The organism is Rugamonas sp. FW305-51 (genome assembly GCF_058786935.1).
On sequence record NZ_JBYSZG010000049.1, the window covers coordinates 1 to 42,677 of the forward strand.

The window sequence follows — 42,677 nt, forward strand, 5'->3', positions numbered from 1 at the left end:
CACCCAGCCCGCCCTGCGCATCGAGGCGCCGGCGCCCGTGTCGACCAACCTGGAAGCCCGCCCCAGCCTGATCCTGCCCCACGACACGGACCTGACGGCCCACGGCGCCGGCGAACCGCTGGGCGAAAAGATCGTCGTTACCGGCCGCGTGCTCGACGAAGACGGCCAGCCCGTACGCAACTCGCTGCTGGAAGTCTGGCAGTGCAACGCCGCCGGCCGCTACTGGCACAAGCGCGACCAGCACAACGCCCCGCTCGACCCCAACTTCTACGGCTTCGGCAAGATGCTGACGGACGACGAGGGCCGCTACCGCTTCGTCACCATCAAGCCCGGCCCCTACCCCTGGGGCAACCACGAGAAGGCATGGCGCCCGGCCCACATTCACTTTTCACTGTTCGGCAACGTCTACGCCCAGCGCCTGGTGACGCAGATGTACTTCCCCAGCGATCCCCTGTTCGACTACGACCCCATCTTCCAGAGCATCGCCGATCCGGCCGCGCGCCAGCGCCTGATCTCGCGTTTCAGCCTGGCCGAAACCGTCGGCGACCAGATGCTGGGCTATGAATTCGATATCGTCCTGCGCGGCCGCGACGCCACGCCCATGGGCATCTGAGGAGAGCAACATGACACTGCCTATCACCACCACCCAGACCGTCGGTCCGTTCTTCCATGAGGCATGGCGCTGGGCCAGCGACGCCACGGCAGCGCAGCCGCACGCCGCCGATTGCATCACCGTCAGCGGCATCATCCGCGACGGTGCCGGCGTTGCAATCAACGACGCCGTGATCGAAGCCTGGCTGCCCGACGTGGCGGCGGCCGAGCAGGAACAGCTGCTGCCGGGCTTTCGCCGCGTACCCAGCAACGACGACGGCGTGTTCCAGATTGCCTTGCCCCGCCCCGCCCTTGCCGCCGCCGGCACACCGGCCCTGTACGTGACCGTGTTCGCACGGGGCCTGGTCAAGCACCAGTTCAGCGCCGTGTTCCTGGAAGACGACGCCGGCCTGGCAAGCTCGCCCTTCCTGAACCAGGTGCCCGCCGCGCGCCGCGCCACGCTGGTGGCCCGCCGCACAGGCCAGGATGCCTACACCTGGGACATCCACATGCAAGGCGAGCACGAAACCGTGTTCTTCGACTATGCTTGACGCACTTGACTTGATGCCGGAGCCCGCATGAGCGTATCGTTGTTCGACAGTTTCCTCACCACGCCAGCCATGATCGCCGTGTTCGACGACGGCGCCGTGGTGCAGGCCATGTTCCGCTTCGAGGCGGCGCTGGCCCAGGCCCAGGCCGCGCACGGCCTGATCCCGGACAGCGCCGCACGCGCCATCGCCAGTGTCTGCAACGCGCCGCTGTACGACATCCCGGCCCTGCTGCACGCCGGCCGCCGCGCCGGCAGCCTGGCCATCCCGCTGGTCAAGGAGCTGACCAACACAGTGGCCCTGTACGACGAGCCGGCATCGACCTTCGTCCACTGGGGCAGCACCAGCCAGGATGTGATCGACACGGCCATGGTGCTCGTCACGCGCGACGCGCTGGCCCTGCTCGACACGGGCCTGGAACAGCTGATTGGCGCCCTGCTGGCCCTGGCCGAGCGCCATGTCTACACCCCGGTCCTGGCGCGCACGCTGATGCAACCGGCCCAGGTGACCAGCTTCGGCTTCAAGCTGGCCGGATGGGCCGCCCCGCTGCTGCGCGCGCGCGCCCAGTTGCGGGCCGCCGCCGGCCGCGCGCTGCAACTGCAGCTGGGCGGCGCCGTCGGCACGCTGTCGGTGCTGGGCGAACATGGGCAGGCGGTGGCGGCCCACATGGCCGGCCAGCTGGGCCTGGCCACGCCGGCCATGAACTGGCATACACAGCGCGACGAATGGGTCAGGCTGGGGCTGGAAGTGGCCGTCCTGAGCGGCAGCCTGGGCAAGATCGCCACCGACCTCAGTCTGATGGCGCAAGGCGAGATCGGCGAACTGGCCGAACCGTCCGGCGCCGGCCGGGGCGGCTCCTCGGCCATGCCGCACAAACGCAATCCGGTGGCCGCCATGATCGCGCTGGCCGGCGCCGGCCGCACGCCGCATGCGGCGGCGGCGCTGCTGGGCGCCATGGGCCAGCAGCATGAACGTGGCCTGGGCAATTGGCAGGCCGAGCTGGCCGAGTGGCCCGGCCTGTTCCTCAGCACGCACGGCGCGCTCAACGCCCTCAACGACGCCATCGGCGGCCTGGACGTGGACCCGGCGCGCATGCGCAGCAACATCGACGCGCTCGGTGGACTGGTCTACGGCGAATCGGTGGCCGCCTGCCTGGCCGGCACCATCGGCCGCCCGGCCGCCTACGCGCTGGTCGAACAACTGTGCCGCACCGCCGTCGCCAACGGCCGCCCGTTGCGGGACGTGGCGCAGCTAGCCATCGAGAACGACAGCCGCCTGCATGGCAAGATAGACCTCGCACGCTGGCAGGCCCTGTTCGATCCCGTCGCCGCAGCAGCACCTGCCGCCGCACTGGCACGCACCCAGCTGGCGCACCTGTACACCCTGCATCAGGCGTACGCACAGACCGCTACGCTCACCGATACAAAACCCAACACCATGCCGCTATGAGCCACGACACTACCGACCACGATTACGAACGCGGCATGCGCAACCGGCGCCGCATCCTGGGCGACGCCTGGGTGGACCGTTCGCAAGCCGGCGCCACCGCCTTCAACGCCGAATTCCAGAACCTCATCACCCGCTTTGCCTGGCACGAAATCTGGGGACGGCCCGGGCTCGACGCGCGCACCCGCCGCGTGATCGTGCTGGCCACCACCATGGCGCTGGCGCGCTGGGAGGAATTCGAACTGCACGTACGCGCCGCCCTGCAGGACGAGAGCGAGAACGGACTGACGCCGGAACAGCTCAAGGAAGTGCTGATGCAGGCAGCCATCTACGCCGGCGTACCGGCCGCCAACACGGGCTTCGCGCTGGCGCAGCACATCCTGCGCGAACTGCGGCCCGGACCGGACGGCGCGCTGGCGCCGGCCGCGCCGGCCGCCACCGTCCATCCCGGCGTGGGCCAGGAAGGTTATACGGCCAGCGCCCCCGCCCTGCACTACACGGTGCGCGCCCCGCGCAGCGGCAAGGCGCCGCGCCACACCGTGGTGCTGAGCCATGCGCTGGGCTGCGACCTGACCATGTGGGACGACCTGGCCAACGCGCTGGCCGCGGACTGCCGCGTGATCTGCTACGACCACCGTGGCCACGGCGGCTCCGACGCGCCGCCCGCGCCGTACGGCATGGCCGACCTGGCCGACGACGCAGCGCGGCTGCTGCGCGAGCTCGATTCCGGCCCGGTCGTCTGGATAGGCGTATCGATGGGCGGCATGGTGGGCCAGGAACTGGCGCTGCGCCACCCCTCGCTGGTGGCGGCGCTGGTGGTGGCCAATTCCACCTCCGGCTATCCCGACGCGGCACGCGCCATGTGGCAGGAGCGGATGGACACCGTGCGCGCTGCCGGTATCGAAGCGATCGCGGACGCCGTCATGGGCCGCTACTTCCACGAAGGCTACCGCGCGCGAGAAGCGGCGACCGTGGCCCGCTTCCGGCGCCGCCTTGTCAGCACTTCGGCCGAAGGTTATGTAGGCTGCTGCGCGGCGGTGGCCGGCATCGACACCACGGCGCGCCTGCCACAACTGGCGGTGCCGCTGCTGGTGATTGCCGGTGAGCTGGATATGGGCACGCCGCCGGCCATGTCGGAGCGCATGGCACAGCAGGTGCCGCAGGCAAGGCTGGAACTGATCGCCGCCGCATCGCACCTGAGTGTACTGGAACAGCCGCAGGAATTTGCCGCACTGATCCGGCAGTTTTTACTCAGCCTGTAATGGCACGTGCGGCGCCCTGTTCCGGCGCCGCCGCACCGCGCATCAGCACGCGCAGCAGCGGCACCGTCATGGCGGTCGTCACCAGTGCCATCAAGACCAGCATGGAGTAGACCACGGGCGGCAGCACGTGCAACTGCAGCCCTATCGTCAGCACGATCAATTCCATCAAGCCGCGTGTGTTCATCAGCACGCCGATCATGCCCGCCTCGCGCCGGGGCGCGCCCCCCCGCCCCGCGCCCAGGTAGCTGCCGCCCAGTTTCCCGACCACGGCACCGGCCAGGAACAGCCCGAACCAGGGCCAGAAACTGGCCGCCGGCAGTGCGCCAAGGTTGGCCTGGATGCCGGCATAGGCGAAGAACACGGGCATCAGGACCAGTTCCACGAAACCATCCACCCGTTGCGACCAGGCGCGCGTGAACGCAGCCTGGTCGCGCAAGACCAGCCCCGCCACCAGCGCGCCGAAAGCGCTATGAAATCCTATCCCGGCGGTTATCCAGGACGACAACAGCACATAGCAGAACACGGCCGGCAGCAGCCGTACGACGGCGTCCGGACCGGCGGCACGCCGGAACAGGGTGCGCCACAAGGGCCGGACCAGCAGCAGCGAGACGGCTGCAAAGACGCACAACAGGCCGACGTTGCGCGCGATATCGTGCCAGGCCTGCATGCCGGCGGTGAGCGCGGCGATCATGGCCACCATCAGCCATCCCAGCACATCGGTCAGGGTGGCGGCCGTCAGGGCGACGAGTGCCGTCGGGGTGCCGGTCAGGCCCAGGTCCACCACGATGCGGGCCATCACCGGCACGGCCGATATCGACAGGGTGACGCCACAAAACAGCACGTAAGCCAGCGCTGGCACGCCCATCCCCAGCGACGGCAACGACAGCTGCGCGATGCCGCAACCGATGGCGAACGGTAGCAAGATCCCCAACAGCGCCACCAGCACCGGCATCCGCATACGGCCCTGCGCGCACACTTGTTTCAGGTCCAGGTGCAGGCCGAGCTGGAACATCAGCAGCACCAGCCCCAGTTCGCCGAATCTGGACAGCACGGGCGTCACCTCGGGTGCAAACACGGCACCATAATACGGGCCGCCTATCGCGCCCAGGATCGATGGACCGAGCAGCAGTCCGGCCGCGATCTCACCCACCACCCGGCTTTGGCCGATGCGCCTGGCACCGGCGCCACACAGGCCTGCGGCCAGGATGATGAGACAGAGCTGAACAATCCACATGCTGATTTTTTTCCTTATGCGTAACGGGCGAGATTGTCGCGCCGGGCCGCATCGTACCATTCTTCCTCTCTGCCGTTAAACGGCCAATTCAGTCAACACGGGGCGCTTCACCGGCCCAGGCGCTCGACAAAGCTGCGTGCCCGTTCCGTGACGGCGCGGTAGTCGCCCTGCGCGGCCGGCGCGCTCAAGCTGCCCCCGATGCCCACGGCCAGCGCACCGTGGGCGAACCATTGCGGCAGGTTCTCGACCGTCACGCCGCCGGTGGGCATCAGCGGCGCCTGCGGCAGGGGCGCGCGCAGCGCTTGCAGGTAGGCCGGGCCCAGCGTCTCGGCCGGGAATATCTTCACCAGGTCGGCGCCCGCCTCCATCGCCGTCACGATTTCCGTCGGCGTCACGGCGCCGGGCATGGACAGCACCTGGTAGCGCTGGCACATGCGTATCGTGTCCACATTCACGGACGGCGAGATGATCATCTGCGCGCCGGCCAGGATCGCCATGCGCGCCGTTTCAGGGTCGAGCACCGTGCCGGCGCCCAGCAGCAGGCGCTCGCCGTGACGCTGGCGCAGTGTGCGCAGCACGTCCAGCGTGTCCGGCGTGGTGAAGGCCACTTCCAGCGCCGTCATGCCGCCGGCGATGCAGGCCTCGGCCGTTTCCAGCGCCGCATCGGCGGTCGCCGCGCGCACAATGGCCACCATGGGGCGGCGCAGCAGGGTTTGCATCAATTCGTGTTTGTACATGTCGATTCCTCGTTCATTCCGGTTCAGGGCGTGGCGCCGAAGCGCGATTCCGGCAGGCCACGCGCGCCTTCCGGCCGCGTGCCGAACAGCCCGCCGGCCAGCGGTTGCGCGACCCGTGTAACAGCGTCCATGTGTTCCCACGCGGTGGTGACGAACAACTGGTCCAATCCGGCGCCGCCCAGGCAGGGGCAGCTGGGCTGCGTGACGGGCAGCGCCCAAATCATCTCCAGCGTGCCGTCGGGCGCGTAGCGGGCCACGCGCGAGGCACCCCATTGCGCATTCCACAAATGGCCTTCGGCGTCGATGATGGAACCGTCGGGCCAGGCGTCCGTGCCGCGCAGGTCCACGAACACGGTGGTGCGCGCCGGGCCGCCGCTGCCATAGCCGTCCCACCGCTCGATGGTCTGGCGCTGCGTGTCGCTGAAGTACATCGTGTCGCCGTCCAGGCCGAAGCAGATGCTGTTGGCGATGGCGCACGACGGCAGCGGCAGCCGCTCCAGCGTCAAATCCGTATTGAGGCGATAGTAGCCACCGATGGCTTCCTTGCTGGCCCGCTGGTCCAGCGTGCCGAACACGAAGCGTCCCTGGCGGTCGCAGCGGCCGTCGTTGACGCGGGTGTCGGGCAAGTCCGGCTCCACCTCCACGATCGTGGTCACGGCGCCGCTGCGCAGGTCCAGCCAGGCCAGGCGCGAGGCCAGGCCGGCCAGCAGCACGTCCGGGTCGTCCGTCAGGGCGAAGCTGCACAGGCGCTCGGGCAGATCCCACACCCGTTGCGCGCCGCTGGCCGGGCTGTAGCTGTACAGGCGCGCATGGTGAATATCGGTCCAGTAGACGCAGGCGCGGCGTTCGCACCACAGCGCGCACTCGCCCAGCTCATTGCGCCCGTCCACCAGCAATGTCAACGGCGCGGCCATCAGTGCGACTCGCGCGGCACGGCCGAACCGCGGCAACCGACCAGGAAGTCCAGGTCCACGCCCTGGTCGGCCTGCAGCACGTGTTCGATGTACATGGACTGGTAGCCGCCGCGCATGGCCGGCTCCGGTGCGCGCCAGGCGGCCTGGCGCCGCGCCAGCTCGGCTTCGTCCACTTCCAGGTGCAGGCGGCGGTTGGCCACATCGAGTTCGATCATGTCGCCGTCGCGCACCAGGGCCAGCGGGCCGCCCATGGCCGCCTCCGGCGCCACGTGCAGCACCACAGTGCCGAAGGCGGTGCCGCTCATGCGTGCGTCCGAGATGCGCACCATGTCCGTCACGCCTTGGGCCAGCAGCTTTTTCGGCAAGCCCATGTTGCCCACTTCCGCCATGCCCGGATAACCTTTGGGGCCGCAGTTCTGCAGCACCATGACGCTGTCGGCATCGATCTCGAGTTCAGGGTCGTCCACGCGGCGCTTGTAGTGCTCGATGCTGTCGAACACCACCGCCCTGCCCCGGTGCCGCATCAGCGCCGGCGAGGCGGCCGACGGCTTGATGATGGCGCCGCGCGGCGCCAGGTTGCCCTTCAGGACGGCGATGCCGCCGTCGTCCTTGAACGGCGCGGCCAGCGGGTGGATCACGTCCGGATTGAAGTTCTCCGCGTCGGCCACGTTGTCGGCCACGCTGGCGCCGGTCACGGTGAACGCGGCGCTGTGCAGCTTGCCCAGCAGTTCGCGCATGATGACGGGCAGTCCGCCCGCATAATAAAAGTCTTCCATCAGGTACTGCCCGGACGGCATCAGGTTCAGCAGGCAAGGCATGTCGCGCCCCAGCCGGTCCCAGTCGGCCAGCGACAGGTCGATGCCGATGCGCCCGGCGATCGCCAGCAGGTGGACCACGGCGTTGGTGGAACCGCCGATGGCGCCGTTGACCATGATGGCGTTTTCGAACGCGGCCCGGGTCAGCACGTGCGACAGGCGCAAGTCTTCGTGCACCATGCCGACGATGCGGCGCCCCGTCATCTGGGCTTGCAGCTTGCGGCGCGCGTCCACGGCGGGAATGGCGGCGTTGCCCGGCAGGGCCACGCCCAGCGCCTCGACCATGGCCGCCATGGTGGAGGCGGTGCCCATCGTCATGCAATGCCCGCTCGAGCGCGACATGCACGACTCGGCTTCATTGAACTGGGCCTGCGTCATGCGGCCGCTGCGCACATCCTCGGAAAACTTCCAGACGTCGGTGCCGGAGCCGATAGGCTTGCCCCGGTAATTCCCGCTCAGCATAGGGCCGCCCGACAGCACGATGGTCGGCAGGTCGACGCTGGCCGCGCCCATCAGCAAGGCCGGGGTGGTCTTGTCGCAGCCCGTCAGCAGCACCACGCCGTCGATCGGGTTGGCGCGGATCGATTCTTCCACGTCCATGCTGGCCAGGTTACGGAACAACATGGCCGTTGGCCGCAGGTTCGATTCGCCCAGCGACATGGCGGGGAATTCGACCGGGAAGCCGCCCGCCTCCAGCACGCCGCGCTTGACCGCCTCGGCCAGGTCGCGGAAATGGCCGTTGCAGGGAGTGAGCTCGGACCAGGTGTTGCAGATGCCGATCACGGGCCGGCCGTCGAAGGAATCGGCCGGATAGCCCTGGTTCTTCATCCAGCTGCGGTGGATGAAGGCGTCCTTGTCGTCGCCGCCGAACCAGTGCTGGGAGCGCAACGTACGTTTTTTTGTATCGGTCATGGTGTCTGGGTGTGAGGTGAAAGGAGTGTAACAGTGGCCGTTCTTACGCGGACGCCGCGGCAGTGGCCGTGGCCGTGACGTCCGGCACCAGCCCGCGTGCGGCCGCCACCACCATCGCGCCGGCACCGGAGAGCCCGGCCTGCTGCGCATCGGTGGCGACGATGCGCCGGCCGTAAAAGAATCCGTTGTCTTCGATCAGCAGCGCCAGCGCATCGCGCAGCATCGGCTTGCCGCACACGACGATGGTGGTGTCGGGGCGCATCTGGATCGCGCTGCTGTTCTTCAGGGCCAGCACATCGTCCGACAGCACGGCGCCCAGCAGGAAGCTGGCGCGGTCGTCGTGCTGCAGGTCGGTGAACTGGGCCAGCGTGCGCACGCTGAAGCAGGCCCGCGCCAGGCCGGTGCGCTGGGCCGTGGCGGCGCCGGCCAGCAGCATCTCGGGCCGCAGCTCGCGCGCGAACTGGGCGCCCAGGGCCTGGCTGATCAGGGTGTGCTGGGTGATGGCCTGCAGCAGCTCGCCCGACAGCGTGGTGGCGCAGCCCGTGATGCGCTGCGCCTGGTCGACGCTGACCAGCTTCGTGTGCGAGCCTGGCAGCACCAGCATGGCGTGGCCGTTCAGCTCCAGGCGCTGCAGCAGGCCGATGGTTTCCGTCTCCTCGCCGCGCATCATGTCCATCGCCTCGTGATTGAGCAGGCTGACCTTGTGGTTCTGGTTACGCACGCCGGGGATAAACCAGATGGGCCGCGAGCATACTTCCGGCATCTCCATGCGCACCATGCCGCGTGCCAGTTCGGCCAGCCCCACCGGCGCCGTCAAATGCGGCACCTCCACCAGGCCCAGGTTGGAGGTGATCATGCCGCTGGCCAGCACCAGGCCGACGTCGGCCGCTTCCAGCCCGGCCTGGGCCAGCGTCAGCTTGATGATGTCGCGCACGGCGTGCTTGAGGGCGTCCTTGCTGCCGCTGATGGCGCTGTCGCGCACGCCCACCTCGACGCCGGCCTGGCCCAGCAGGACCCCGTCGCGCCACAGGTAGCAGCGGCTGTTGGTGGTTCCGGTATCGATGGTGATAATGTTCATGGCGCGCGTGTCGTTATCTGAGGTCAAGGAAGCCACATCTTAGGACCGGCGCCCATGGCTGACCAATGACAAATTTTCAGCTTCTGATATCGATTTCGATATCTGCTACCATTTCCCATCCGGGTCGCAGCGCCCTATTTATCGCAGAGGGCGGGACCGTTACACGCACGTATATCCATTTCGATATCGCTCACGCAGAAAAAGTCATTAGTAATGCGCTGTGGACTATTTATGATCCACACATCGCAGCTTGTGTCGGACCGCCGCAAGCGCGATAACCGTAAGCCGGCTACCCTGCACGGCCCACATGACCAAACCTATAAGAATCTGGAGACTTAGAATGAAGATGAAGACACTGCTTGCCGCCCTGCTGACCGTGGGCGCCCTGGGCGCCGTCTCCTACGCCAGCGCGCAAGAAAAAGGATTGATCGGCATCTCGATGCCGACCAAGTCGTCGGCCCGGTGGATCGCCGACGGCGACAACATGGTCAAGGTATTCAAGGAAAAGGGCTACAAGCCCGACCTGCAGTACGCCGAGGACGACATTCCCAACCAGCTGGCACAGATCGAAAACATGATCACCAAGGGCGCCAAGGTGCTGGTGATCGCCGCCATCGACGGCACCACCCTGGCCGACGCGCTGCAGAAGGCGGCCGACAAGGGCATCAAGGTCATCGCCTACGACCGCCTGATCCGCAATTCCAAGAACGTGGACTACTACGCCACCTTCGATAACTTCCAGGTCGGCGTGCTGCAGGCCCAGTACATCGAAAAGGCGCTCGACCTGAAGAACGCCAAGGGACCGTTCAATATCGAACTGTTCGGCGGTTCGGCCGACGACAACAACGCCTTCTTCTTCTACAACGGCGCCATGTCCGTGCTCAAGCCGTACATGGACCAGGGCAAGCTGGTGGTGCGCAGCAAACAGGTGGGCATGGAGAAGGTCGCCACCCTGCGCTGGGACGGCGCCGTGGCCCAGGCCCGCATGGACAATCTGCTGAGCGCCAACTACGGCAAGGCCCGCGTGGACGCCGTGCTGTCGCCGTATGATGGCTTGAGCATCGGCATCCTGTCCTCGCTCAAGGGCGTGGGCTACGGCACGCCCAAGCAGCCGATGCCGGTGGTGACGGGCCAGGATGCCGAAGTGGCGTCGGTCAAGTCCATCCTGCGCGGCGAGCAGCGCTCCACCATCTTCAAGGACACCCGCGAACTGGCCAAGGTCACCGCCAGCATGGTCGACGCGGTCCTGAGCGGCAAGACCCCGCCGATCAACGACACCAAGACCTACAACAACGGCGTCAAGGTGGTGCCATCCTACCTGCTCAAGCCGGTCAGCGTGGACATCAGCAACTGGAAGCAGGTGCTGGTGAGCGGCAGCGGCTACTACAGCGAGTCGCAGTTCAAATAAGGGATGCGCCCTGGCGGCGGGCAGCGCCGCCAGGGTCTCCATTCGAGACAGTCCGAAAGCGAATATGACGAATACCATCCTGGAAATGCGCGGGATAAGGAAGACCTTTCCGGGCGTGACGGCGCTCGACCATGTGAACCTGAAGGTGCGCGACGGCGAGATCCACGCCATCGTCGGCGAGAACGGCGCCGGCAAATCCACGCTGATGAAGGTGCTGAGCGGGGTCTACCCGCACGGCAGCTACAGCGGCGACATCGACTATCTGGGCCAGACCCGCGCCTTTCGCGGCATCGCCGACAGCGAACATGCGGGCATCATCATCATCCACCAGGAACTGGCGCTGGTGCCGCTGCTGTCGATCACCGAGAACATCTTCCTCGGCAACGAGCCTGGCCGCAACGGCATCATCGACTGGCACGCCGCCCACGACAAGACGCGCGAACTGCTGCGCAAGGTGGGCCTGAACGAAGCGCCCGACACCCCGGTCAACCGCCTGGGCGTGGGCAAGCAGCAGCTGATCGAGATCGCCAAGGCCCTGTCCAAGCAGGTCAAGCTGCTGATCCTCGACGAACCGACGGCCAGCCTGAACGAAAGCGACAGCGACGCCCTGCTCGCGCTGCTGCTGGAACTGAAGGCGCAAGGCATCGCCTCGATCCTCATTTCACACAAGCTCAATGAGATTTCCAAGGTGGCCGACGCCATCACGGTGCTCAGGGACGGCAACACAGTCGACAGCTTCGACTGCCGCGTCGAGAAGATCAGCGAAGACCGCATCATCCGCCACATGGTGGGCCGCGACATGGCCGAGCGCTACCCGCGCCGCACGCCCAGCATCGGCGACACCTGTTTCGAGGTGCGCGACTGGCGCGTGCATCATCCGGAGGACGCCGAACGCCAGGTCATCAAGGGCATCGACCTCAAGGTACGCAAGGGTGAAGTGCTGGGCATCGCCGGCCTGATGGGCGCCGGCCGCACCGAGCTGGCCATGAGCATCTTCGGCCGCTCCTACGGGCAGAAGATCAGCGGCCAGGTCATCAAGGACGGCGTGACTATCGACGTGAGCACGGTGCAGAAGGCCATCCGGCACGGCATCGCCTACGTCACGGAAGACCGCAAGGCGCTGGGCCTGGTGCTGCAGGACGACATCAAGCGCAACACCAGCCTGGCTAACCTGAACGGCGTGGCGCGCCACCTGGTGATCGACGAGGGACGCGAATTCCAGGTCGCCGACGGCTTCCGCGGCAAGCTGCGCATCCGCTGCGCCGACGTGTTCCAGCAGGTGGTCAACCTCTCGGGCGGCAACCAGCAGAAGGTGGTACTGGCCAAATGGCTGTTCTCCAATCCGGACGTGCTGATACTGGATGAACCGAGCCGCGGCATCGACGTGGGCGCCAAGTTCGAAATCTACACCATCATCAACCAGCTGGTGGCCGAGGGCAAGAGCATCATCATGATTTCGTCGGAAATGCCGGAACTGCTGGGCATGTGCGACCGCATCATGGTGATCAATGAAGGCAGCTGCGTGGGCGAATTCAGCGCAGCCGAAGCGACGCAGGAAAAAATCATGCGCGCCATCGTATTAAACGGAGACAAGCAACATGGGTAAGCAATTCGAAGCCGGCGTGGCCGGCGACCTGGCCAACCTTGCCACGGCGGCGCCGGCGGCCAACGCAGCCAACTCGGCCAACTCAGGCCCTGCGGCCACGGCCCAGCAGGCAGCGGGCAAGGGCACGACGGCGCTGGGCTTCATCAAGAACAACCTGCGCGAATACGGCATGCTGTTCTCGCTGGTGCTCATCATGGGCTTCTTCGAGTTCATGACCGACGGCACACTGATGCAGCCGCTGAACATCACCAACCTGCTGCTGCAGAACAGCTACGTGGTCATCATGGCGCTCGGCATGCTGATGGTGATCGTGGCCGGGCACATCGACCTGTCGGTCGGCTCGGTGGTCGGCTTCGTCGGCGCCCTGGCCGCCGTGCTGATCGTGAACTACGACTTGAACTACATCGCCGCCGGCGTATTGTGCCTGGCCGTCGGTGGCCTGATCGGCGCGGCGCAAGGCTATTTCGTCGCCTACGCCAAGATCCCCTCCTTCATCGTCACCCTGGCCGGCATGCTGGTGTTCAAGGGCCTGACGCTGGCGCTGCTGCAGGGCCAGTCGGTCGGTCCCTTCCCGGAAGGCTTCCAGCACCTGAGCTCGGGCTTCATTCCCGACCTGTTCAGCGTGAGCGATTTGCGCCTCACTTCCCTGCTGCTGGGGGTCGTGGCCGCCTGCGCCCTGTTCTACGTCAAGCTGCGCGCCCGCGCGCGTTCGGTCGGCAGCGGCATGTCGGACGAACCGCTGGTCTTCTTCCTGGCCAGGAACGCACTGCTGGCGGCCGCCATCGTCTACTTCAGCTACCTGCTGGCGTCCTACAAGGGCATGCCCAATGTGCTGATCGTGATGGCGATCCTGATCGCTGCCTACACCTTCGTCGCCAACCGTACCGTGATCGGCCGCCGCGTGTATGCCGTGGGCGGTAACGAGAAGGCCAGCCGCCTGTCGGGCATCAAGACGGAACGGGTCAGCTTCGCCACCTTCGTCAACATGGGCGTGCTGGCCGCGCTGGCCGGCCTGATCTTCGCGGCCCGTCTGAACACGGCCACGCCGAAGGCCGGTACCGGCTTCGAACTGGACGTGATCGCGGCCTGCTTCATCGGCGGCGCCTCGGCATCGGGCGGCGTGGGCAAGGTGATGGGCGCTGTGATCGGCGCCTTCGTCATGGGCGTGATGAACAACGGCATGTCCATCATGGGCATCGGCATCGATTACCAGCAGGTGATCAAGGGACTGGTGCTGCTGGCGGCGGTGTTTGTGGACGTCTACCACAAGAACAAGTAAATCCGGCGGGTGGCCCGGCAAGCACTGGCTTGCCGGACTTTAAAACAGCAAGCGCAGTCTGTTCCGAGTAGGGGGACGGAAAGGGGCGAAAAGGGGTACGTCCCCATTTGCGCCATTTACGCGCCCCCATTTACGTGGCAGCCAGGACGGCCCCGGCAATCGAACATATTCCACTGCGTGACTAAGTCTACGGCTTGCTATCAATCCGCCTTTCCGCGTTCAGGAAGAATCCCTTCCAGTAGAAGACGATATGCTGCCTGTCTCTAAGGTAGACGAAGCTGATCGGAGAAGGCGTTTGACAGCTTACCTCAATCTCGGTGACCTGATCAGGCAAACGCAAATGCTTAGGGACAATCTTGTACTCGCGCCGAAAAAAACTAGCCGTACTATGCCGGGCCTGTTTGAATTTAGGCTTATCGCAAATCTCGTTTGAAAATTGCACAAATTCAGGCGTGAAGACGAGCTCCGTACCGGTCAATTTATCGACGTCGTCGCTGGAAAGCGACGTGGTTTCTTGTGCGTCGGCGGCACCAGTCACTGTCCAATGCCCCATCAAGGGTGGGTGCGCGTCTCTGCCGGCCGCAAAGGCTGCGGCACTAAGGGCTAGCGCGCCAGCGAAGAGTAATGTGCGCACCATGGTTTATTGCGCCGCCCGGAACGGCGCACTTTCCTCGCGCCGACGCGTAACCAAGCCTGGCATGTACACGCGGCGTCCACCCTGCCTCGAATAAATGTTACTCATAATCGTATTCGCAGCCCCCCGCATATCGCCACGGTCAACGCGCTGAAAAGTCTCCCGCGCACCACGCGCACCTGTATTGAAAGCATAGCTGACCAAAGCATCGAATTGCGCTTGCGTCAGCGGCTGATGGGTAACGTTATTCCGAACCGCTCTTTCCGCTTCGCGAATAGCGCTCGCGAACGAGGCTTCAATCTGCGCCCCGCTCAATGGTCTGCGCAATTCCTCAGCAGTGCACGGTCCACGATGCGCCAAGATTCCGATGCCGTAGGTACAGTGGCCCCGGTTTCCGTGTCCATCATTGTAGTACCCCCGCACCGCCCCCTCTCGCTGGTTCCGCATACGGCGCCGGGCATCATTGCTGAGTGAAAGATTTGCATTGGGATTGGATGCTGAAGTGGCCACGGTTTCCTCCTGTTCGCAAATTAGGTATTCCGTTGATTGAAGCTCAACGCTACCAGCGACAGGCAATTGCGGTAATGAGCATGCACAAAAATCCAGCTCATCGCCCGCTACACTCATGACTCTAAATAGGCGCCTCAGAAAATCTCCGCCGCCACCGAGCGCAAGGCCCGCAACAGCAGTTCCGCACCAGGCGACGGCAAATGCCCATCGAGCGACACGATGCCGTAAGCGTCCATCCGGCACGGCAAATCGATGGGCAGCACGCTGAGCACATTCTGCGACTCGTAATACCTGGCCACGGCGATCGGCATCACGTGCAGCGAGTCGGTCTGCTGCAGCAGCGCCGTCACCACCAGCAGCGCCGTGGTATCGATGACGTTCAGGGGCGGCGTCAGGCCGGCGCGGCGGAACATCAGGTCGCAGCGCGAGCGCAGGATGCTGCCCTGGGGCGGCAAAACCCACGGCCGGTCCGCGATGTCGCTCAGTTGCAGGCCATCGACAGCCAGCAGCGGATGGCCCACCCGCACCACCACGCAGGCCGGTTCGTCCGTCAACTCCTCGTATTTGAGCCCGGCCGCGGACACCCGCTCCGGAATCCGGCCGATCATGAAGTCGAGCCGGCCCCGCTCCAGCTGCTCGAGCAGCACATTGCTCTGCTCCATCTGCACGCCGATGCGCAGCCGGGGCGCCTGCTCCTTCACCATGGTCAGCACGCGCGGCAGCAGCACCAGGCCAGGCGTCATGATGGTGCCGATTTCGACCTGGCCCTGCAGGCCGGACTTGACGGCAACGATGTCGTCATGCGCCAGCGACAGGCTGTTCAGGGCCATGCGCGCGTGCCGTATCATCGTCTCGCCGTAGATGGTGGGCTCCATGCCGCGCGGCAGGCGCTCGAACAGCTGCACGCCCAGCATCTCCTCGAGCTCCTTGAGCTGCTTGGAAGCGGCCGGCTGCGTCATGTGCAGCTCTTCCGAGGCGCGGTGAATATTGCGCTGCTCGTCGAGCGCGATCAGCAGCAGCAGCTGACGGGTTTTCAGGCGGGCTTGCAAGAACCAGTTCGGGTTGATATCCATGGGCGAATACTATCAGTGTCGTAGGCGGAAATGCAAAAAAGCCGGCTGCGGTTGGCGCAGTCGGCTGGCATGGAATATCGATGGCGGGACCGGGCTCAGAGGCGCCGCTCAGACCCACCCTGCATCGACAATGAATTCCTGCGCCGTGCACATGGCGCCATCGTCGGCGGCCAGGAACAGGGTCATGGCCGCGATATCGTCGGGCATCAGCTTGCCGGGCAGGCACTGGCTCTTCCTGATCTCCTCCTCGGCCGCCTGGTCCACCCACAGCGCCAGTTGGCGCTCCGTCATCACCCAGCCCGGCGTGACCGTGTTGACGCGGATGCCGTGGGCGCCGAACTCGCGCGCCAGCCCGCGCGTGAGGCCGACCACGGCCGCCTTCGCGGTGGCGTACACGGGATAGCCGGCGCCCTTGACGTGCCACGAAATCGAGCTGACGTTGATGATGGCGCCGCCGCCCTTGCGCTTCATCCCTTCCAGCACCGCCTGGCAGGTAAAGAACATGGGCCGCTGGTTGATGGCGATGCGCTCGTTCCAGTACTCGACCGTCACTTCCCCGGTCTGGTGGCGCTGGTCGTTGGCGGCATTGTTGACAAGGATGTCGAAGTCACCGTTCACGCCCGCCGGCCCGGCCAGGTCGGCCATGGCCTGCTGCAGGGCCGGAATGTCGGCGATGTCGCAATAACGGAACTGCGGCGCCGGATGGCCCGCTTGCGCCAGGCGCCGGCACAGGGCCTCGCTGGCGTCGCGCGCAATGTCGACGAAGGCAACCAGCGCGCCCTGCCCCGCGAACGCGGCAACCAGGGATTCGCCGATGCCGCTGCCGCCGCCGGTGATGAACACCCGCTTGCCGCGCAGGCTGCCGTAGGTGGCCAATTGTTTCATGTCTGTCTCCAAATTAGGGGGTGCTGCGGCGGCCGCTGCGTGGCGGCGCCATTTTTAATCGTCACGTCTTTAACCGGCACGCCGTCAGACTTCATTATCATCCCGCAGCACGGGCGGCAGCAATGCCTGCGCCAGGTTCTGGTATGCCACCGGCCGCAGGAAGCGCGCTATCGCCGCCGTGCCCACCGATGTGCTGCGCCCGTCGGAGGTGGCCGGGAACGGCCCGCCATGCACCATCGCGCCGGCCACTTCCACCCCGGTGGGGAAGCCATTAGCCAGGATACGGCCGGCCTTGCGCTCCAATACCGGCAGCAGGGCCTGCGCCGCGGCCATGTCGGCCGCATCCATTTGCAGGGTTGCGGTCAGCTGGCCTTCCAGGCTTTCGGCCACCTGGCGCATCTGCGCCATGTCGCGGCAGACTACCAGCAATGCGGCCGGGCCGAACACTTCCTCGGCCAGCGCATGCTGGGCCAGGAAGGCTGCGCCGCTGGTGCGGAACAGGGCCGGCGCGCCCTTGCCGTCGTGCTGCCCGGCCATCGCCAGCGTTGCCACCTGCGGATGATCGGCCAGCTGGCGCATGCCCTTGCGGTACGCCTGGGCGATGCCGGGCGTGAGCATGGGAGCGGCCTGTCCTTCGGCCACGGCCAGCGCCGCCGCCAGTTCGAAACGGTCCAGGTCCGGGCCATCCAGCGCCAGCAGCAGCCCGGGATTGGTGCAGAACTGGCCCACGCCCATCGTCAGCGAAGCGGCGAAATCGGTGGCGATCTGCCCGCAGCGGGCCGCCAGCGCGGCCGGCAGCAGGAACACGGGGTTAATACTGCTCATCTCCGCATAGACGGGGATGGGCTGCGGACGGGCCGCCGCCAGCGCCATCAGCGCCAGGCCGCCGCTGCGTGAGCCCGTGAAGCCGACCGCCTTGACGGCCGGATGACGCACCAGTTCCTGCCCTATTTCGTTGCCCGCCCCTGTCAGCAGCGCGAACGCGCCGGCCGGCATCTGGCACTGCGCCAGCGCCTTGACGACGGCGCGCGCCACCAGTTCCGACGTACCGGGATGGGCCGGATGGGCCTTCAACAGCACCGGGCAGCCTGCCGCCAGCGCCGATGCGGTATCACCGCCGGCCACCGAGAAAGCCAGCGGGAAATTGCTGGCCCCGAACACGGCCACCGGCCCCAGGCCTATCATGCGACGGCGCAGGTCCTGGCGCGGCGGGCTGCGTTCCGGCAGCGCGCGGTCGATGACCACCTCGTTCCAGGCCCCCTCGCGCAACAGGTTCGCGAACAGCTTGAGCTGGTTGATGGTGCGCGTGCGCTCGCCTTCGATGCGGGCGCGCGGCAGGCCGCTCTCGGCACAGGCGCGCTCGATCAGCGCGTCGCCCAGTTCCTCGATCTGCCGGCCTATGGTTTCCAGCAGCGTGGCGCGCTGCGCATCGCTGGTGGCGCGGAACGGGTCGAAGGCCGCTTCGGCCAGGCGGCATGCCAGGTCGATCTGCGCTGCGTTCACCGCGTTGAAGTCCGGTTCCATGCTCTTGCCTTCGGTGGGATTCCAGGCCTGGAATGCCTGCCCCTTGCCCTGGACGGCCATGCCGCCTATCAGTGCTTCGCCTGTGATGCTCATAATGGCGTCACCTGTGCCAGTCCAGTGGCATACGTGGCCAGCTTGTTACGCAAGGTCGGCCCGAACAGGGGCGCCTCGATCTCGAACGTCTCCCCCGCCTTGACGACGATGTTGTCCGCCACGCTCAAAGTGGCCGTGCCGAAGAAATGGATATGCACGTCGCCCGCGCGACGGAACAGCGGATACTTGAAGTGGTGGTGTTCCAGGTTGGCGATCGTGTGCGACATATTCTGCTCGCCGCTGACAAAAGCCTTCTGCCAGCGCACCCGCCCTTCCACGTCGAGGATGCGCGAGCTGCCTTCCACATGGGGCGGCAGGTCGCCCACCAGCAGCGCCGGCCCCAGGCCGCAGGCGCGCAGCTTGGAGTGGGCCAGGTAGAGATAGTTCTGCCGCTCCGTCACGTGGTCGGAAAACTCGTTGCCGATGGCGTAGCCCACGCGGTAAGGCTGGCCGTCGTCGCCGATCACGTACAGGCCGGCGATTTCCGGTTCCTCGCCGCCGTCGAGTGCGAATTCAGGCATCTGCAAAGGCTGGCCGCTGGCCGCCACGATGGAGCCGTCGCCCTTGTAAAACCACTCCGGCTGCACGCCCGCCGTGCCGGGCTGGGGCTTGCCGCCCTCCACGCCCATGCGGAACATCTTCATGCTGTCGCTCAGGCTTTCGACGGCGCCGCCGATTTTCTTGTGCATGGCGTCGCGCGTGTCGGCGCTGCCCAGGTGGGTCAGGCCGGTGCCGGTCACGTAGCAGTGCGCCGCGTCGGCATGGTCGAGCGGCACCAGCAGACGGCCCGCCTTGGCCACGCTGTCGTAATCGACTTCCGTGGCGCCCACCGCTTCGCTGGCCAATGCGGCCAGGCTGCGCCGGGCGCGTATCGCCGCCTGGGCCAGCGCGTAGGTGCTGTCGTAGCCCTCGATCACGCGGATCGTGTCGTCCTGCAGCACGCCTACGCGGCGCGCCTCGTCTTCATTCTTGAATTGAACCAGTAACATGGCGTCTCCAGCTAGTTTTAGTGTGAATGCTTGGGTACTTCGGAACCGCGGTGCCCGACCAGGAAGTCGAAGTCGCAGCCCTCGTCGGCCTGCAGCACGTGGTCGATGTAGAGCTGCTGGTAGCCGCTCCTGGCCACCGGCTGCTGGCGCGCGGCCCGCTCGGCCAGGCGCTCGGCCAGTGCGCTGTCGCTGATGTCCAGGTTCAGGATGCCGCCGGCGCAGTCGAGCGTGATCCAGTCGCCGTCGCGCACGATGCCCAGCGGGCCGCCGGCCATGGCTTCCGGCGCCACGTGTAGCACCACCGTGCCGTAGGCCGTGCCGCTCATGCGCGCATCCGAAATGCGCACCATGTCCGTCACGCCTTGCGCCAGCAGCTTGGGCGGCAGGCCCATGTTGCCCACTTCGGCCATGCCGGGGTAGCCTTTCGGGCCGCAGTTCTTCATTACCAGCACCGAGTTGGCGTCCACTTCCAGCTCAGGATCGGCGATGCGGCTCTTGTAATGGTCGAAGTCCTCGAACACGACGGCGCGGCCGCGGTGCTGCATCAGCGCCGGGGTGGCGGCGGACGGCTTGAGCACGGCGCCGCGCGGCGCCAGGTTGCCGCGCAGGATGCAGATGCCGCCATCGTCCAGCAGCGGTTTTTCCAGCGGGCGTATCACTTCATCGTCGTACACGGGGGCGTCCTTGCAGTTTTCCCACAGCGACTTGCCGTTGACGGTGAGCGCGTCCGGATGGGGCAGCAGCTTGCCGTCACCCATGCGGCGGATCGCGCCGGGCAGGCCGCCCGCGTAGTAGAACTCCTCCATCAGGAAGCGGCCCGACGGCATCAGGTCGACGATGGTGGGCATGCCGCGGCCGATCCGGGTCCAGTCTTCCAGTTCCAGGTCGACCCCGATCCGGCCGGCGATGGCCTTCAGGTGGATCACGGCGTTGGTCGAACCGCCGATGGCGGCGTTGACGCGGATCGCGTTCTCGAAGTTCTCGCGCCGCAGCACCTTGGACAGGCGCAGGTCTTCGTGCACCATCTCGACGATGCGGATGCCGCTCATGTGCGCCAGGATGTAGCGGCGCGAATCGACGGCGGGAATGGCGGCATTGTGCGGCAGGCTGGTGCCCAGCGCCTCGGCCATGCAGGCCATGGTGGAGGCCGTGCCCATGGTGTTGCAGGTGCCGGCCGAGCGCGAGTGGCCCGATTCGGCGTGCATGAATTCGTGCATGGTGATGGTGCCGGCCTTGACCTGCTCGTGCAGCTGCCACACGGCCGTGCCGGAACCGATGTTCTTGCCGTTGAGCTTACCGTTCAACATGGGGCCGCCGCTGACGACGATGGTCGGCAAGTCCACGCTGGCCGCGCCCATCAGCAGGGCCGGGGTGGTCTTGTCGCAGCCCACCAGCAGCACCACCGCGTCCATCGGATTGCCCCGTATCGATTCTTCCACGTCCATGCTGGCCAGGTTACGGGTCAGCATGGCGGTCGGGCGCAGGTTCGATTCGCCGTTCGAAAACACGGGGAATTCGACGGGGAAGCCGCCCGCCTCCAGGATGCCGCGCTTGACGTATTCGGCCAGCTGGCGGAAGTGGGCGTTGCACGGCGTGAGCTCGGACCACGTATTGCAGATGCCGATGATGGGCTTGCCCTGGAATTCGTGGTCGGGTATGCCCTGGTTCTTCATCCAGCTGCGGTACATGAAGCCATTCTTATCCTGGGTGCCGAACCACTCGGCCGAGCGCAGCTTGGTTTTCTTTGTCGCGGACATGCATTCCTCCTGGTTGAGCGCGCGGAACCTGTGCCAGTCCGCGCAGCGATGAACCGATGTTAGAGCGGCCAGCCATCACAATCAAATCACTTATTTGTCGATTTCGATATCGAAACGGATATCAGTCCAAGACAAAGAACCGGTAAGCGATGGCACTGCGATGGACCTGCCCCGGCTGCAATAGCGCGCTGGGAAAGGCCGGCTGGTTGGGGTTGTCGGGGAACTGTTGCGGCTCCAGGCACAAGCCGCCGCGCCAGGCGTGTTGCCCCGCGCCGCCGGTGAGGAAGTTCCCGCTGTAGAACTGCAGGCCAGGCGCCTGGCACGACACGTCCAGCGCCCGGCCCGAGCCCGGATCGTGCAGCCGCGCCGCCAGCGTGGGGCCGGCGCGCTCGCGCGGGCGCAGGACGAAATTGTGGTCATAGCCCTTGCCCAGCGCCAGTTGCGGATGGTCCGCGCCGATGTGCCGGCCGACCGCGCGCGGGGCGCGAAAATCGAACGGCGAGTCTTCGACGGGGCAGATGGCGCCGGTGGGGATCAGGCCCCCATCCACCGGCGTGTAATGGTCGGCGGCGATGGTCAGGCGATGGTCGAGGATATCGCCCTGCCCCGCCAGGTTGAAATAGGCGTGGCTGGTCAGGCTGACCGGTGTGGCGCGGTCGCTCGTCGCGCGAAAGTGGATCAGCAGTTCGTTGGCGCGATTGAGTTCGTACAGCACGGTCAGCGCCAGGTTGCCGGGGTAGCCCTGGTCGCCATCGGGACTCAGGTGCGTCAGCGATAGCCTGGCCGCGGTGGCCTTGGCACTGGGAGCGGCCTGCCACAGCGCCGTATGCAGCCCGGCGCGCCCGCCGTGCAGGTGATGGGCGCCGTCGTTGACGTCAAGCTGTACCAGCTGGCCGTCAAGCCGGTAGCGGCCGTGGGCGATGCGGTTGGCGTGGCGCCCGATCAGCGCGCCGAAGTAGTCGCTGTTGTCCCAATACGGTTCGATGGCGGCATGCCCGAGCGTGACGTTGGCGCGCACGCCGTCACGGTCCGGCGCATGGATGGCGGTGACGATGCCGCCAAAATCGCTGATGCAGACGGTCAGGCCGCAGCCGTTGTCCAATGTGTATAGGTGCGCGCTACGTCCGTCGGGCAGCTGGCCGAACGGGGCGCGGGTAATGCTGGGAAGGATGGTGGGAGACATGGGCAAGCCACTAGGGGATGAAGCAGGACGGATGAAGCAAGACAATGGTGCCAGGCGATGCAGCAATGCTTCCCGAGCACCTGCACAGTTTGATGGCACAGCCCGGAATGAACTCGTCCATTCCGGAACTGTACTGGCGCCGGCCTACCGCGCCGGCGCCCTGCCCTGCCTTAGAACCAGGCCTCGACCTGCAGGCCGACGGAGGTGCCGTTGGTGGCCGTGCCGAAGGCCGGACCGGCGTTGTTGCTGGCGTTGAGCGCAGCGGTCGCCGGGTCGTTCCACTTGCCGTAGGTGACGAAGGCACGCAGCTCAGGACGCGACCAGTAGCCCTTGCCGGCCGTGATGGTCGGTGCGAAGGTGATCGTGTTCAGGCGCAGCGTATCGCCGCCGTTGGGCTGCGTCACGCGGTGCGTGCCCAGCTCCAGCTGCAGCTTGAAGTGCTCGTTCAGCGCGTACACGGGGCGCGCGCCCAGCGTGGTCCAGGTGCTCGAACCGCCGGCGTCGGACTTGTCGCGCTGGCCCAGCACCACGAACTCCATGCTGAATTCCGGCGTCGGCTGCATCACCAGGTCGTTGAAGATACGGGCCCGCGTCACATCCGTGCCCAGCGTCGTGCTGCCGGAAGCGCCGATGCGGTCGTTGCCCACGCCGATACCCGTGCCCGGACCCACGCCGTACTGCACGCCGAAGGTATTGCCGCCGCCCAGCACCTTGTCCTGCTTGTGCAGCACAGTCAGCTGCCAGCCATTGTGCTTGTCCTTGCCCTGCGCCGTGATGATGGAGGTGGCGATGTCGATCGTGCCGCCCGGGTTGACGGGCAAGCCTTCGTAGATCAGGTTCTGGCGCAGCGCCGACTTGTTGTTGGTCACCAGGCCCGTTTGCGGATCGATGGTGTTGCTGTCGTTGTCCTTGAAGATGGCGTAGCTGAATTTGCCGGGACCGGCCTTGACGCCGTCGATACCGCCGCCGGTGCCGTTCAGGTTAATGAACTGCAGGTCCAGCATGTGGATGTCGGGACGGTAGTAGTAGCGCTTGCCGATCCAGGCCACGCCGCCGTTGAGGAAGTCCAGCCCCTTCGCTTCCACATAGGCCTTGGCCAGGCCCAGCTTGGCGTCGCCGAATTCGGAGCCGGAGTTCCACTCGTTGGCCCACAGCGTGCCGACGAAGCTTACGCCGTCCGGCGTCTTGGCGAATTCCTTGGTGTAGCCGCCTTCGAAATAGGCGTCGCACTCGTTGCCGAGGCGGTACTTCATCGTGTTGCCACCCAGGCCGTAGCAATTTTGCGGACCGTGGCTGCTGCCCACGCCCGCGCGCAGGTAGCCGTGGAAGCCTTCTTCGTCATGGCCGGCGTCGGCCCGGGCGGCGTTGCCGGCCAGGGTCATGGCGATTGCCAGCGGCAGCAAGGTCAGGATGCGTTGCTTCATGTTGTCTCCTCGTTGTTTTTGAAATAGGCGGATGTTGCGCAGGACTGGTATCGCCGCATGCGGTTCAGATGCCGAGCTTGATACTAGTTGCTTCAACGATACCTTTCCAATTACTTATTATTCGAGTTCGATATCCGAATCGATATCGATGACATTAATGCCCCATGACGGCCCGGCGCGATGGCATCGCCGCGGCCACGCCCTCCGCCCGATCCAGCCGGCCGGCCAGCGCCGTCAGGCCCAGCGCGCCGAGCACGACGATGGCGCCTATCCACGGCGTCGCCATCAGTCCCAAATGCACAACGATCAGGCCGCCGGCCCACGCGCCACCGGCAATGCCGACATTGAACGCGGCGATATTCAAGCCCGACGCGACATCGACGGCCTGCGGCGCGTCGCGCTCGGCGCGCTGCACGACATACACCTGCAGGCCGGGTACATTGCCGAACGCGACGGCGCCCCACACCAACACCGTCGCCAGCGCCAGCCACGCATGGGCGGCTGTGAAGGTCAGCACGAACAACACCAGCGCCAGCAAGGCGAACACGATTTGCAGCGCCCGGATCGGACCTTTGCGGTCGGCCAGCTTGCCGCCCCAGATATTGCCGAATGCGACGGACACGCCATACACCAGCATCACCAGGCTGACGCTGCCCGCCGAGAAGCCTGAGACCTCCTGCAAGATGGGCGCAAGGTAGGTGAAGGCGATGAAGGAGCCGCCATAGCCGAGCGTGGTCATGCCATACACCAGCAGCAGGCGTGGTTTTTTCAACACAGCCAGCTGGGTGAGCAACGATGCCGGCTTGCTGGCGGCGATATTGTCCGGCACCAGTATCAGGCTGCCGAGAAAGGCAATCACGCCCAGCAGCGACACCGCCAGGAACGTCGTCTGCCAGCCCAGGGTCTGGCCGATGAAGGTGCCAAGCGGTACGCCCGTGACCAGGGCCACCGTCAGCCCGGTGAACATCAGGGCGATGGCGCTGGCGGCCTTGTCCTTGGGCACCAGGCTGGTCGCGATGGTGGAACCGATCGAGAAGAACACGCCGTGCGCCAGGCCCGTCAACACCCGCGCCACCATCAGCGCTGCATAGCCCGGCGCCAGCCAGGCGAGCAGATTGCCGGCCGTGAACAACGCCATCAAGGCCAGCAGCAGGTGCTTGCGGTGCATGCGGCCGGTCAGCGCCGTGAGTACGGGCGCGCCGATGGCCACGCCCAGCGCATACAGGCTGACCAGCAGCCCGGCCGACGGCACCGACACGTCCAGGCTGGCGGCGATGGTGGGGATGAGGCCGACGATGACGAATTCCGTCGTACCGATAGCGAAAGCGCTGAGTGTCAACGCCCAGAGTGCGAGTGGCATGGTGTTCCTTTGCGGTGGGTAAAAGATGCCTCGCAGTGTGGACCGGGCACTGTCAAAGAAAAAGTATCGCGGCTACAATACATTTTTGACTAAGGATCACGAATGTTGAATCTTGAAGGCTTGATTGCCTTGGTCTCCGTCATAGATAGCGGTTCTTTCTCCGCCGCGGCCGACCAGCTCGGGCAAACACCGTCTGGCATCAGCCGCGCCATTTCGCGTCTCGAAGCGCAGCTGGGCGCGACCCTGATCACGCGGACGACGCGCCGGCTGGACCTGACCGAAGAAGGCATATGGCTGCTGGCGCGGGCGCGAAGAATACTGTCCGACCTTCAGCAAACGGAAGAACAAATGCACGCCCGCCAGTCCCAGCCCTCCGGCCTGGTGCGGGTCAGTGCAGCGACGCCGGCCCTGATCCACCTGCTGGCCCCCTTGATGGCGGCGTTCATGGATGCCTATCCTCTGGTCAGGCTGGAGCTGGTCAGCGGTGAAACGATCGTCGACCTGATCGAAGCGCGTATCGACCTGGCCATCCGTATCGGGCCGCTGGCCGACTCCACCCTGAACGCGCGGCGCCTGGGCACGAGCCGCCTGCGGCTGCTGGCGTCACCGGACTATCTGGCGCGCCACGGCACGCCGGCAGACGCGGAGCAACTGGCCGGCCATAGGCTGCTGGGCTTTACGGCGCCCGCGTCGCTCAACATCTGGCCGCTGGCCCAGCCGGAAGGCGACGGCCTGGCCGTGCAGCCCGCCGTTGCCGCCTCCAGCGGTGAAACCTTGCGGCACCTGGCATTGGGCGGCGCCGGCATTGCCTGCCTGGCCGAGTTTCTCACGCATGACGATGTCGCCAGCGGCCGGCTGCAGCCCGTCCTGCCATCGGCGACGCTGCCATGGAGCCAGCCCGTCTGGGCCGTTTTCTACAAACAGGGCGCGCTGGCGCCACGTATCGCGGCGCTGGTTGAATTCCTCGCCCAGGGCCTCAAAGACGTATTAAAGGATTGAATAAGTCCTGTCCAGCCCCAGCCGCACCAGGCTAATCCGGACAGAAAAACTCACCGCCATATTAATAGTAACTACCTGATTTCATTACCTAATCCATTCAAAATCAGAACAAGCAACCAGCTAGTCACCGCAGCCGTCAAGTTAATATTTTAATATTACACATTACCGTTGGCGGGCGCCAACATGAACATTATTTTCTGCCAATTGGTGTAATACTAATATTCATGGCCAGCGGCCTGCGCCGCCCAGCCTGATTTCTCCCTTCATATTATCTCGCCTCCATTAGTTACTATTGGAAAGGATGTCTCATGCCTGTCGATATAGAGAATAAGCCCGCCGCCCATTTTCAGGAAACCTATGACGTGATCGTTATCGGCGGCGGTCCGATGGGGCTCGCTACCGCGTATTACAACAGCAAGCGCGGCGCCACGACCCTGGTGCTGGAACAATTCACCTTCATCAACCAGCAAGGCAGTTCGGCCGGCGTATCGCGCCAGTTCCGTATCCCCTATCCCGACGAATACATGGTCAAGATGGCCGAGGATGCGCTGCCGTACTGGGCCGAACTGCAGACCCACACGGAAGAGCCGCTGCTGACCACGGTCGGCACCCTGTGGTTCGGCGACCCGGCCGTGCAGTCGACCGAGGGCAATATCGCCGCCGCCGAGCTGGCCATGCAGGCCCAGGACGTGCCCTACACGGCGCTGACGGTGGACGAGATCGAGACGCGCTACCACTTCAAGGACCTGCCCCGCAATTACCGGGGCCTGTTCCAGGCCGACGGCGCCAGCATCGATCTGCGCGCCACCCAGCGCACGCTGTACGACTGCAACCTCGTCAGCCCCCACGTGACGATGGTGGACCAGGCGCCCGTGATCGGCATCGAGCAATCGGACCAGCTGTTCATGGTCACCACCCCGGGCGGCACCTACGTCGGCAAGAAGCTGGTGATCGTGCCGGGACCGTACATCAACGACGTCATCAACCTGCTCAACTTCCGCATCGAGGCCACCTACTGGAACCTGGCGTCGGCCTACTACCGCAAGACCGATCCGGCCATCCAGTACCCTACCTGGTTCGTGTTCCAGGAACCGGAAGGCGACAGCGGCAACCAGTTCTACGGTTTTCCGGAAGTGGACTGGGACCACCCCGGCTACATCCGCGTGGCGCCGGACTTCGTGATGACGCCCCTGAGCGATCCCAACCAGGCCAGCTTTATCCCCAACCCCGAGGAGCTGGCCTACACGGCCGAATGGGTGCGCAAGCACATGACGGGCCTGGACCCCACGCCCCATTACAAGTCCACCTGCCTGGTGGCACTGAGCAATATCCCAGGCAAGGAAATGCTGATCGATTTCGCCCCCGCCTATGTGCCCAACCACCAGAACATCGTCATGTATGCGACGGGCTGGGCCGCCAAGTTCGTGCCGCTGCTGGGCAGCATCCTGTCCGAGATGGCGCTCGACGGCAAGAGCACGTACGACATCTCGCACTTCCAGACGGGGCAGCGCTACTTCAAAGCCATGTAACACCTTCACATACAACAGGAGACCATGATGGTAGATAAGAACACGACACTGAACACCGGCATGCAGGACGGTTTGATGCTCGACGTGGCCATCGTCGGCGCCGGCATCTCGGGCGTCTACACGGCATACCGCCTGACCACGGCGGGCGCCAGCACGGGCAGCCAGGTGCAGATATTCGACATGAACACCCGCATCGCGGGCCGGCTGGAATCGGTGCGGCTGCCCGGCATGCCGACGGTACAGGGGGAACTGGGCGGCATGCGCTACCTGACCTCGCAGAAGATCGTCACCACCCTGATCGAACAAGTGTTTGCCGACCAGATGGAAGCGGTGGAGTTTCCGATGGGCGATCCGGCCGATCTGTACATGTATCTGCGCAAGGAGCGCTGCAAGCAGAACGCCTGGACGGAGGCGCAGGCCAAAGGCGAAAAACTGCTCACCCGCTACTACCTGGACGACGACGACGTGGGCTTCAGCGCCGACCAGTTGTTCAGCAAGGTGATCTACGACGTGCTGACGGCCGACCCATGGTTCAACGAAAACTTCGGCGAATACGTCAACAAGGTCGACGAATACACCTATACCATCGAACTGACGCTGCGCCAGTGGGACCAGATCAAGCCCTACCTGACCTACCATTTCGAAGGCTCGCCCTACGACAAGCGGCTGGTCAACGACATCGGTTTCTGGAACCTGCTCAAGGACCAGGTATCGCAGGAAGGCTACACCTTCCTCTCGACCGGCGGCGGCTACTATTCCAACACCATCAACTGGAACGCGGCCGAGGCGTTTCCCTACATGATAGGCGACTTCTCGGCCGGCGCCACCTACAAGACCATCGCCGAAGGCTTTGACAGCACCGTCTACGCCATGGCCAACGAATACATGCGCGCCGAAGGCGCCTGCATCTGGTCGGAGAACAAGCTGCTGACGTTTAACAAGGTCCATCCCCACACGGCCACTCACCGCTACGAGCTGGTGTTCCTCAACCTGCGCTCGAACCTGCAATGGCGGGTGTATGCCAACAGCCTGGTGCTGGCCATGCCGCGCCGCTCGCTGGAACTGCTGGACCAGGATAACTTCTTCTTCGACGTGAACCAGAACACGGTGTTGAACAACAATATCCGCTCCGTCATCATGGAGCCGGCGTTCAAGATCCTGATGGGCTTCGATACGCCATGGTGGAATGAACTGGGCATCTACGCCGGCCACTCCATCACCGACCTGCCCATGCGCCAGTGCTATTACTTCGGCACCGCCAAGCTCACCGACCACTCGATGCTGCTTGGCAGCTATGGCGACATGGAGACGGAATCGTTCTGGAAGGCCCTGGCCGACGACCCGGTCAAGTTCCGCGCCCGCGCCACCAGGCTGGCGTCGCTGCGCGAAGTGGAAGCGCTGAACGACGTGGCGGCCAGCGACATGATGGTCAGGGAAGTGGTCAAGGAGCTGCGCGAACTGCACGGCGTGGGCGTGCCCCTGCCCTACGTAACCTGGTTCAAGGACTGGGGCGACGATCCGTTCGGCGCCGGCTACCACGCCTGGAAGGCCGGCTACAAGGTGCAGGACGTGATGCCCTACATGCGCAAGCCGGTGCAGAGCGAGAACATCCACATCTGCGGCGAAGCCTATTCCGACCAGCAGGGCTGGGTCGAAGGCGCGTTCTGCGAGGCGGAAAAAATGCTGGAGTCGTACTTCGGCCTGTCCCGTCCCAGCTGGCTGCCGGCCGACTACTACCTCGGCTGGTAACGCGTCCGCCTCACCGTTGGCGCCGGGTCACCACACCATCCCGGTGCCTTCCATGGCTGCGTTGTACTGCCCTAGCCGTGCGGCGCGGTTACAGCCGGCGCGGTGCACCAGCGCGCGCTGGGCCTGCGCCACGTTGGCCGCCTGCCCGGCCCACAGGGCCAGCGCCGGCTGCTGGATCGCACGCGCGAACGAAAACGTCAGCGCCCACGGCAACGGCGGCCCGTCTCCCGCATGCATGGCCGCCAGCCGCTGCGAGGCCAGCTCGGGCGACTGGCCACCGGACAGGAAGGCGATCGCCGGCACCGCGGCCGGCACCGCGCGCCGCAGGCAAGCGACGGTGGCTTCGGCGATGACGGCCGCGCTTTCCTGTTGCGCGCAGGCCAGGCCCGGCAACACCATGTTCGGCTTGAGCACCACCCCTTCCAGCAGCACGCCCTGCTCCCGCAACTGCGCGAAGACGGCAAGCAGCACCTGTCCGGTCACCTCGGCGCAGCGCGCCAGCGTATGCGCGCCGTCCATCAGGACTTCCGGTTCCACGATGGGCACCAGGCCCGCCTCCTGGCACAGCGCCGCATAGCGCGCCAGGGCATGGGCATTGGCCGCGATGCAGGCTTGCCCCGGCAAGACGGCATCGATGGCGATGACGGCGCGCCACTTGGCGAAGCGGGCCCCAAGGTCCACATAGCCGGCCAGCCGCTCGCGCAAGCCATCGAGCCCCTGCGTGATTTTTTCACCGGGGTGCCCGGCCAGCTCGACCGTACCGGCATCGACCTTGATGCCGGGCACGATACCGGCATCGGCCAGCGCGCGCGCGAACGGCTGCCCGGCCAGGGTCTGCTGGCGTATCGTCTCGTCGCACAGGATGGCGCCGGCGATGCTGCGGTTAAGTTCCGGCGCGTTCGCCAGCAGATCACGGTAAGCACGCCGCATCTCCCCGCTCTGGGCAATGCCAAGCGCGGCAAAGCGCTTATTGCATGTCGGCTCGCTTTCATCCATTGCCAGCAAGCCCTTGCCGTCGGCGCACATCGCTTGCGCCGTGGCTTCCAATTGTGCATGGTTCATGATTGCCCCCTTCGGTGGCCGCCCGCCGCGCCGAAACCCGCCGGTCCCGCAGCGCGACTGCATGGTCGACAGCCTAGCACCGACCGCCGGATTGCGGCGCTCGGCACCTCGTCCGCCGGCCGCGACGCCGACATTGCGTGGCCGCCATCGGCCGCACCTGATCAGGATCGCATGCCACCGGCTTGGCGGGGCTGCACGCCAACGTTTCAAGACTGACTGAATCGGGCCGCGTGGCCACTCGCGCGGAACTGGGCCAGCACATGCTCGACGAACACGCGCACCTTGGCCGGCACCAGCTTGCGGCTGGAATAGTAAATGGCCAGCGGCAGCGCCTCCGCATACCAGTCGGGTAACACGCGCACCAGCTCTCCGGCTTCGAGCAACGGCAGCGCATGCGGCAGCGGCAGCATCGCGATACCCATGCCGCAGGCGGCCGCGCGCGCCATCGCTTCCGGATCGTCCAGCACGGCGACCTGCCGCACGGTGGCGACCATTTCCTGGCCGGCGTCGCTGCGCAGCGTCCAGGGCGTCAGCCGGCCGCTGGCCAACGAGCGGCGCAGCAAGCCGGCATGCCTGGCCAGCCCGGCCGGATCGGCCGGCGCGGCATGCCGCTGCAGATAGCCGGGCGAGGCCACCAATACGATGCGTACCCGCGCCAGCTCGCGCGCGACCAGCCCCTCCGTCAATTCGATGCCACCGCCTATGCCGACGTCGAACCCTTCCGCCACCAGGTCCACCTGGCGATTGTCGAAGCGCAGGTCCAGCACCACGTCAGGATAGCTGGTCATGAAGCCTGCCAACAAAGGCAGCACATATTGGCGGCCCACCGTGTGCGCCATCGACACTTTCAGCGTGCCGGCCGGCTTGCCCGCGCCCTGGCGCAATGCGGCCAGGGCGTCGCCGATCTCGCCCCACGGCAGCCGTACCTGGGCATACAGGCGTTCGCCGTCCGTGGTCAGCGCCAGGCTGCGGGTACTGCGCTGGAACAGGCGCACCCCAAGCCGGCCTTCCAGCTGGCCCACGCGCTTGCTGATGGCGGCCGGCGTCTGCCCCAGGCGGCGCGCGGCCGCGGAAAAACTGCCCTCGTCGGCAGAGACGACAAACGCGTCCAGATAGCTGCTCAGTTCGGTCAACATGGGGCGATTTTATACCATTGGTTGAAACTGTAGACGCCAATTACCGTCTACCGGGATCAGCTGGGGACGGCCATACTTTACTCACTCCTCCACTCTTCCCGAAAGGAAATCATCATGAGCACCCATCTCAACGGTAAAGTTGCTTTCATCAACGGCGGTTCGCGCGGCATCGGCGCCGCGTCCGCCCGCCGCCTGGCCCGTGAAGGCGCCACGGTCGCCATCGGTTACGCGGCGTCGGCCGCCGCCGCCGAAGCGCTGGTCGCGGAAATCGAAGCTGCCGGCGGCACGGCCCTGGCCATACGGGCCGACGCCGCCGATCCGGCCGCGCTGACCAAGGCCATCGACAGCGTGGCCGAGCGCTACGGACGGCTGGACATCCTGGTCAACAGCGCCGGCGTGTTGCGCATGGGCCCGCTGGAACAGTTCCCGCTGGCCGATTTCGACGAGACCATCGCCATCAACGTACGCGCCGTCTTCGTGGCGGCCAAGGCCGCCGCCGCCCATATGCACCAGGGCGGGCGCATCATCAACATCGGCAGTACCAACGCCCAGCGCATGCCGTTCGCCGGCGGCGCGGTATATGCCATGAGCAAGGCGGCGCTGACCGGGCTGGTGAAGGGCCTGGCGCGCGACCTGGGCGGCCGTAACATCACCGTCAACAATGTGTCGCCCGGCCCGGTCGATACCGACATGAACCCGGCCCAGGGCGATTTCGCCGTCGCGCTGCATGGCCTGATGGCGCTGCCGCGGCACGGCCACCCCGATGAAATCGCCGCCATGGTGGCCTACCTGGCCGGCCCCGAGGCGGGCTTCGTTACGGGTGCGGACCTGCTCATCGACGGCGGTTTCGCGGCCTGAGCGCGCGGGATGGACGATAGCGGACGATAGAAGAACGACCGCAGAACGATAAGCGGAGCAGAAACGAAAAATCGCCGGCTAAGCGGCGATTTTTCCTGCTCCGGTTTGCCGTACAAGCAGCAAACCATGCGTGTCGTGGCACACGTCGCCAGGCAAGGGCAAAACGGCCGCCCTTGCCTGCTCACGCAAATTACGCGCCCACTTGGACCTTGTCGGCCACCGTACGGAATTCTTCGATCTGGTCGAAGTTCATGTAACGGTAGATGTCGCCGGCGTTCTGGTCGATCACGCCGATGTGCGACATGTACTCTTCCTTGGTCGGGATGCGGCCCAGGGCCGAGCACACGGCGGCCAGCTCGGCAGAACCCAGATAGACGTTCGTTTCCAGGCCCAGACGGTTGGGGAAGTTACGGGTCGAAGTCGACATCACGGTGGCGCCCTTGCGGATCTGTGCCTGGTTACCCATGCACAGCGAGCAGCCCGGCATTTCCATGCGCGCGCCGGTGCGGCCCAGGGTGCCGTAGTGACCTTCGGAGGTCAGCACTTGCTGGTCCATCTTGGTCGGCGGCGCGATCCACAGACGCACCGGGATGTCGGTCTTACCTTCGAGCACCTTGGAGGCGGCACGGAAGTGGCCGATGTTGGTCATGCAGGAACCAACGAACACGTCGTCGATCTTGTTGCCGGCCACTTCGGCCAGGGTCTTCACGTCGTCCGGGTCGTTCGGGCAAGCAACGATAGGCTCGTGAATGTCGGCCAGGTCGATTTCGATGACGGCGGCGTATTCGGCGTCCGCGTCCGGCGACAGCAGCTCAGGCTTGGCCAGCCAGGCTTCCATGGCCTGGATGCGGCGCTCCAGCGTACGCTTGTCCTGGTAACCGGTAGCGATCATCCACTTCATCAGGGTGATGTTGGACGTCATGTACTCGATGATAGGTTCCTTGTCCAGATGCACCGTGCAGCCAGCGGCGGAGCGCTCGGCCGAAGCGTCGGACAGCTCGAACGCCTGCTCGACCTTCAGCTTGGGCAAGCCTTCGATTTCCAGGATACGGCCGGAGAAGATGTTCTTCTTGCCCTTCTTGTCCACGGTCAGCATGCCCTGGCGGATCGCGTACAGGGGGATCGCGTTGACCAGGTCACGCAGGGTCACGCCTGGCTGCATGGTGCCCTTGAAGCGCACCAGCACCGATTCAGGCATGTCGAGCGGCATCACGCCGGTGGCGGCGGCAAAGGCCACCAGGCCGGAACCGGCCGGGAAGGAAATGCCGATCGGGAAACGGGTGTGCGAGTCGCCGCCGGTGCCCACGGTGTCGGGCAACAGCAGGCGGTTCAGCCACGAGTGGATCACGCCGTCGCCCGGACGCAGGGCCACGCCGCCACGGTTTTCGATGAAGGCCGGCAGTTCGCGGTGGGTCTTGACGTCGACGATCTTCGGATAGGCTGCCGTGTGGCAGAACGACTGCATCACCAGGTCGGCCGAGAAGCCCAGGCAAGCCAGGTCCTTCAGCTCGTCGCGGGTCATCGGGCCGGTGGTGTCTTGCGAGCCAACGGTGGTCATCTTCGGTTCGCAGTAGGTGCCTGGACGGATGCCCTGGCCTTCCGGCATGCCGCAGGCGCGGCCAACCATCTTCTGGGCCAGCGAGTAGCCGCGGCCGGTGTCGGCCGGGTTCTGCGGCAGACGGAACAGCGTCGATGGGGCCAGGCCCAGCGCTTCGCGGGCCTTGGCGGTCAGGCCGCGGCCGATGATCAGCGGAATACGGCCGCCGGCGCGCACTTCATCGAACAGCACGTCCGATTTGACTTTGAACTCGGCGATCACGGCGCCGTTTTTCAGGGCCTTGCCTTCGTATGGGCGCAGTTCAACCACGTCGCCCATGTCCATCTGCGACACGTCCAGTTCGATCGGCAGTGCGCCCGCGTCTTCCATGGTGTTGTAGAAGATCGGAGCGATCTTGGCGCCCAGGCACACGCCGCCGAAACGCTTGTTCGGGATGAAAGGAATGTCTTCGCCGGTGAACCACAGCACCGAGTTGGTGGCGGACTTGCGGGACGAGCCCGTGCCGACCACGTCGCCCACGTAGGCGACCAGGTTGCCCTTGGCTTTCAGTGCTTCGATCTGCTTGATGGGGCCGATCTTGCCTGGTTCATCCGGGTTGATGCCGGGACGGGCATTCTTCAGCATGGCCAGCGCGTGCAGCGGAATGTCGGGACGGGTGGTGGCGTCCGGTGCGGGCGACAGGTCGTCGGTATTGGTCTCGCCGGTCACCTTGAACACGGTCAGGGTCAGGCTTTGCGGCACTTCCGGACGCGACGTGAACCATTCGGCATCGGCCCACGATTGCAGCACTTCCTTGGCGCGCGCGCTGCCCTTGTCGGCCAGGTCCTTCACGTCGTGGAAGTAGTCGAACATCAGCAGGGTCTTCTTCAGGGCCTCGGCGGCGACGGCGCCGACGACCGCGTCGTCCAGCACATCGATCAGGGGCTTGATGTTGAAGCCGCCCAGCATGGTGCCCAGCAGGCGGGTAGCCAGTTCGCGCGAAATCAGCGGGCTCGTTTCCGTACCCTTGGCCACGCTGGCCAGGAAGGCGCACTTGACCTTGGCGGCGTCATCCACACCGGCCGGCACGCGGTTGGTGATCAGTTCAACCAGGAAGGCTTCCTCGCCGGCGGGCGGGTTCTTCAGGAGTTCGACCAATTCCGTGGTCTGGGCTGCGGAAAGCGGCAGCGCAGGAATGCCGAGGGAAGCACGTTCGGCGACGTGGTCGCGGTAAGCAGCTAGCATGAAAAACTCCTTCAGTTAAGGTCAATGGCAGGGGCGCGCGGAACACCGCAACCCTTTACGACCGCTATTGTACCTCAACCAGTCTTCTATAAGACATAAGACATCGGATAAATTTTAGCGCTGTTGCATATACGGCTTAAGATGCCGGTATGGCAACGGATGGGATACGCGGGAGGCAGTGATGGAACTCATGCGTTCCGTACTGGTCAAGCCTACGGCCTGGTGACCGGATAGGGCAAATCAAAGTCGCCCGAGCCCGCCGGCCGCTTGCGCGGCGCGGCGGCCCTGGCCGACTGCGGGCGCTGCCCGCCTCCCCCTGCCTGCCTATTTTTCAGCAGATAACGCGCTCTGGATCTGGGCCAGTGAGCTGGGGTCTTCGATGGTGGTCAGGTCGCCCGGGTCGCGCCCTTCGCACACGGCCTGTATCGAACGGCGCAACAGCTTGCCGGAGCGGGTTTTGGGCAAGGCGTGAATGAACACCACGCGCGCCGGCCGGGCGACGGCGCCCAGCTGCTGGTCGACCACGCCCATGATCTCCTTTGCCAGCGCCGCGCCGCCATCCGCGCCGGCGGCCGCGTCGGCATGCTTGAGCACCACGAACGCCACCGCCACCTGGCCCTTGAGCTGGTCTTCGACCCCGACCACGGCCACCTCGGACACGTTGGGATGGGACGAAATGCTTTCTTCGATCTCCCGGGTACCCAGGCGGTGGCCGGCCACGTTGATCACATCGTCGGTACGCCCGAGAATGAAGTAGTAGCCTTGCGCGTCGCGGATGCCCCAGTCGAAGGTGGAGTAGACCTGCTTGCCGTTGATCGTGCTCCAGTAGGTGGACAGGAAGCGCTGGTCGTCGCCGTACACGGTCTGCAGGCAGCCCGGCGGCAACGGCCCCTCGATGACGACCACGCCTTTTTCGTTGGCGGCGCAATCTTCGCCGGTGGCCTCGTTCTGGATCTTGACCTTGTAGCCAAACACAGGCTGACCGGGGCTGCCCAGCTTGGTCGGCAGGTCTTCAATTCCCTTGGCAATGGACAGGATAGGCCAGCCCGTCTCGGTCTGCCAGTAATTGTCGATGATCGGCACCCCCAGCGCGTTCGAAATCCAGTTCGAGGTGGTCTCGTCGAGTGGCTCGCCGGCCAGGTACAAGGCCTTGAGCGTGGACAGGTCGTATTTCGTCATCATTTCCGCAGGCTGCTTCTTCAGTACGCGCACCGCCGTGGGCGCCGAGAACATGCGGCTGACCTTGTATTTTTCCACGATGCTCCACCAGATGCCGCCGTCGGGCGAAGTCGGCAAGCCCTCGTACATGATGGTGGCCATGCCCGCGATCAGGGGGCCGTACACGATATAGGAATGCCCGACCACCCAGCCGATGTCGGAGGTGGAGAAGAAGGTTTCACCCGGCTTGGCGCAAAAAATGTGTTTCATCGACGCGGCCAAGGCGACCGCATAACCGCCCACGTCGCGCTGCACCCCTTTCGGCTTGCCGGTCGTGCCGGAGGTGTACAGGATGTAGGACGGCTGGTTCGATTCGAGCCAGGTAACGGGCACATCGGCGTCGAGGTACTTGTCGCGCCGGCTGCCGTAGTCCACGTCGCGTTCCGGCACCAGCGTCATCGGCGCCAGGCCGCGGTCGACCAGCAGCACGTTGGACGGCTTGAAGCTGGCCAGCTCGATGGCCGCGTCGAGCAGGGGCTTGTACGGCACCGGCTTGCCGCCGCGCGAACCGGCGTCGGCGGAAATGACCAGTTTGGGACGCGCGTCGTCGATGCGCGTGGCCAGGCTGTGGGAGGCAAAGCCGCCGAACACGACCGAATGGACCGCGCCGATGCGGGCGCAGGCCAGCATCGCAAACGCCGCCTCGGCGATCATCGGCATGTAGATCAGCACGCGGTCGCCCTGCCCCACGCCCAGGCCGATCAGGATCGCCGCCATGCGGCACACTTCCGCATGCAATTGCTGGAAGCTGTAGACCGTCTCGCGGTGGGTCTCGGTCGAGATCGCGATCAGCGCCGGCCGTTCGCCCTGCGTGGCCAGCCAGCGATCGACCGCGTTGTGGCACAGATTGGTGCGTCCATCGACAAACCAGCGCGCAAACGGCGCCTTGCTGTAGTCGAACACCTGTGTGTACGGCGTTTGCCAATCGATTGCCTGCGCTTCCCGGCCCCAGAACTTAGCCGGTTCATCGATCGATTCTTGGTAGAAGTCTGCGAAAGTCATGTCGTTTCCAGTACGGTATGAAGATGGGTGAAAATCAAGGGAAAGTGTTTGCAACTCAGTGATGGGGATTCAGGTGGATGCGGGCCAGTTGGCAGGGCCGGCGCAGGCGGCCGGCATGTCGTTCAGCCTGGCGATGCGCGGGGCGGGCAAGCGGGGCCTGGCAGCGAGGAAATAGGACGCGAAACGGGCGCGCCTGGCTGGCGCAGGGTGGTTCGCATGGAGTGCGCCCGGCAAAGCGGACGCCTGTCGCAGCGCCTTGCCGCTGGCGGCGCCGGTGGAAAAGTGACTCATGTCGTCTCCTGACTTTTCTTTGCCCTTTCATGCAGATAGCTGCACCGGGCTTTAAGGTCGCTAGAGCAATCGCCATGCCAAGCGACGAGCCGGGGCGGCGCGGATCAGGAGGCGGTCGACATCATCTTTTATAATCAATCACTTAAGAATCGCATCGCCGTGAAATATTGTCATTTTCGGCATCCCAGCCATGCATTTTTTCATGTTGCATTTGTTTCACCAAATGTTGCATGCAATTGCCGCAACGCCAGATTGAAACAAAATGAACCATGAGTGAAACAATGGCGGTGGTGAATGGTAGTGGGCGACGCTGAACGGCGGCGCGGACGCGGTAGGGCTGACCGTTGATGCGCCCGCAAGGAAGCACGGCGTATGGTCAAATGGGCGTCAGCGCGCGGTCCAGTAGACCAGCCAAGGGGGCAAGCTGGCAGTTGTAGGCGGCGATGTTGGCATTGACCCATTCAGCGTCCGATTGGCTCCCAGCGCAGCTCGAAGCCGGCGTTGATGCTGATGACCTCAAACATCAACCGCTGCGCGCGCCCATTGCCATCGCGGAATGGGTGGATGACGTTGAGCTCGCAGTAGTAGTGCGCCAGGCGGGCCACGAAACGGTCGCGCGACAGGCCAGCGAGATAGTTTTCCTGCGCCATTTGCCGAAACAGCTTGTCCGCCTCCGGTTCGATCCGATTGACGATCGCGAACCGGGTGCCGCCCTTGCTGATGTCGACGGTCCGCAGCTCGCCAGCCCAGTCGTAGATATCCTGAAACAAGTAGAAACGTGAGCTAGCGATGATCGGTCGTCACCTTCCGCACGTGTTGGCATACGATCTGGCTGCGTTCTATGGCGTGGAGACGCGTCGGCTGAACGAACAGGTGCGACGCAACGTGGAGCGCTTTCCGGAGAACCTCATCTTCGAGGTCACCGAAGACGAGTTCACCAAGTTGAAGTCGCATATTGCGACATCAAGTTGGGGCGGCCGCCGCAAGCTGCCGTTGGCGTTCAGCGAGCACGGCGCCATCATGGCCGCCTCCGTGTTCAAGTCGCCGCGCGCCCTCGAGGTGTCGGTCTATGTCGTGCGCGCCTTCGTGCAACTGCGCGAGCTGGTGGTGTCGAACAAGGAATTGGCGTCGCGCCTGGACGAACTGGAAAACAAGACCGACCTGATATCGCTCAAGCAGGAGACTTTCGAGCACAACACCCGCGTCCAGCTCAGGCAGATCATCGACACGCTGCGCGAGCTGATGGCGCCACCAGCGCCGCCATCCAAGCGCCCCATCGGATTCGTCACCCCCGACGATCCGCCGGCCAAGCCGAAAGCAGCTAAGAGGAAGAATTAGGCTCCTTCTTAGCTGCTCACAATCTGACCTCCCACCGAACCCGCGCGAACAGCAGCGGGTTGGGGAGACTGTTTTTTATTTTATAAACGATATAAACAATAAACCGCTTGACCAGTGACGCCAATTCCGTCCAGGCCACGCAGCGCCCGCAGGGGCTTGGCCTGGACGGCCGAAAACAGAACACACTCAGGTATGCGGTGTAAGGCGGGGTGTAGCAAGGATTTCGCACGGCATGCCGTGCGCCTGCGGAACGGTATGCGCGCGAGCGCATACGCGCCCTGCAAGGGTTCGCCGTGCACCGCATGCAGACTCGAGGTTGGAGTTGCGTTCGTTCTGACTAACGGCGAAGGTGTAGCAGGGGTTTCGCGTTGCGCAGCAATGCGCCTGTGGAACGACATGCGCGACAGCGCATGGCTCTACGGCGGCAAGCGGAGGCGCGGGCGCCGCAGCGCGCCCCGTAGCCCTGACTGGCCTGCGCTTTCGCCCTGACTGCCGGCGCAGCGCGGCCGCACGCACCGCAGGGGCGCGCGCCGTGGCCCCGGCCGCACCATGCGCCCCAAGGCGCACATGCCGGCTTGGCAGTCGCGCAGGGGCGCCAGACATAACGCCCGTTCTGTCAACCCGCCAGGGCGCGCAGCGCAGCGGAGCGATCGCCCCAAGGAACGCAGCGCAGCGCAGTGAACGGGGCGATTTGACAGAATGCGGCGTTATGTGAACATCGGCGCGCAGCGCCGATTTCCCCCGGAGAGGCTGTGCCTTTGATGGTGTTGATCCGACTGCCGGCGCAGCGCGGCGGCAAGCGGTGCGGCGCACCGCGCGCACCGTAACCCGCGAACGAACCAAGCGTGGCCCTTGCTATCCGCGTGCGGCTGGCGGGATCGCGCAGCGACTGATCGGGTCGTTCAGTCACTACAGCCGAGGCCGTGTCCGATTGTCAGACCAGACCCTGTCGCGCTGTCGCGCGCAGCCGAGGTCGTGTCCGAATGTCAGACTTGACCCCGGTGACCGTTATTAGCCGAGGTCGTGTCCGAATGTCAGACTTGACCCCGGTGACCGGCGTATCGGCCGGCGGGGGCCGGTGGCTGCGGGCCGGCCAGCGTGGGTTCGGGCAGAGTCGCCGCTGCCAGCGCGTGCGTATCAACTTCCACCCCGGCGGCTAAGGAAGGGCCTGGCACGCGAATGCCAAACCAAACCCCGTTGCGCTAATTCATCCCCGAGAGCGCATCTCTAATATTTGACAAATTCTCATATAGAAATTTCTCGAAGCTCTGCAACCAGTGTCCGCACACCAGAGCCGCGTCCTTCTCTGTAGCTGCGATGCCTATAGTGCTCGAAGTACTAGCAATAATCGAATTGTTATAATTACAAATATCAACATCGACCAACAACCCTACTTGATTATTTCTGACATCAACGGTAATAGCGACTTCATCGCCATTCTTGTCTTTTAAAAACGAAAGGTACGCCCTGAGCAGAAACTCTTCGTTCTCACTACTGCCAACACTCCACATTAACCCAGGCTCCGATGCTGAGATCTCCTCTGCAAATTGCCTTAGCGACTTTTCCAAACCTGATCGTAGAACTTCCATAATTCCCCCTTACTTACTTGCCGTTCCGACAACTGCATCCATAAGCTCTTGCGTCAAAGGATGTATTTCCGTGCCACCTCTGCTAGAAATCCAACCTGGCATCATGCCCATGTTCTTCGGGTATATCGAAACGTGCCCTGTTGCCAAGTTATCGCAAATGGCACATAGATTTGCCAGTTTTGAAGTGTCAATGATTTGAATCTTTCCACTCAACGCTTTCGACTCCAGGGAGGTAGTCGGACCTGAACAATTGAACGGAGCCTGATTCTAAAGGCGAAACGTCCAAAAAACGCTGCTGAAATTTGCAAGGTTTCGTTAAAATAGAAGCAATTCCTTGCAAATTCCAGAGGAATGAAATGGACGCCTCCCACCTGACGCGGAAAGTTTGATAGGGCAAGGATGAGCGGGAGTGAGCGAGGCAGTGAGGTGGATCCCCACGCGCCAACGGCATCAAAGTGCCCTAGAGTGAAAGCGCGTAACTTTCGAGGCATAGCGGAGGATCCACATCATGAATGCTACTACCAAACCAGTGGTCGGGGTAGATACGGCCAAGAGCGTGTTTCAGCTGTACGCAGTGGACATGGATACCGGCGAAGTGACCAGCAAGCAACTAAAACGCGCGCAGTTCCTGCCGTGGTTCGCGAACCGGGCGCCGTGCGTGGTGGGGATGGAGGCGTGCGGCGGCTCGCAGCACTGGGCACGCAGGCTGCAGGAAATGGGGCATGAAGTGAAGATGATGTCGGGCAAGATGGTCAAGGCTTTCGTCAGCGGCAACAAGAACGATGCCGCCGATGCCCGCGCCATCTGGATGGCGGCGCGGCAGCCGGGCATCAAGGCGGTGGCGGTCAAGACGGAGGCCCAGCAGGCGGTGCTGGCGATGCACCGGGTGCGCCAGCAACTGGTGAAGAATCGCACGGCGCAGCGCAATGAATTGCGCGGCCTGCTGACCGAGTATGGCGAGGTGTTCGGGCTGGGCCGGGCGGCGTTCAACGCCGGCATGAAGGCGGCGCTGGCCCGGCTGGCCGAACGCCTGCCGGCCACACTGATCGACACCTTGCGCGAGCAGTATGAGGAACTGGGCAGGCTGGACGAGCGCATCGCCCGGATCGAGGCGAGACTGCTGGCGTGGCTGCGGCAAGACCGGGCCACGCAGGCCATCGCCGCCATCCCCGGCGTGGGCCTGCTGACGGCGACGGCGGCGGTGGCGACGATGGGACAGGCCAAGGCATTCCGGTCTGGGCGCGAGTTCGCGGCCTGGATCGGCTTGGTGCCGGCCCAGACCGGGACGGGAGGAAAGATCAGGCTGCTGGGCATCAGCAAGCGCGGCGACACCTATCTGCGCACGCTGTTGATCCATGGCGCCAGGGCGGTGCAGATGCACGCCAAGGCGCCGACCCCGTGGCTGCAAGAGATGGGCCAGCGCCGGCCGCCGAACGTGGTGACGGTGGCACTGGCCAACAAGATGGCGCGCACGATCTGGGCGGTGTTGGCCCACGAGCGGGCCTATGACAAGGAGCATGTCAGCGTGCGGCCATGCATGGCGGCGCCGACGTGACGATCAACCTAACTTACGAAAGGATGGCACGCCAACGGTTGCGTTAGGTATGAACAGCGATGACAGACAGGTCAGACCGGGATCCACTAAACCTGAATTGAAACCAGGGCTTGAAGCCCGTCAGAGGAATGAGGAGTGGGTCAGCGAATTTCATCGGGGCCAGCGGCAATGCCGCACACCAGGCCGGATATAGAACTGCGACTTCCCTCGTCAATGCATCGCTCAAAATACCTTGCAAAAGGGAGGCGTCCATATAGTTTCAATGGGACCAAAGCCAGCCGGACCGCAAAGCAACGACATGTTTCGC

The 42,677-nt window shown here is 64.8% G+C and carries 35 protein-coding genes; 13 read left to right on the forward strand and 22 right to left on the reverse strand.

Annotated features, from left to right (window positions below):
* Positions 1–19: 19 nt before the first annotated feature.
* The 4 genes from AC3WOS_RS24025 to pcaCD are packed head-to-tail and all read left to right on the forward strand — an operon-like array spanning position 20 to position 3,847.
* Positions 20–613, forward strand: coding sequence for a dioxygenase family protein (locus AC3WOS_RS24025; protein WP_492719307.1), 594 nt, complete (start codon positions 20–22; stop codon positions 611–613).
* 10 nt (positions 614–623) lie between these two features.
* The gene (locus AC3WOS_RS24030) at positions 624–1,142 is read left to right on the forward strand and encodes a peptidase associated/transthyretin-like domain-containing protein (RefSeq protein WP_492719248.1); all 519 of its coding nucleotides are present in this window, start codon (positions 624–626) and stop codon (positions 1,140–1,142) included.
* 27 nt (positions 1,143–1,169) lie between these two features.
* Positions 1,170–2,588, forward strand: a complete 1,419-nt coding sequence (gene pcaB, locus AC3WOS_RS24035; RefSeq protein WP_492719250.1) for a 3-carboxy-cis,cis-muconate cycloisomerase — start codon at positions 1,170–1,172, stop codon at positions 2,586–2,588.
* Positions 2,585–3,847 carry a bifunctional 4-carboxymuconolactone decarboxylase/3-oxoadipate enol-lactonase PcaCD gene (gene pcaCD, locus AC3WOS_RS24040; protein ID WP_492719252.1) on the forward strand — a complete coding sequence of 421 codons (1,263 nt, stop codon included), beginning with the start codon at positions 2,585–2,587 and terminating at the stop codon, positions 3,845–3,847. The genes pcaB and pcaCD overlap by 4 nt, the downstream gene beginning before the upstream one ends.
* Here the strand turns inward: pcaCD and AC3WOS_RS24045 are convergent.
* From AC3WOS_RS24045 to AC3WOS_RS24065, 5 genes are all read right to left on the reverse strand, one after another.
* Complete coding sequence (locus AC3WOS_RS24045; protein WP_492719254.1) at positions 3,837–5,081, reverse strand: cation:proton antiporter; 1,245 nt, start codon at positions 5,079–5,081, stop codon at positions 3,837–3,839. The two genes, pcaCD and AC3WOS_RS24045, sit on opposite strands and share 11 nt — an antisense overlap.
* Before the next feature lie 107 nt (positions 5,082–5,188).
* The gene (locus AC3WOS_RS24050) at positions 5,189–5,818 is read right to left on the reverse strand and encodes a bifunctional 2-keto-4-hydroxyglutarate aldolase/2-keto-3-deoxy-6-phosphogluconate aldolase (RefSeq protein WP_492719256.1); all 630 of its coding nucleotides are present in this window, start codon (positions 5,816–5,818) and stop codon (positions 5,189–5,191) included.
* Positions 5,819–5,841: 23 nt separating this feature from the next.
* Entirely contained in the window at positions 5,842–6,732 is an 891-nt protein-coding gene (locus tag AC3WOS_RS24055) for an SMP-30/gluconolactonase/LRE family protein (protein ID WP_492719258.1), read from the reverse strand.
* Positions 6,732–8,459 (reverse strand): L-arabinonate dehydratase, encoded by a 1,728-nt coding sequence (gene araD / locus AC3WOS_RS24060; protein ID WP_492719260.1) that lies wholly within the window; start codon positions 8,457–8,459, stop codon positions 6,732–6,734. The genes AC3WOS_RS24055 and araD overlap by 1 nt, the downstream gene beginning before the upstream one ends.
* A gap of 43 nt (positions 8,460–8,502) precedes the next feature.
* The gene (locus AC3WOS_RS24065; protein WP_492719262.1) at positions 8,503–9,537 is read right to left on the reverse strand and encodes a 2-dehydro-3-deoxygalactonokinase; all 1,035 of its coding nucleotides are present in this window, start codon (positions 9,535–9,537) and stop codon (positions 8,503–8,505) included.
* 340 nt (positions 9,538–9,877) lie between these two features.
* On the opposite strand from AC3WOS_RS24065, the gene chvE reads away from it, so the two are divergent.
* The 3 genes from chvE (at position 9,878) to mmsB (ending at position 13,830) form a co-directional block, all read left to right on the forward strand.
* The gene (chvE, locus tag AC3WOS_RS24070; protein WP_492719264.1) at positions 9,878–10,945 is read left to right on the forward strand and encodes a multiple monosaccharide ABC transporter substrate-binding protein; all 1,068 of its coding nucleotides are present in this window, start codon (positions 9,878–9,880) and stop codon (positions 10,943–10,945) included.
* 64 nt (positions 10,946–11,009) lie between these two features.
* Positions 11,010–12,551: a multiple monosaccharide ABC transporter ATP-binding protein gene (gene mmsA, locus AC3WOS_RS24075; RefSeq protein ID WP_492719266.1), complete on the forward strand. Its 1,542-nt coding sequence runs from the start codon at positions 11,010–11,012 to the stop codon at positions 12,549–12,551.
* The gene (mmsB, locus tag AC3WOS_RS24080; protein ID WP_492719268.1) at positions 12,544–13,830 is read left to right on the forward strand and encodes a multiple monosaccharide ABC transporter permease; all 1,287 of its coding nucleotides are present in this window, start codon (positions 12,544–12,546) and stop codon (positions 13,828–13,830) included. The genes mmsA and mmsB overlap by 8 nt, the downstream gene beginning before the upstream one ends.
* A gap of 187 nt (positions 13,831–14,017) precedes the next feature.
* On the opposite strand, the gene AC3WOS_RS24085 is transcribed toward mmsB, so the two are convergent.
* The 10 genes from AC3WOS_RS24085 to AC3WOS_RS24130 form a co-directional block, all read right to left on the reverse strand.
* Positions 14,018–14,467, reverse strand: coding sequence for a hypothetical protein (locus tag AC3WOS_RS24085; RefSeq protein ID WP_492719270.1), 450 nt, complete (start codon positions 14,465–14,467; stop codon positions 14,018–14,020).
* 3 nt (positions 14,468–14,470) lie between these two features.
* Positions 14,471–15,091 (reverse strand): glycoside hydrolase family protein, encoded by a 621-nt coding sequence (locus tag AC3WOS_RS24090; protein WP_492719271.1) that lies wholly within the window; start codon positions 15,089–15,091, stop codon positions 14,471–14,473.
* 17 nt (positions 15,092–15,108) lie between these two features.
* Complete coding sequence (locus AC3WOS_RS24095) at positions 15,109–16,047, reverse strand: LysR family transcriptional regulator (protein ID WP_492719273.1); 939 nt, start codon at positions 16,045–16,047, stop codon at positions 15,109–15,111.
* A gap of 108 nt (positions 16,048–16,155) precedes the next feature.
* Positions 16,156–16,932, reverse strand: a complete 777-nt coding sequence (locus AC3WOS_RS24100; RefSeq protein ID WP_492719274.1) for an SDR family NAD(P)-dependent oxidoreductase — start codon at positions 16,930–16,932, stop codon at positions 16,156–16,158.
* 84 nt (positions 16,933–17,016) lie between these two features.
* Positions 17,017–18,549, reverse strand: coding sequence for an aldehyde dehydrogenase (NADP(+)) (locus AC3WOS_RS24105; RefSeq protein ID WP_492719275.1), 1,533 nt, complete (start codon positions 18,547–18,549; stop codon positions 17,017–17,019).
* The gene (gene araD1, locus AC3WOS_RS24110) at positions 18,546–19,538 is read right to left on the reverse strand and encodes an AraD1 family protein (protein ID WP_492719277.1); all 993 of its coding nucleotides are present in this window, start codon (positions 19,536–19,538) and stop codon (positions 18,546–18,548) included. The genes AC3WOS_RS24105 and araD1 overlap by 4 nt, the downstream gene beginning before the upstream one ends.
* Before the next feature lie 17 nt (positions 19,539–19,555).
* On the reverse strand, positions 19,556–21,295 hold the full coding sequence (locus AC3WOS_RS24115) for an IlvD/Edd family dehydratase (protein WP_492719278.1): 1,740 nt from the start codon (positions 21,293–21,295) through the stop codon (positions 19,556–19,558).
* Between the two features lie 121 nt (positions 21,296–21,416).
* Positions 21,417–22,478, reverse strand: coding sequence for an aldose epimerase family protein (locus AC3WOS_RS24120; RefSeq protein WP_492719279.1), 1,062 nt, complete (start codon positions 22,476–22,478; stop codon positions 21,417–21,419).
* Positions 22,479–22,648: 170 nt separating this feature from the next.
* The gene (locus AC3WOS_RS24125; protein WP_492719281.1) at positions 22,649–23,902 is read right to left on the reverse strand and encodes a maltoporin; all 1,254 of its coding nucleotides are present in this window, start codon (positions 23,900–23,902) and stop codon (positions 22,649–22,651) included.
* Between the two features lie 154 nt (positions 23,903–24,056).
* Positions 24,057–25,262 (reverse strand): MFS transporter, encoded by a 1,206-nt coding sequence (locus tag AC3WOS_RS24130; RefSeq protein ID WP_492719282.1) that lies wholly within the window; start codon positions 25,260–25,262, stop codon positions 24,057–24,059.
* Positions 25,263–25,364: 102 nt separating this feature from the next.
* Between AC3WOS_RS24130 and AC3WOS_RS24135 the strand changes: the two genes are divergently transcribed.
* From AC3WOS_RS24135 to AC3WOS_RS24145, 3 genes are all read left to right on the forward strand, one after another.
* On the forward strand, positions 25,365–26,261 hold the full coding sequence (locus AC3WOS_RS24135; protein ID WP_492719284.1) for a LysR substrate-binding domain-containing protein: 897 nt from the start codon (positions 25,365–25,367) through the stop codon (positions 26,259–26,261).
* A gap of 308 nt (positions 26,262–26,569) precedes the next feature.
* Positions 26,570–27,790, forward strand: a complete 1,221-nt coding sequence (locus AC3WOS_RS24140; protein ID WP_492719285.1) for an FAD-dependent oxidoreductase — start codon at positions 26,570–26,572, stop codon at positions 27,788–27,790.
* A 27-nt stretch (positions 27,791–27,817) separates the two neighbouring features.
* Positions 27,818–29,539, forward strand: coding sequence for a flavin monoamine oxidase family protein (locus AC3WOS_RS24145; RefSeq protein ID WP_492719286.1), 1,722 nt, complete (start codon positions 27,818–27,820; stop codon positions 29,537–29,539).
* A 27-nt stretch (positions 29,540–29,566) separates the two neighbouring features.
* On the opposite strand, the gene AC3WOS_RS24150 is transcribed toward AC3WOS_RS24145, so the two are convergent.
* Complete coding sequence (locus tag AC3WOS_RS24150) at positions 29,567–30,601, reverse strand: class I fructose-bisphosphate aldolase (protein ID WP_492719288.1); 1,035 nt, start codon at positions 30,599–30,601, stop codon at positions 29,567–29,569.
* A gap of 206 nt (positions 30,602–30,807) precedes the next feature.
* On the reverse strand, positions 30,808–31,737 hold the full coding sequence (locus tag AC3WOS_RS24155; RefSeq protein ID WP_492719289.1) for a LysR family transcriptional regulator: 930 nt from the start codon (positions 31,735–31,737) through the stop codon (positions 30,808–30,810).
* 114 nt (positions 31,738–31,851) lie between these two features.
* Between AC3WOS_RS24155 and AC3WOS_RS24160 the strand changes: the two genes are divergently transcribed.
* Complete coding sequence (locus tag AC3WOS_RS24160) at positions 31,852–32,595, forward strand: SDR family oxidoreductase (protein WP_492719291.1); 744 nt, start codon at positions 31,852–31,854, stop codon at positions 32,593–32,595.
* A 190-nt stretch (positions 32,596–32,785) separates the two neighbouring features.
* On the opposite strand, the gene acnB is transcribed toward AC3WOS_RS24160, so the two are convergent.
* From acnB to AC3WOS_RS24180, 4 genes are all read right to left on the reverse strand, one after another.
* A complete protein-coding gene (gene acnB, locus AC3WOS_RS24165; protein WP_492719293.1) occupies positions 32,786–35,377 on the reverse strand; it encodes a bifunctional aconitate hydratase 2/2-methylisocitrate dehydratase in 2,592 nt (863 codons plus the stop codon).
* 324 nt (positions 35,378–35,701) lie between these two features.
* A complete protein-coding gene (locus AC3WOS_RS24170; protein ID WP_492719295.1) occupies positions 35,702–37,597 on the reverse strand; it encodes a propionate--CoA ligase in 1,896 nt (631 codons plus the stop codon).
* 69 nt (positions 37,598–37,666) lie between these two features.
* Entirely contained in the window at positions 37,667–37,888 is a 222-nt protein-coding gene (locus tag AC3WOS_RS24175) for a hypothetical protein (protein ID WP_492719297.1), read from the reverse strand.
* 461 nt (positions 37,889–38,349) lie between these two features.
* On the reverse strand, positions 38,350–38,658 hold the full coding sequence (locus AC3WOS_RS24180) for a Fic/DOC family protein (RefSeq protein WP_492719299.1): 309 nt from the start codon (positions 38,656–38,658) through the stop codon (positions 38,350–38,352).
* A gap of 19 nt (positions 38,659–38,677) precedes the next feature.
* On the opposite strand from AC3WOS_RS24180, the gene AC3WOS_RS24185 reads away from it, so the two are divergent.
* Positions 38,678–39,226, forward strand: a complete 549-nt coding sequence (locus AC3WOS_RS24185; RefSeq protein ID WP_492719301.1) for an ORF6N domain-containing protein — start codon at positions 38,678–38,680, stop codon at positions 39,224–39,226.
* A gap of 1,202 nt (positions 39,227–40,428) precedes the next feature.
* Here AC3WOS_RS24185 and AC3WOS_RS24190 read toward each other — a convergent pair.
* Entirely contained in the window at positions 40,429–40,815 is a 387-nt protein-coding gene (locus AC3WOS_RS24190) for a hypothetical protein (protein ID WP_492719303.1), read from the reverse strand.
* Positions 40,816–41,323: 508 nt separating this feature from the next.
* Between AC3WOS_RS24190 and AC3WOS_RS24195 the strand changes: the two genes are divergently transcribed.
* Positions 41,324–42,370, forward strand: a complete 1,047-nt coding sequence (locus tag AC3WOS_RS24195) for an IS110 family RNA-guided transposase (protein ID WP_492719305.1) — start codon at positions 41,324–41,326, stop codon at positions 42,368–42,370.
* The last annotated feature ends 307 nt before the right edge of the window (positions 42,371–42,677 follow it).

Excerpts from the sequence above, each read along its gene's own strand:
- AC3WOS_RS24100 (WP_492719274.1), bottom strand. The coding sequence starts at position 16,932 with ATGAAACAATTGGCCACCTACGGCAGCCTGCGCGGCAAGCGGGTGTTC.
- AC3WOS_RS24160 (WP_492719291.1), top strand. The coding sequence starts at position 31,852 with ATGAGCACCCATCTCAACGGTAAAGTTGCTTTCATCAACGGCGGTTCG.
- mmsB (WP_492719268.1), top strand. The coding sequence starts at position 12,544 with ATGGGTAAGCAATTCGAAGCCGGCGTGGCCGGCGACCTGGCCAACCTT.
- AC3WOS_RS24125 (WP_492719281.1), bottom strand. The coding sequence starts at position 23,902 with ATGAAGCAACGCATCCTGACCTTGCTGCCGCTGGCAATCGCCATGACC.
- AC3WOS_RS24170 (WP_492719295.1), bottom strand. The coding sequence starts at position 37,597 with ATGACTTTCGCAGACTTCTACCAAGAATCGATCGATGAACCGGCTAAG.
- AC3WOS_RS24145 (WP_492719286.1), top strand. The coding sequence starts at position 27,818 with ATGGTAGATAAGAACACGACACTGAACACCGGCATGCAGGACGGTTTG.
- AC3WOS_RS24090 (WP_492719271.1), bottom strand. The coding sequence starts at position 15,091 with ATGAGTGTAGCGGGCGATGAGCTGGATTTTTGTGCATGCTCATTACCG.
- AC3WOS_RS24140 (WP_492719285.1), top strand. The coding sequence starts at position 26,570 with ATGCCTGTCGATATAGAGAATAAGCCCGCCGCCCATTTTCAGGAAACC.
- AC3WOS_RS24045 (WP_492719254.1), bottom strand. The coding sequence starts at position 5,081 with ATGTGGATTGTTCAGCTCTGTCTCATCATCCTGGCCGCAGGCCTGTGT.
- chvE (WP_492719264.1), top strand. The coding sequence starts at position 9,878 with ATGAAGATGAAGACACTGCTTGCCGCCCTGCTGACCGTGGGCGCCCTG.
- AC3WOS_RS24050 (WP_492719256.1), bottom strand. The coding sequence starts at position 5,818 with ATGTACAAACACGAATTGATGCAAACCCTGCTGCGCCGCCCCATGGTG.
- AC3WOS_RS24150 (WP_492719288.1), bottom strand. The coding sequence starts at position 30,601 with ATGAACCATGCACAATTGGAAGCCACGGCGCAAGCGATGTGCGCCGAC.
- AC3WOS_RS24175 (WP_492719297.1), bottom strand. The coding sequence starts at position 37,888 with ATGAGTCACTTTTCCACCGGCGCCGCCAGCGGCAAGGCGCTGCGACAG.
- AC3WOS_RS24120 (WP_492719279.1), bottom strand. The coding sequence starts at position 22,478 with ATGTCTCCCACCATCCTTCCCAGCATTACCCGCGCCCCGTTCGGCCAG.
- AC3WOS_RS24105 (WP_492719275.1), bottom strand. The coding sequence starts at position 18,549 with ATGAGCATCACAGGCGAAGCACTGATAGGCGGCATGGCCGTCCAGGGC.
- AC3WOS_RS24115 (WP_492719278.1), bottom strand. The coding sequence starts at position 21,295 with ATGTCCGCGACAAAGAAAACCAAGCTGCGCTCGGCCGAGTGGTTCGGC.
- AC3WOS_RS24195 (WP_492719305.1), top strand. The coding sequence starts at position 41,324 with ATGAATGCTACTACCAAACCAGTGGTCGGGGTAGATACGGCCAAGAGC.
- araD1 (WP_492719277.1), bottom strand. The coding sequence starts at position 19,538 with ATGTTACTGGTTCAATTCAAGAATGAAGACGAGGCGCGCCGCGTAGGC.
- mmsA (WP_492719266.1), top strand. The coding sequence starts at position 11,010 with ATGACGAATACCATCCTGGAAATGCGCGGGATAAGGAAGACCTTTCCG.
- AC3WOS_RS24135 (WP_492719284.1), top strand. The coding sequence starts at position 25,365 with ATGTTGAATCTTGAAGGCTTGATTGCCTTGGTCTCCGTCATAGATAGC.
- AC3WOS_RS24095 (WP_492719273.1), bottom strand. The coding sequence starts at position 16,047 with ATGGATATCAACCCGAACTGGTTCTTGCAAGCCCGCCTGAAAACCCGT.
- acnB (WP_492719293.1), bottom strand. The coding sequence starts at position 35,377 with ATGCTAGCTGCTTACCGCGACCACGTCGCCGAACGTGCTTCCCTCGGC.
- AC3WOS_RS24085 (WP_492719270.1), bottom strand. The coding sequence starts at position 14,467 with ATGGTGCGCACATTACTCTTCGCTGGCGCGCTAGCCCTTAGTGCCGCA.
- AC3WOS_RS24055 (WP_492719258.1), bottom strand. The coding sequence starts at position 6,732 with ATGGCCGCGCCGTTGACATTGCTGGTGGACGGGCGCAATGAGCTGGGC.
- AC3WOS_RS24030 (WP_492719248.1), top strand. The coding sequence starts at position 624 with ATGACACTGCCTATCACCACCACCCAGACCGTCGGTCCGTTCTTCCAT.
- AC3WOS_RS24155 (WP_492719289.1), bottom strand. The coding sequence starts at position 31,737 with ATGTTGACCGAACTGAGCAGCTATCTGGACGCGTTTGTCGTCTCTGCC.
- pcaB (WP_492719250.1), top strand. The coding sequence starts at position 1,170 with ATGAGCGTATCGTTGTTCGACAGTTTCCTCACCACGCCAGCCATGATC.
- araD (WP_492719260.1), bottom strand. The coding sequence starts at position 8,459 with ATGACCGATACAAAAAAACGTACGTTGCGCTCCCAGCACTGGTTCGGC.
- AC3WOS_RS24130 (WP_492719282.1), bottom strand. The coding sequence starts at position 25,262 with ATGCCACTCGCACTCTGGGCGTTGACACTCAGCGCTTTCGCTATCGGT.
- pcaCD (WP_492719252.1), top strand. The coding sequence starts at position 2,585 with ATGAGCCACGACACTACCGACCACGATTACGAACGCGGCATGCGCAAC.
- AC3WOS_RS24065 (WP_492719262.1), bottom strand. The coding sequence starts at position 9,537 with ATGAACATTATCACCATCGATACCGGAACCACCAACAGCCGCTGCTAC.
- AC3WOS_RS24190 (WP_492719303.1), bottom strand. The coding sequence starts at position 40,815 with ATGGAAGTTCTACGATCAGGTTTGGAAAAGTCGCTAAGGCAATTTGCA.
- AC3WOS_RS24185 (WP_492719301.1), top strand. The coding sequence starts at position 38,678 with ATGATCGGTCGTCACCTTCCGCACGTGTTGGCATACGATCTGGCTGCG.